Source organism: Flavobacterium pectinovorum (assembly GCF_006438875.1).
Classification (GTDB): Bacteria; Bacteroidota; Bacteroidia; order Flavobacteriales; family Flavobacteriaceae; genus Flavobacterium; species Flavobacterium pectinovorum_A.
Genome location: NZ_RCZH01000010.1, coordinates 1 through 57,671, shown reverse-complemented (window position 1 = coordinate 57,671; position 57,671 = coordinate 1). Strand labels below are relative to the sequence as shown.

Annotated in this window: 50 protein-coding genes and 5 pseudogenes; 15 read left to right on the top strand and 40 right to left on the bottom strand. The window is 33.3% G+C overall.

Annotated elements, in window-relative coordinates; all coding sequences use genetic code 11:
* The first annotated feature begins 93 nt into the window (after positions 1-93).
* Positions 94-1,404 carry a site-specific integrase gene (locus EAH81_RS15670; RefSeq protein ID WP_140508763.1) on the top strand — a complete coding sequence of 437 codons (1,311 nt, stop codon included), beginning with the start codon at positions 94-96 and terminating at the stop codon, positions 1,402-1,404.
* 44 nt (positions 1,405-1,448) lie between these two features.
* Here the strand turns inward: EAH81_RS15670 and EAH81_RS15665 are convergent, their stop codons facing one another.
* From EAH81_RS15665 to EAH81_RS15600, 13 genes and pseudogenes are all read right to left on the bottom strand, one after another.
* The gene (locus EAH81_RS15665; RefSeq protein WP_241676573.1) at positions 1,449-1,769 is read right to left on the bottom strand and encodes a hypothetical protein; all 321 of its coding nucleotides are present in this window, start codon (positions 1,767-1,769) and stop codon (positions 1,449-1,451) included.
* Positions 1,756-2,031, bottom strand: coding sequence for a helix-turn-helix domain-containing protein (locus tag EAH81_RS15660; RefSeq protein WP_140508760.1), 276 nt, complete (start codon positions 2,029-2,031; stop codon positions 1,756-1,758). The genes EAH81_RS15665 and EAH81_RS15660 overlap by 14 nt, the downstream gene beginning before the upstream one ends.
* Positions 2,032-2,353: 322 nt before the next feature.
* The gene (locus tag EAH81_RS15650; RefSeq protein WP_140508756.1) at positions 2,354-3,385 is read right to left on the bottom strand and encodes a hypothetical protein; all 1,032 of its coding nucleotides are present in this window, start codon (positions 3,383-3,385) and stop codon (positions 2,354-2,356) included.
* A gap of 25 nt (positions 3,386-3,410) precedes the next feature.
* Complete coding sequence (locus EAH81_RS15645; RefSeq protein ID WP_241676572.1) at positions 3,411-4,199, bottom strand: hypothetical protein; 789 nt, start codon at positions 4,197-4,199, stop codon at positions 3,411-3,413.
* A gap of 28 nt (positions 4,200-4,227) precedes the next feature.
* Entirely contained in the window at positions 4,228-5,076 is an 849-nt protein-coding gene (gene traN, locus EAH81_RS15640; protein ID WP_140508753.1) for a conjugative transposon protein TraN, read from the bottom strand.
* 11 nt (positions 5,077-5,087) lie between these two features.
* Positions 5,088-6,383 carry a conjugative transposon protein TraM gene (gene traM, locus EAH81_RS15635; protein WP_140508751.1) on the bottom strand — a complete coding sequence of 432 codons (1,296 nt, stop codon included), beginning with the start codon at positions 6,381-6,383 and terminating at the stop codon, positions 5,088-5,090.
* 4 nt (positions 6,384-6,387) lie between these two features.
* Positions 6,388-6,654, bottom strand: a complete 267-nt coding sequence (locus EAH81_RS15630) for a hypothetical protein (RefSeq protein WP_140508749.1) — start codon at positions 6,652-6,654, stop codon at positions 6,388-6,390.
* Positions 6,655-6,660: 6 nt separating this feature from the next.
* Positions 6,661-7,281 (bottom strand): conjugative transposon protein TraK, encoded by a 621-nt coding sequence (gene traK / locus EAH81_RS15625; protein ID WP_140508746.1) that lies wholly within the window; start codon positions 7,279-7,281, stop codon positions 6,661-6,663.
* Positions 7,282-7,298: 17 nt separating this feature from the next.
* Positions 7,299-8,501 (bottom strand): conjugative transposon protein TraJ, encoded by a 1,203-nt coding sequence (traJ, locus tag EAH81_RS15620; RefSeq protein ID WP_140508744.1) that lies wholly within the window; start codon positions 8,499-8,501, stop codon positions 7,299-7,301.
* A 4-nt stretch (positions 8,502-8,505) separates the two neighbouring features.
* Positions 8,506-9,141, bottom strand: coding sequence for a TerB family tellurite resistance protein (locus EAH81_RS15615; RefSeq protein WP_140508742.1), 636 nt, complete (start codon positions 9,139-9,141; stop codon positions 8,506-8,508).
* A gap of 11 nt (positions 9,142-9,152) precedes the next feature.
* Positions 9,153-9,767, bottom strand: coding sequence for a hypothetical protein (locus EAH81_RS15610; RefSeq protein ID WP_140508739.1), 615 nt, complete (start codon positions 9,765-9,767; stop codon positions 9,153-9,155).
* Between the two features lie 15 nt (positions 9,768-9,782).
* Positions 9,783-10,466, bottom strand: a complete 684-nt coding sequence (locus EAH81_RS15605; protein WP_140508736.1) for a conjugal transfer protein TraI — start codon at positions 10,464-10,466, stop codon at positions 9,783-9,785.
* Positions 10,467-10,479: 13 nt separating this feature from the next.
* Positions 10,480-10,932, bottom strand: a pseudogene (locus tag EAH81_RS15600) (conjugal transfer protein TraG); the annotation flags it as partial.
* Here EAH81_RS15600 and EAH81_RS15595 point away from each other — a divergent pair.
* Entirely contained in the window at positions 10,877-11,428 is a 552-nt protein-coding gene (locus tag EAH81_RS15595; RefSeq protein WP_140508734.1) for an alpha/beta hydrolase family protein, read from the top strand. The pseudogene EAH81_RS15600 and the gene EAH81_RS15595 sit on opposite strands and share 56 nt — an antisense overlap.
* 74 nt (positions 11,429-11,502) lie before the next feature.
* On the opposite strand, the gene EAH81_RS27745 is transcribed toward EAH81_RS15595, so the two are convergent.
* The 4 genes from EAH81_RS27745 to EAH81_RS15580 form a co-directional block, all read right to left on the bottom strand.
* On the bottom strand, positions 11,503-11,781 hold the full coding sequence (locus tag EAH81_RS27745; RefSeq protein ID WP_206669086.1) for a DUF6520 family protein: 279 nt from the start codon (positions 11,779-11,781) through the stop codon (positions 11,503-11,505).
* A gap of 108 nt (positions 11,782-11,889) precedes the next feature.
* On the bottom strand, positions 11,890-12,174 hold the full coding sequence (locus EAH81_RS15590) for a DUF6520 family protein (protein ID WP_140508732.1): 285 nt from the start codon (positions 12,172-12,174) through the stop codon (positions 11,890-11,892).
* A gap of 100 nt (positions 12,175-12,274) precedes the next feature.
* Positions 12,275-13,792: a MauE/DoxX family redox-associated membrane protein gene (locus EAH81_RS15585; RefSeq protein WP_140508729.1), complete on the bottom strand. Its 1,518-nt coding sequence runs from the start codon at positions 13,790-13,792 to the stop codon at positions 12,275-12,277.
* A 209-nt stretch (positions 13,793-14,001) separates the two neighbouring features.
* On the bottom strand, positions 14,002-14,292 hold the full coding sequence (locus EAH81_RS15580; RefSeq protein WP_140508726.1) for a hypothetical protein: 291 nt from the start codon (positions 14,290-14,292) through the stop codon (positions 14,002-14,004).
* A gap of 288 nt (positions 14,293-14,580) precedes the next feature.
* On the opposite strand from EAH81_RS15580, the gene EAH81_RS15575 reads away from it, so the two are divergent.
* Genes EAH81_RS15575 through mobC form a run of 3 tightly spaced genes read left to right on the top strand, consistent with a single transcriptional unit; the run spans position 14,581 to position 18,230 of the window.
* Positions 14,581-14,976: a plasmid mobilization protein gene (locus tag EAH81_RS15575; RefSeq protein ID WP_317130504.1), complete on the top strand. Its 396-nt coding sequence runs from the start codon at positions 14,581-14,583 to the stop codon at positions 14,974-14,976.
* Positions 14,961-16,220 (top strand): relaxase/mobilization nuclease domain-containing protein, encoded by a 1,260-nt coding sequence (locus EAH81_RS15570; protein WP_140508724.1) that lies wholly within the window; start codon positions 14,961-14,963, stop codon positions 16,218-16,220. The genes EAH81_RS15575 and EAH81_RS15570 overlap by 16 nt, the downstream gene beginning before the upstream one ends.
* 21 nt (positions 16,221-16,241) lie before the next feature.
* Positions 16,242-18,230 (top strand): conjugal transfer protein MobC, encoded by a 1,989-nt coding sequence (mobC, locus tag EAH81_RS15565; protein WP_140508722.1) that lies wholly within the window; start codon positions 16,242-16,244, stop codon positions 18,228-18,230.
* 43 nt (positions 18,231-18,273) lie between these two features.
* Here mobC and EAH81_RS15560 read toward each other — a convergent pair whose 3' ends face one another.
* Positions 18,274-20,349, bottom strand: a complete 2,076-nt coding sequence (locus EAH81_RS15560; protein ID WP_140508720.1) for a hypothetical protein — start codon at positions 20,347-20,349, stop codon at positions 18,274-18,276.
* A 149-nt stretch (positions 20,350-20,498) separates the two neighbouring features.
* Here EAH81_RS15560 and EAH81_RS15555 point away from each other — a divergent pair.
* A pseudogene (locus EAH81_RS15555) lies at positions 20,499-21,209 on the top strand (DNA polymerase III subunit alpha); the annotation flags it as partial.
* Between the two features lie 208 nt (positions 21,210-21,417).
* On the opposite strand, the gene xseB reads toward EAH81_RS15555, so the two are convergent.
* Both xseB and xseA read right to left on the bottom strand, forming a co-directional pair.
* Positions 21,418-21,627: an exodeoxyribonuclease VII small subunit gene (gene xseB, locus EAH81_RS15550; RefSeq protein ID WP_317130502.1), complete on the bottom strand. Its 210-nt coding sequence runs from the start codon at positions 21,625-21,627 to the stop codon at positions 21,418-21,420.
* Positions 21,602-23,038, bottom strand: coding sequence for an exodeoxyribonuclease VII large subunit (gene xseA, locus EAH81_RS15545; RefSeq protein WP_140508718.1), 1,437 nt, complete (start codon positions 23,036-23,038; stop codon positions 21,602-21,604). Before xseA ends, xseB begins: the two co-directional genes overlap by 26 nt.
* A 301-nt stretch (positions 23,039-23,339) precedes the next feature.
* Between xseA and EAH81_RS15540 the strand changes: the two genes are divergently transcribed.
* Genes EAH81_RS15540 through EAH81_RS15525 form a run of 4 tightly spaced genes read left to right on the top strand, consistent with a single transcriptional unit; the run spans position 23,340 to position 25,827 of the window.
* The gene (locus EAH81_RS15540; RefSeq protein ID WP_140508716.1) at positions 23,340-23,729 is read left to right on the top strand and encodes a single-stranded DNA-binding protein; all 390 of its coding nucleotides are present in this window, start codon (positions 23,340-23,342) and stop codon (positions 23,727-23,729) included.
* A gap of 39 nt (positions 23,730-23,768) precedes the next feature.
* Positions 23,769-24,128 (top strand): hypothetical protein, encoded by a 360-nt coding sequence (locus tag EAH81_RS15535; RefSeq protein ID WP_140508714.1) that lies wholly within the window; start codon positions 23,769-23,771, stop codon positions 24,126-24,128.
* A 26-nt stretch (positions 24,129-24,154) separates the two neighbouring features.
* A complete protein-coding gene (locus EAH81_RS15530; protein ID WP_140508712.1) occupies positions 24,155-24,538 on the top strand; it encodes a Cas9 inhibitor AcrIIA9 family protein in 384 nt (127 codons plus the stop codon).
* Complete coding sequence (locus EAH81_RS15525) at positions 24,535-25,827, top strand: PcfJ domain-containing protein (RefSeq protein ID WP_140508709.1); 1,293 nt, start codon at positions 24,535-24,537, stop codon at positions 25,825-25,827. Before EAH81_RS15530 ends, EAH81_RS15525 begins: the two co-directional genes overlap by 4 nt.
* A 99-nt stretch (positions 25,828-25,926) precedes the next feature.
* Here EAH81_RS15525 and EAH81_RS15520 read toward each other — a convergent pair whose 3' ends face one another.
* A complete protein-coding gene (locus tag EAH81_RS15520) occupies positions 25,927-26,598 on the bottom strand; it encodes a hypothetical protein (protein WP_140508707.1) in 672 nt (223 codons plus the stop codon).
* A 31-nt stretch (positions 26,599-26,629) separates the two neighbouring features.
* A complete protein-coding gene (locus EAH81_RS15515; protein ID WP_140508705.1) occupies positions 26,630-27,169 on the bottom strand; it encodes a hypothetical protein in 540 nt (179 codons plus the stop codon).
* A gap of 332 nt (positions 27,170-27,501) precedes the next feature.
* Here EAH81_RS15515 and EAH81_RS27740 point away from each other — a divergent pair, with 332 nt between their 5' ends.
* The gene (locus EAH81_RS27740) at positions 27,502-27,666 is read left to right on the top strand and encodes a hypothetical protein (RefSeq protein ID WP_206669085.1); all 165 of its coding nucleotides are present in this window, start codon (positions 27,502-27,504) and stop codon (positions 27,664-27,666) included.
* A 30-nt stretch (positions 27,667-27,696) separates the two neighbouring features.
* On the opposite strand, the gene EAH81_RS15510 is transcribed toward EAH81_RS27740, so the two are convergent.
* The 6 genes from EAH81_RS15510 to EAH81_RS15490 form a co-directional block, all read right to left on the bottom strand.
* Positions 27,697-28,311 (bottom strand): hypothetical protein, encoded by a 615-nt coding sequence (locus tag EAH81_RS15510; protein WP_140508702.1) that lies wholly within the window; start codon positions 28,309-28,311, stop codon positions 27,697-27,699.
* Positions 28,312-28,422: 111 nt separating this feature from the next.
* Positions 28,423-28,563, bottom strand: a complete 141-nt coding sequence (locus EAH81_RS27635) for a hypothetical protein (RefSeq protein WP_170214140.1) — start codon at positions 28,561-28,563, stop codon at positions 28,423-28,425.
* Positions 28,564-28,746: 183 nt separating this feature from the next.
* Complete coding sequence (locus EAH81_RS15505; protein ID WP_140508700.1) at positions 28,747-29,613, bottom strand: hypothetical protein; 867 nt, start codon at positions 29,611-29,613, stop codon at positions 28,747-28,749.
* A 328-nt stretch (positions 29,614-29,941) separates the two neighbouring features.
* Positions 29,942-31,918, bottom strand: a complete 1,977-nt coding sequence (locus tag EAH81_RS15500) for an AAA family ATPase (RefSeq protein WP_140508697.1) — start codon at positions 31,916-31,918, stop codon at positions 29,942-29,944.
* Positions 31,915-32,862, bottom strand: a complete 948-nt coding sequence (locus EAH81_RS15495) for a hypothetical protein (protein ID WP_140508695.1) — start codon at positions 32,860-32,862, stop codon at positions 31,915-31,917. Before EAH81_RS15495 ends, EAH81_RS15500 begins: the two co-directional genes overlap by 4 nt.
* Positions 32,840-35,038 (bottom strand): AAA family ATPase, encoded by a 2,199-nt coding sequence (locus EAH81_RS15490; RefSeq protein ID WP_140508693.1) that lies wholly within the window; start codon positions 35,036-35,038, stop codon positions 32,840-32,842. Before EAH81_RS15490 ends, EAH81_RS15495 begins: the two co-directional genes overlap by 23 nt.
* A 246-nt stretch (positions 35,039-35,284) precedes the next feature.
* Here EAH81_RS15490 and EAH81_RS15485 point away from each other — a divergent pair.
* The 3 genes and pseudogenes from EAH81_RS15485 to EAH81_RS15475 all read left to right on the top strand — a co-directional run.
* Positions 35,285-35,413 (top strand): annotated as a pseudogene (locus EAH81_RS15485) (JAB domain-containing protein); the annotation flags it as partial.
* Positions 35,414-35,985: 572 nt separating this feature from the next.
* The gene (locus tag EAH81_RS15480; protein WP_140508691.1) at positions 35,986-36,462 is read left to right on the top strand and encodes a hypothetical protein; all 477 of its coding nucleotides are present in this window, start codon (positions 35,986-35,988) and stop codon (positions 36,460-36,462) included.
* 505 nt (positions 36,463-36,967) lie between these two features.
* Positions 36,968-37,615 (top strand): hypothetical protein, encoded by a 648-nt coding sequence (locus EAH81_RS15475; protein ID WP_140508689.1) that lies wholly within the window; start codon positions 36,968-36,970, stop codon positions 37,613-37,615.
* 765 nt (positions 37,616-38,380) lie between these two features.
* Here EAH81_RS15475 and EAH81_RS15470 read toward each other — a convergent pair.
* Positions 38,381-40,999 carry an NACHT domain-containing protein gene (locus EAH81_RS15470; RefSeq protein WP_140508686.1) on the bottom strand — a complete coding sequence of 873 codons (2,619 nt, stop codon included), beginning with the start codon at positions 40,997-40,999 and terminating at the stop codon, positions 38,381-38,383.
* 553 nt (positions 41,000-41,552) lie between these two features.
* On the bottom strand, positions 41,553-44,669 hold the full coding sequence (locus EAH81_RS15465) for a TonB-dependent receptor domain-containing protein (RefSeq protein ID WP_140508684.1): 3,117 nt from the start codon (positions 44,667-44,669) through the stop codon (positions 41,553-41,555).
* Between the two features lie 466 nt (positions 44,670-45,135).
* Here EAH81_RS15465 and EAH81_RS27465 point away from each other — a divergent pair, with 466 nt between their 5' ends.
* On the top strand, positions 45,136-45,339 hold the full coding sequence (locus EAH81_RS27465) for a hypothetical protein (protein WP_161595818.1): 204 nt from the start codon (positions 45,136-45,138) through the stop codon (positions 45,337-45,339).
* 157 nt (positions 45,340-45,496) lie between these two features.
* Here the strand turns inward: EAH81_RS27465 and EAH81_RS15460 are convergent, their stop codons facing one another.
* From EAH81_RS15460 to EAH81_RS27460, 10 genes and pseudogenes are all read right to left on the bottom strand, one after another.
* A complete protein-coding gene (locus EAH81_RS15460; protein WP_194150826.1) occupies positions 45,497-46,186 on the bottom strand; it encodes an IS1 family transposase in 690 nt (229 codons plus the stop codon).
* Between the two features lie 284 nt (positions 46,187-46,470).
* Entirely contained in the window at positions 46,471-46,713 is a 243-nt protein-coding gene (locus EAH81_RS15455) for a GlsB/YeaQ/YmgE family stress response membrane protein (RefSeq protein WP_140508679.1), read from the bottom strand.
* A gap of 35 nt (positions 46,714-46,748) precedes the next feature.
* A complete protein-coding gene (gene aqpZ / locus EAH81_RS15450; RefSeq protein ID WP_140508677.1) occupies positions 46,749-47,456 on the bottom strand; it encodes an aquaporin Z in 708 nt (235 codons plus the stop codon).
* 532 nt (positions 47,457-47,988) lie between these two features.
* A pseudogene (locus EAH81_RS15440) lies at positions 47,989-48,159 on the bottom strand (phosphoglucosamine mutase); the annotation flags it as partial.
* Between the two features lie 93 nt (positions 48,160-48,252).
* A complete protein-coding gene (locus EAH81_RS15435) occupies positions 48,253-49,482 on the bottom strand; it encodes a DDE-type integrase/transposase/recombinase (protein WP_140508674.1) in 1,230 nt (409 codons plus the stop codon).
* A gap of 952 nt (positions 49,483-50,434) precedes the next feature.
* Positions 50,435-52,369: an OmpA family protein gene (locus EAH81_RS15430; protein ID WP_140508672.1), complete on the bottom strand. Its 1,935-nt coding sequence runs from the start codon at positions 52,367-52,369 to the stop codon at positions 50,435-50,437.
* Between the two features lie 10 nt (positions 52,370-52,379).
* Complete coding sequence (locus tag EAH81_RS15425) at positions 52,380-53,297, bottom strand: type IX secretion system membrane protein PorP/SprF (RefSeq protein WP_140508669.1); 918 nt, start codon at positions 53,295-53,297, stop codon at positions 52,380-52,382.
* A 303-nt stretch (positions 53,298-53,600) separates the two neighbouring features.
* On the bottom strand, positions 53,601-54,845 hold the full coding sequence (locus EAH81_RS15420; protein WP_140508667.1) for a gliding motility-associated C-terminal domain-containing protein: 1,245 nt from the start codon (positions 54,843-54,845) through the stop codon (positions 53,601-53,603).
* 109 nt (positions 54,846-54,954) lie between these two features.
* Complete coding sequence (locus EAH81_RS15415) at positions 54,955-56,382, bottom strand: hypothetical protein (protein WP_140508665.1); 1,428 nt, start codon at positions 56,380-56,382, stop codon at positions 54,955-54,957.
* Positions 56,383-56,470: 88 nt separating this feature from the next.
* Positions 56,471-57,671 (bottom strand): annotated as a pseudogene (locus tag EAH81_RS27460) (hypothetical protein); the annotation flags it as partial.

Below are 57,671 nucleotides of genomic sequence, written 5' to 3'. Positions count from 1 at the left end.
AACTTAACCCTTATTAACAAAGGGGTTAACGAGGTTAACGACTTGTTTTTTTGATGCTATAATTCTATATTTATTAATCTAAAAAACTGAATTATGTTAGAGAACAGTTTTGGGATGGCATTTTTTTTAAAAACCGCCCACAAAGGAAGTAAAATTAGAGCAGTTCACCTTAGAATAACCGTAGACGGAATTACTAAGGAAACATCAACGAAGCGAAAATGGGACATCGAGCGATGGGACCAAAAAACAGAACGTGCAGTAGGCACTAAAGAAGATGCTAAATCTTTAAATTACTTTTTGGATTCATTGACTTTTAAGATCCATGAAATCAAAACACAAATTCTTTACAGTGGAAAACCATTAACTACAGAAAAAGTTATGGATCACGTATTAGGAAGAGTAACACCAAGAGTTAAAGTGCTTGAAGAATTTCAAAAGCACAATGACCAAATGAAGGAGCTTTTGGGTAAAGGATATGCAAGAGGTACCCTTCAACGATTTACCATTACTAAAAATCACTTAGCAGCTTTTATTAAATTTAAGTTTAAAAAAGATGACATGGAATTTACGGATTTAAATCTTGAATTTGTAAAAGATTTTGAGTTCTATCTTAGAACAGTTCGCGACTGCAGCAATAACACTACCCTTAAGTACATAGCTAATTTCAAAAAAATAGTAATTCGTGCGATTGACAAGGAGATAATCCTAAAAGATCCTTTTAAAAACTTTAAAGGAAGAAAAACAAAGCTGGTAAAAAAACCTCTTTCAACTCAGGAATTATATGAATTAGAAAGGCATTATTTTACCACAGACAGACTCAATGTAGTCAGAGACGTATTTGTATTCCAGTGTTACACAGGACTAGCATATATTGACGCTTACCAGCTTAGGCGGGCAGATATCAAAGACGGGATAGACGGCAACTTATGGATCATGTCTGAGAGACAGAAAACAAATTCGACCACGAATGTCCCGCTTCTTCCTCAGGCACTTAAAATAATTGAGAAATATAAAGACCACCCGCTTTGTGTAGAGCGTGGAACAGTGCTGCCAGTTTCTTCCAACCAGAAAATGAACGAGTATCTTAAAGAGATTGCAATTCTTTGCGGTTTTCCATTTACTCTTAATACGCATATGGCGAGAAGAACTTTTGGAAGTACGGTTACCTTAAACAATAATGTACCAATAAACGTTGTAAAGGAACTCCTCGGACATGCATCTGTCAAACAGACTGAAGCCTATGCTATAACGGAACAAGCAACAATAGGACGCGAGATGTCTCTTCTAAACAAAAAACTGAATAAAGCCACACCGAAAATCTCAAAATCAGATTTAGCGGTTCTCAGCAGATTAGAGAAAGAAATTGAAGCAATTAAAAAGAAGTATAATGTAACTTCATCTTAAAGTTTGAATTCAAGTTACAATTAAGTGAAAAAAAATAGGTTATCTCAGAATTCTTGAGATAACCTATTTTCATTTATTTCAACTTCACTTTTATAGCCTGGGTGGTAGGACGGACTATATTTAATATAGCCTAACTCCTGAAGTTGTTTAAAATATTTATGATACGTAGGTAGTGTATTGATGTGCGATAGTTGCATAAGTTTACTTCGGCTGACTTTGATCCTTTTCCTCTCCCCTTGCCTACAACCCAAACTTAGAATCGCTGCTAAAAGAGCCAAATGCCAAACGCTGAGTTTTGGATCATCCATATAAATGGATAAGTGATCTATGATTTGTTCTTCTCCGTTACTATTAGTTTGATTCATCTTTGAAAAGTTTTAGTACATCTTCTTTATTGTAGTAGTACGAGCCAAGAACCTTTTTAAATCGTATTTTCTGTGTCATTCGAAGATTTTGAACCGAACCTGCTGAAATATCTAATAGCTTTCTGACAGCTTTACTTTTTAACCATTGGGGTTCTAACGATTCTTTTTGTTGAGAATTTCCTTCTTTAAATATAGCCTGTATCTGATCCAGTAATAGAAGACCAAAATGCCTTAGATCTTCCTTTGTAACAATTTCTTCCATAACATTTTATTTATGATTCTAAATGAAATAAATACTGCTCCTTCTACTTTTATTTTTCGTTGGAACATAAAAAAGGTATCCGTATTCATGCAATTCACGCATGCACTTATGATATGTCTTAGGTGACATAATTTTGGCAATCTTTTGAATTTCTATGCTGTATGCTTGTATTGGGTTTATAAAACCTCTGTTTGCGCGAAATTGAAGCAGGGCAGCAAAAATTGCAATGTGGGTTGTACTTATTCTGAAGTCGTTGTCAATTGCCTGAAAAAATTCCGATAAAAGTTTAAGATTTTCCATAACTATTTAAGATATATAAACATCACATGTGATGCGACTTTTTTGCGGTCTGAGTCTCAATATTCTGCTTTGGTTTTAGCAGCGGACTAATTTTACAGCCGTTTTTAATTTCTGTAAAACTAATTTTCTGCATCCTGTCGTTATAAAAAGTCAAGGTCTTAAAGCGTGGATTTGCTTCCAAAAAAACTTTCATTTCTCTGCCTTGAATCAGAAGTACTGCTTCTTCCCTCCTGCCCTTTTTCAAAGAATCGGCCAAGGATTCGAATGTCTCATAGTCATCATTTTTAAGAGGAATTGCTCTTAAGGCATTGCTGACGTTATATCCATACGCTTCCGGAAATTCATGCATCCGATAATTTTCATTACGGTCTCTATCGTAGAAGTTAAACTGTTTCCAAGTTCCGCTCTTAAGAACTGCTCTTCCTGCAAGCATTTCGTATGCCTCTGCAGCGTTAAAACTCTCAGATTTTTCATTCTTAAAGTAGTGCGTACTGCGGCTAGATGGCGACGAATCTGTATCTAGACTAGATCTGAATCCATCAAACTGGTAAGCCCCCTGTGCATCTTTTACAAATTGCAGTGAATGTTCAAGTCTTTCATTTTCTGAGATGTGATAAGAAACGGGAACAGAAAAATTTAACTGCTGTTCCTGAATATGCTCCAATACTTTGCTATAAGCCTCATGAAAACCGCTTTTTATAAGCTGTTCCTCTAAAGTCTTCTTGTTTAATTCCAGATCTCTAACATAATCACGTTTATCTATCCTTTCAAAAACAACAGCACTAATCGCTTCATTTAAAAGCCGGTCAATGATATTAGGATAGACCTGACGCCTCAATTTATTATATTCATGCTTAAGAAATCTCAAAGTTATTTTTTCGTCTACTGCTTTCGTATTTTTATATTTATAAAGCAGCATCTTAAAAAATTTCAGTTTCTCTATGCCGAAAGAGCGTTCTATCAGTGGGCTGTTTTGAAATAAAAATTTTAATTTTTCTTCCTTTGACATCCACAATTTTATCTCGTTTTCTACTCTATTGTTTTCAGAAGACATAGCCTATCCTTATTACTGCAGAGCCTTAAACCGATCTGCCCGCTTTTTTTGAACGGGAGTTACTGTTCTTTTCCTTCTGAGAGGGCTCATCATCGTTATTATTCTGGCTGTGATCTTTCTGCTTTGACTCAGTCTTTTTTTCCTCCTTGCTTTCGCGATGATTAATTCGCTGTTTATCGCCGTCGTAGACATTTAAAGTTTTAAATTGCGGGTTTGCCTCTACGTACATCTTGCTTTCCACGCCAGCTACAACAAAAGTTACAGACTGCAGATTTCCTTTTTTTAGCGAGTTTAAAAGATCTTCTTTGTACTTTGGAGTATTGAGTTCTTTAATTGAATGTTTCTCAAGACTTGCTTCCAGATCGTAACCGTAATTTTGGTGGTAGTGATCCAATTTGAAGTTTGAATTGCCGTCGCTTTCTTTGAAATTTATTTTCAACCACGCGTTATAAACTTCACCCTCTTTGGTTTTCAGATCTTTATTTACCGAGCGTCCTTCCATTAAATTATAAGCTTCTTTAAGGGTAATATTACTGCTGTTGTTATTAATATAAAAAGTCTGTTCCAATCCTTGTTTGGAATCTTCTTTTTTAAGGTTTACATGATAGGAATTAAAAAAATACAAATCGCTTTGATCTGATTTTTTAAAATTCAGCACTGCAGTCATGGAATCTGTTCCATAGACACCTTCCTTCATAAGCTTAAATTCTGTTTCTCCTTTAAGCATTTTCTCCTTCAAGTCCTGGTCGAACGTTTCTCCAAAGCCGGTATATTTCAGCTGATCTTTCAAGAATTCCAAATTTTTCTGATTCATGACAATTATTTTTTTAGTTATTACTCATTTATAAGCTGTTTAGAACATCGAGATTTATCAAATCGATATTCTTAACATCTATTTCTATATGCCTGCCGCCATTTTTTTCAATAAGCTGTATAGTGAGGTATTTCTTTTCGGGTATCGTAAATTTGCATACGGCATAAACTATATTCACTTCAGATTTGTCCGGAATTACGGAAGAGGCAGAAGTTGTATACAAAGGCATTACTTCTATTTCCTGAGATGCGGTGCGCTTTGATTTCTTGCGGTCGCGTATAAAAAACCTCAGCTGGTCTATCTCATAATTAATTTTTGAATTATTGCCCAGTAAAAGTCTGAAGTACAAAACGTCCTGATGAATGAATATTCCGGTGACATCCAGTTTCATTTCAAATCTTGAACGTTTTAGTCCTTCTAATTTTTTCTTTTTAGACAAAGCGAGGCATGCATACTGCTCAATTTTCTTTTGATTATCGTTCTCCATTGAAAACAAAATATTCCCACTTACAACAGCTGTATTATCGGCTTTAATATTTAAATCAGGACAGGATTCATCATAGTTCAGAACAAATACATACAGCCTATTGTCAGCTGTCACTACAGTGAGGTTAGTCTGATTGAAATTCTCCTTTGCCGCTTTGACCAGTAAAATATTCTCAACTCCTTTGGCTTTCTGCATTAAAACATCCGGGCTTCCCTTGTCAATACTTTTAATAGCATATGGAAAAACGATACTGGTAGTTTTCGAATATCCTATCTGAAGATTTTTAAACTCTTCTTGATTCAAACCAATCTTTTCATTAATAAACTGCGAATAGCCTGACAGCATTGTCAGCAAACAGCATAACATAAAAGTCCAATTTCTAATTTTCATCTTTTAATTTTTTAATTATTCAAATTCTTTTGTTTCTCGTCATACAGCAGTACCTGATAACCGGCTTTAACAACCACTTTAATCAATTTTACTTTTTTACTCATCAGGCTCTTTGCTGCTTCAATTCCCATTCCTGCTGCCTGCGCTCCCCAGGAATCTGTAACTCCGGTCAGCCCTAAGGTTTGAATAGAACGGTCAGCAGAAGCCTTGGCAACATCCCTGTTGATTGCACCTGGAATATAAATCCCGTCAATACCATCCATATCATACACTGTTAATTCCACCGGAAAAATTGAATTTCGAAACTGAATGTTGTTAATTTTAACTTCCAGCCTCTCCCCTTTTAAAGATGCTATTCCGTATAAAAATGTGTTTTTGGGAATCATAGTGCCTTGCAGAGATATATTACTGCTTAGTCTGAGCTTGACCACAGACCCGTTGACGATGGTCTGAGTTTCATGGATCACTGCCTCTATTGAATTTTGCTGTTTCTCCTCGTGCTCCAGACTCTCATCAGCTGTATAAAAGGAATTACTCTTTAAAGAACTTGAGATAGAATTATCCTTCTGAAGCGATGTTGTATTATCTTCTTCTTTTTTACGGTTAACCGTAAAGATTTTTCCTTTTTTATTATCTGAAGACTGTTTTAACCTTTCCTGCACACGCGATGGGTGTTGAATATCCAGTATGTTCTCAAGCATTCCTCCAAGCTGTTTGAGTTCCGGGTCAGGTTCCTGTGATTCTCCCATCTTACTCATCATTTGCTCTAAGTTCTTTACCTCATCGGAAACGCCTTTTGATGAGCCGTAGTTTTCAAACTCACTCATGTCCTGACCATAATTGTCGGTTATTGCAGGCTGGCTGATTGCTTTTTGAAGTGCCTGCAGTTTTTGGTAAACTTTCTGCTCGTTCCTGTTTTGAAATGATGACGAATTAAAACCTGCTTTGCCTTTTTGAAATCGTTGAACTTCAAAATCCGTATCTGAAAACTCTCCTATAGATTCTTGTACTATTTTTTGATTGGAATAATTAGGATCCTTTTTGATCTGTTCCTGAAGCTTAATAGAATCTACTGCTGCCTGATCATAATAACTCATTTTATCAAGTGCTGAATCTTCTATAAATTTTGGAAGAGGGAGATTAAAATTAAATCCCTTTTTAATTTCATCTTTTCCTCCCATCGCTTCCATTTTTCCTCCTCCCAAAGTGTAAAACAGAATAGTGATGAAAGGAAGTGTTATAAGGGGCAGAACCAAAAGCATTTTTCGCTTTTTGGATTCTTTGGGTGATATTGATTTATGTTCCATAATTTTACTTTTTAAAATTGATAATTCTAATTTTTGAAATGACGGCTGTCTTTTGAGCGGTTGGAAAATCACTTTCTGAAAATGCTGTATAAATGTTATAGATAAAGTAACTTACTGTTAGAATGGTAAATGAAATCAGAAGGCAGATAAGCTTTCTTCTGGAAAGACCATTGATCAGTACATCCATTTTCTGAGCCCATTTTGTCTGTGCAGAATGATAATACCTATGATACACAAAAGGTGTTTTCTGTTTTTTGAATAGTGATTTCATAGCCGTCTATTTTCTATTCTCAACGGTTAGATCTTTGTTTTCGATGGTATTGAAGCGTTCGATTAAAAAGCCGTGGGGATTATTGTCACTTCTTGAGACATTGCGAAGAGACCCTTCTGTTACAAGGTTTCTTTTCAGAATGCTGGTTGTTCTTATAATGTTCTGTTTTGCAAAACATTTAAAGCGGTACGGATATTCACGGGTATCAATTGCGATACTGTCAATCTGAATGGTCTGACTGATATTGCCCGAGATAATTCCGGAGTAAAAGCCATTTTCTTTCAGGTCATCATAAATCCGTTTGGCACTGTCATCAGCCAGATAAAGCGCTTTTGTAACGTTGGTTTTAATAACTTTATCATCAGGATCAAGGGTAAAGAAAAACTTGTGAAACGTCTTTACATGATCTCTTGCTTCCACCGGTACATTATCTTTTCTCTCAGACGCGTAAGCTTCAAGCGCTTTGCCATTTGCCAGTATATAAACCTTATCCTGCATCTGGGTTACCGACTCAAAACTTTTGTAAAGTGTATAACAGCATATCATAATACATCCCACAATAACCAGCATCGTAAAACCTCTGACATATTTAAAAGCAGTATCTATATTTTTCATTTTGGTAAACATGAGCAGATTTTTTTTGATTATTTTGAATTCCCTTTAAGCCTGTCGCTCATATAGTTTCCTTTCTCCTCAAAATAAGGAGCACTTCCGGTCGATGATGACATGCTTTGGGACATCCGCCCTGCCGCATTTCCCATTGAATCCAGCACCATACCAGCTCCCATTGATGTTTTTGAAACCACTGAACTGGTTGAATTACTAAAGAGTCCGGTAACTTTCTGACCTAAGGCGCCACCTCCAGCAGCGTGGACTATATAATTGGCAACCGATGGAACCGTAAAATATCCTATGATTCCAATAATCATAAAAATCAAGTAAGACATATCGGTCCTGCTGAAAAAGGTGTCTCCTGTAGCCTGCACCTGCGAGAGATCAAGTTTTAGCATCAGTTCCTGAATTTTTCCAATGATACTTCCAAAGATATTGGCAACAGGAAGCCACAAGTAAATGTTGATATATCTCGCCATCCATACCGTGAGTGTATGCTGAAAGCCATCAAATACAGCTATTCCAAATACAAGAGGTCCCAAAATAGATAACACCACCAATTGAAACGTCCTGAGTGTATCAATACATAGTGCAGCAGCTTCAAATAAAACTCTTAGAACTTCACTCATAAATTCCTTGACGGAATTTCGAAAGTTATAGGAAGCTTTTTCCATTGCAAATTTGACATCGTTGCCGATTCCGGCCAGCATGCTCTCATTGGACGGATCTTCATCATGGGTGTACTTATACCATTTATCCCTATCCCCTGTTCCTGTCGCACCGACATACATTTTCCATGGATCAGTTTCCTTTATTGCCTTTTCCTTCTCTTTCAGAAGAACTGCAACAGCATTATTGGATCCTGTAACCATAGCAGCAGTTGCTGTAACCGTTGGTTTCAGCACGCCGTTGATAAGCGCTAATACCGAAGGGAAAATCATTATACAGAATCCAATCACAAAAGGCCTGAAGAGCGGATAAAAATCAATGGGTTCGGCGTTGGCAATATGTCTCCATACTCTCGAAGCTATATACCAAATCGTTCCGAATCCGGCTATACCCTGCCCAACCGCTAAAAGATTACTGCATAACGGCATCATTTCATCATACAACTGTTCCAAAACAGAGTGAAGGCTCTGCATATTATCTCCAAGTCCTTGTGCATGGATAAAAAAAGGCATTAAAAATGCGACGGTTATGAAAAGAAACGTTTTGCAAGATTTAAAAATGTTCATCGCTTTAGTTTTTTAGTTCCTGAAGTTCTTTGGAAGCATAAACATCCTTCGCTTCTTTTGCTCTTTGCAGTCCGAGCACATTTGATGTTGCATTAAAGTTTCTGAGAAATAAAAGCTTATCCTGCATCTGCAGATAAATATCATCTACAGCCTGGAGCCTTTCGTCATCCGACATCCTTAGTTTATCTGCTGTTACAACCATTGTAAGTTCATCGAGATTCCTTAAACTCTGGCTCAAAAGATTTCCATAAACCTTTTCAAAATAGCTGATTTCTTTTTCGCTAAAGTTGCCACTCTTTACAAACCGATTCAGTCCATTTTTGCTTTCCTTCATCAGAAGCATCTGAAAATTTATGATATCCCCTACTCTTTTATATTTTTTTACAACAGGACTCACCTGCATAAGGGCGTCCAGGAAAGTTTTATGCAGATTGAAATTTCCTTCTGACATATCCTTGACTGTTTTATAACCTCCCGAGAGCAGTTCATATCCCTTTTTCATATCGCTTAAGATCTTTTTAAACTGGGATAGTTTTTCAATGTTTAAAATCAACTGTTGGATCTCTGCTGACTGAGCATTTGTTCTGTTAGGAACAATTAACAGACAGACTGTCAATATCAAAATCAATATTTTTTTCATAGCTTTTTATTTTATAATCCGTAGATAGTTCCTGTATTGTGGGCATCTTCTTTTTCACGACTCTTTGACAAAGACAGAAGTTTCGCTTCATTACTGAAAGACAAACAGAAATTATAATCCTCCAGCATCATTTTGTGCAGCGCATCAATACGCTCGATTCTCTGGTCATCTTTAAGTTCCAGCTGAGTATCTGTAGTAATAACCAAGAGCTGGTCAAGAGTATTACTGCAGTTCTCAAGCAGTCTTTCAAAAGAACGCTCTATATAATCCAGTTCATTTCCGTGAAATAAATCACTTGCCTTCAGATCACTATAAGTCCTTTTACAGATTTTCATTATTTTAAACTGCATGGAGAGAATCTCAGCTGTCTTATAATAATTCTTAACCTTTGGATTAATCTTTAGTAGAGAATTAAAATAATCACCATGAAGATTCACTTCTCCCCTCTTTGCATCGCCAATAAAATTAAGTCCCTTGGATACAACTGAATATCCTTTCTTGGCGTAATCAATATAAACCTGAAGAGCAGCGATCTGCAAAAGCAGTTCCTTTCTCTGCTTGGCCTGCGCCTGAATTCCCTGATGAAAAAGCAACACTATCAAGGATATTGAGATTATTTTTTTCATGATATTTTTATTGAATTACGGAATTCCGTAAAATTGTTTGACCTGATTTACATCTGCTTCTGTCTTGGCCCTCTGAAGACTAAGAATTACATTCTGTTGATTAAAAAGAGTTAGATCATCGTAATTGGCATCAATCTGATCTGCAGCTTCATTAATTATTTCGAGTCTTTTCAGATCGCTCATCTGCGTGCTAAAAGAATCAAGTATTAAAAAAATCTGATCCATATTCTTCAAGCTTTCTTCCAAAATGCCCGAATAAACACGTTCCATATATTGGATTTCATTCTCTTTAAAATGAGTATCCTGTTTGAACAAATTCCAAGCTCTTTCATATTCCTCTACCAGTTTGGTCTGCTTCTTAGTAATATCTTTTATCCTTTGGTAATAGGTTATAATCGATTTCACCTTTGCCAGTTCTTCATAATAGCCCTTATACAACTCTTTCTGTTTCTTAGTCCAATCCGAAATTTCATCCAGCTTTAATTTAGAAAGTACATTCTCTATCTTCTTCTGTGCATTCTGAAGCCAGATCGTTTTGTTCTGCAATTTTTGAATCCTAAGGTCAATTGCTTTTATCACTTTTTTGGTGACCGCTTTTACAATTTCCAGTATGGGCAGTGCAGCTGTCTTTTCCGCTGGTCTAACCGGCGTGATGATTAGCAATAGACAGATTATGCACGTAATTATTTTTGTTTTCATTTTTCCTTTTCATTTAATTTCCGTTTCTCATATCGCGGGCCATAGCGGCGATTCCTTTTTTGATGTCGCCTCCAAACTTTTGGGCATAGGCATTCATTTTCACTTTCTCGCTTTCCTCTGTGGTGTAGGCCAAATATTCCTCAAGTGAAACTTCTGTTCGGTAGACTTTTGAAAGCATACTTCCCAGAGAAATAAATACTTCCTTATATTTCTTATCAGGATCATTAGCTTTATTAACCGATAGCACCAATGCCTTTTCTTTTTCGGTCAGCCCCAGCAATTCCTGTATCTGATCAAATTTATTTTGGTATTTGCTTTGATCCAACAGGATCTTGCAGTCACTGTTATTGATAATGGCCTGTTTGACAACTGGCGAGGAAATAATATCTTCAACCTCCTGAGTAACTACAATGGCCTCTCCAAAGAATTTCCGCACAGTCTTGAACAAATACTTAATATATTCGGACGGACTGATCGGGCATTCCTTTGGTGGTTACGAGACAGCTTTTATTATCACCCAGACCCCTATCTTTTCGGCAGCTGTGGCCAGCGGCGCCATTACTGACCTTAACAGCATGTATCACTCCGTAAGTCTGCAATTGGGAAAACCTGAAATGTGGCGGTTTCAGGGTGAACAGTGGACCATGAATAAACCTCCCTACGAAGCGGCAGAAAAATACAATGCAAATTCACCGATTATGCATATAGCAAATATTACTACGCCGGTACTGCTCTGGACTGGAAAAGACGACAAAATGGTGGACACACATCAAAGTATGGAGTATTATCTGGCACTTCGCAGATTGGGAAAAAAAAGTATAATGTTATTTTATCCTGAAGAAGGTCATACCCTCGTCAAACCTGCAAATCAAAATGACGTCACACAAAAGATGCTGCAATGGTTTGATTATTTTCTAAAAGAAGATCGGTCTGAAAAATGGATTATTGACGGTACTAAATAACCTATAGTGACTAATAACAAAAAGCAGTTCCAAATGGAACTGCTTTGCCGTTTTATGTTTTAAATAAAAGCACTTTAGGGACGATATAAAACTTTGAGACAATCATGTGTAGTAGGATCTATCCCATAGGCCTGTGGTCCTGATGTTCCATAAAGGCGGCAAAGGAAAGCGCTGGGTGTATTATTGCATAAAACATCAATATCAGTACAATGTCCCGACGGATCCCTGGTATAGCCTGTCTCTGGTGCCACATACCGAGGCAAACTACTCATCGATTTATTTGCAAAAGCTCCTGAAATTCCCAAGATGACAATAACAATTGGGAGCATGTTTTTAAAAAATAAAGTTTTCATAAATTGTATTTATTTTTAAAGTTTAATAAAATATTTGTTGGTGTCAAGAGGGCTTAAAACTAGCAATGCAGCTCTACACAGAACTGCATTGCCAATTAATATATTGTCCTAATTAGTTGGACGATATAAAGGCTGTACGCAATTATTGGTTGGAATATCCTTGTCATACGCCACCGGACCCGAAGTGACGTTCAGACGGCACAAAAATGGGCTTTGTGTTGTATTACAATTTACTTCGGTTTGCGTACATTTATTATTTGAGTCTCTAAGATAACCAATCTTAGGTGCGACATTCGTTTTGGAGACACTTTGCATCGAAGTTGTTACAAAAGCTCCTGAAATTCCAAGTGCTACAACAGCAATTGGCAACATGTTTTTAAATAACGTTTTCATAATATTAATTTTAGTTTATAGGGTGATCTACTTTTTTTTACAGGTGTTCGATCTTAATCCTGACACCGGCCGGTATAATTTTCTATTTTAAGATTGATGCTTAAATATTTTTCATTTCTTTTTTTAGTATGTCGTGGATCTCATATACAACTAGATCATTACCTATAAGGGCATACAGATGCGTTGGTGTAACCAATAGAGAATTCAGTATCTTACTTGCCGTATGATAGACCGGAAAGCTCATGATATAGGCGTTAGTACGCAGGTCGTAGACATCAATAATAAAGGAGCTTTCCCAGAGCCTATCGTTTTCATATTGGCCTTTTACTTTAGAGTGTACAAAAAGTAAATTTTTACAGACGGCAGCGCGGGAGTTTACCACAAAAGGCGGTGAAGACATGACGTGCTGATTTCCGTTATCGAGTGTTGTCACTTTTATTCTCGCATGCGTAACTGTATCTATAGTGGTTCCTCTATGATCAAGTGTTCCATTTTTATCTGCGACAATATATCCATTGCGATAATAATACAGATATACAATCTTTTTGAATTCCTCACTGTACATCAGGGTTCCATCAGTATCAAAAATCCCATCAAGTTGCCCCTCTAAAAGTTCTCCGTTGTATTTAATAGCTGGCCTGTTTCCTTCAGTAAAGATTCCTAAAACATTTGCAGCATTTTTTGAATTATTTGATCTCAATGTTACTGTCGCACTGTCAACTGGTAAGGCAAGTGTGAAATAAGGAACGCCTTTTAATTCTTTACTAATTTTCCAATCCTTTAAGTTTCCTCTAAAGATCTTAGGCACACTGCCATCAGATAGATAAAAATAAGAATCCCTTACCGTAATGATAACTGATTTAAATGGTATTTGTCCGGGATCAAAAGAAATCCTATTAATCTGTTTATTGCGTAATTTTTTATCTGCTGATTCTATATGTAAAGGATTGCTGTGATTCCCCAAGTATATTCTTCCTCCCGTGAACCCTGCCAAATAATAGGAATTAATCTTTAATTCCATAGCATTAGAGAATTCTACAGGATGTTGAGGATAGCGTCTGATAAATGGATTATCGTGATGAATTATCTCTTCCGAGAAAAGGAATAAAACTATTACACTTGAAATACTAAACATCATAACAGGAATGATCCATTTCGTCGCTACAAAGTATGTTTCTTTAGAGACATACCTATTTTTAAATTGTTTATTCAATATTAACGCCACTAGTGCTAGAAAAACAAATACCGTATTAAAAAGCAGATGAATATCCCAGCTCATCCTCTCCAGAATACCACCACAGGAACACGGAACAAAAGAGCTGTAGTACAGGATAATAAAAATATAAGCTGTAAACATGGTCATAAGGCTCAACGATAACAAAAGACCAATAAATCGCAATTTTGGAACGATCAAAATTGATGCTATTACCAGTTCTGTTAAAGGGACCAGCCACGAAACCCACGATGCAAATACACTTAAAAGCGGTGACTGCGCAAGCTGTACCCTGAAGTTCTCAAAGTCTAATAATTTACTTACGGCCGCATATACAAATAATAAGATAAACAATAGACTTACTACTTGAGTAAAAACATCTCTAAAATTAATTTTCGATTTCATGATCTAAATTTTACAGGTTACGGATTGCCAAGTTGTATTATTAGAAAAGTGATAAACAAATTTAGAGCAGTTTTTTCTTATAATTATTACCAAAAGGCAGACAAAAGTTCCCGAAACATGACAATTTCAATTCACAGCTTTACACATCAAAAAAGCGCTTAATGACTAAATGTTAATCTATTAAGCGCTCAATACATCTTAATTTTTTTTTACGATTTACATGCTTCGTTTAGCGTTGTTAATTTTTGATTCAGTTCCACAAGACCTGCTTTCTGCAGGCATTCCTCTGAAAGATTTTTCAGGTCCAGTAATGCTTCCTCTGATACGTTTGCCAACAGCCCGCCATCGTCCTCTTTCATCTCTATTCCTTTACTGATAACATGATTTAATAACAGTACAATTTTTCGTGAAACCTTCAAATCAATCTTCACTACCTCACTCATTCCAGGGATACTCAATACCGTATCATAAACTTTGGAAACATCATTTTTTGTAATCATAATTTCATCATTTTTAAATTAAAAAATCAAGGGTTAAAGTTAAGCATGCATCCTCAAAGCATCATAAGCATAATTTACCTGTGATAGGCTGTATTGACTGTTCTTACGTAAATTCGTATTGGTATTTGATAATAGTCTGAAAACTTAGTAAGACTCTTAAAGATTGCCACGTTCCTGCAATCTGCAAGATGTCCGGTTGTATCACAACCGATATCTTGCCGCCTTTTTACTCGGAACTCGTTGGCGGTGAAACCAGAAGGAGAATAGTTTGTGAAATGAAAAAGATAAATGATGGAAGAAGAAAACAAAAACAGAACAAGATGGATGCATCTGAGACTGAGTAGTGCCGAATATGAAATATTGCAGAAGCAGTTTGACAAATCAACCTGCAGAAAACTCAGTGATTATGCCAGAAAAAATCTGCTGCAGAAACCTGTGGTTTTGAAATACCGAAACGAATCACTCGATGAATTAATGAGTGAACTCATACTGCTGAGAAAAGATTTAAATGGTATTGGAAACAACTTCAATCAGGCAGTTAAAAAGCTTCACACCCTTGTACAGATTTCAGAATTTAAACATTGGATTATGGTTTATGAAATAGAAAAAAAAGTACTCTTTAATTCCATAAACCAAATAAAAAAACATATTGAAAATCTCTCTGAAAAATGGTTGCAGTCATAAATACAGGGCGTTCGATCAGGGCTATTTTCAATTACAATGAGAACAAAGTTTCCGTTGGCGCAGCCCAATGCATTGGAGAAGGAAATTATCCAATGGACGTTTCGGACATGAATTTGATTTTTAAACTAAACATGCTTTTAAAACAGCTTGAACTCAATGAAAATGTGACTCGAAACAGTGTGCATATATCGCTCAATTTTGACCCGTCAGAAAAAGAATTATCAAAGGAAAAACTCATGGAAGTTGCAAGTAGTTATATGGATAAAATTGGTTTTGGCTCTCAGCCATATTTGGTTTATCAGCACCATGATGCCGGACATCCGCACATCCATATTGTCTCTATAAAAGTAAGAGCCGACGGCAGCAGAATAGACATGCAGAATATTGGAAAATATCAGTCTGAAACAGCACGAAAAGAAATTGAAACACAATTCAATTTGGTACGCGCAGAAAGTAAAAAAAAGACAACCGTAATGGATTTAAAACCATTAAAAGTTCATAAAATCGAGTATGGTGTTTCAGATTCAAAAAAAGCGATCGCAAGTATTTTACATGCTGTAATACCGCATTATAAATTTACAACTATTGGAGAATTAAATGCAGTATTGAACCTGTATAATATTTCAGTACTGCAGGGAAAAGAGGATTCTAAAATGTTTATTCATAAAGGGCTGTTATACCAGATTATTGATGCAGACAAAAACCCAATCGGAGTTCCTATAAAAGCGAGCAGCTTTCATTTTATGCCTACTATGAAAACTCTTGAACAAAAATTTGAAGCCAATAAAAAATCCCGGCTCCCTGACATGAAAAGAATCAGAAACAGTATTGACATGGCATTTTTAAAAAACAGCAATATAGACCTTGACGAGCTGGAAAAAAAATTACTCAAGGAAGGGATCGCTGTAATTTACAGGCAAAGTTCTCAAGGTCTGGTCTATGGAATTACATATGTAGACCATACTACAAAATGCGTTTTTAATGGTAGTGCGTTGGGCGTTCAATATGCAGCGAAGGCAATTCTTGAAAGGTGCGGTAATGTAAGGATAAAACCCGACGGAAATAATTATGAAAACAAATTACAGAAGGAAGAAGCAACTAAAAATCCTGCTTTTATTTCTGAGCGTGAATTACAAAAGATAATTGACAGCATTTTACAGCCTGAATATGCATCTGAATTTATTCCTGCCAGCTTAAAAGGCAGACGAAAAAAAAGAAAAAGAAAAGGACAGTCCGACAATTAATTAAACACTAAATCCATGGCAATGCAGACAGGAGAAAATGATCAGGCACTTAGAAAAATTTTAGATATGACAAGGCTCATAAGCATAATTCTTTTGAGTATTCACTTCTACTATTACGGCTACTCGGTTTTTAAACATTGGCAGCTGGTAAGCCCTTTTAGCGATACGATTTTACACAACATTTACAACACAGGCCTTTGCAGTAATTTTCATAAAACAAAGTTTTTTGCTTTGGGTTTACTGATCATTTCTTTACTTGGTGCAAAAGGCCGAAAAGATGAAAAACTGCAATTTAAAACGGCATTTTTTTACATAACGGCAGGACTGATTTTATATTTTATCAGCTATCTGTTTTTGCTGACAGTTCTTAGTCTTTTTTTTAAAATTACAGCTTACATTATATCCACTTCGATAGGATATCTGATGATGCTTTCCGGAGGTACGCTTTTATCAAGAATTATCACTCGAACATTAAATCATAAAGATATTTTCAACAAAGAAAATGAAACTTTCCCTCAGGAAGAAAGGCTTATAGAAAATGAATACTCCGTTAATCTTCCTGCCCGATATCATTTAAAAGATAAAGCACGAAACAGCTGGATAAATATTATCAATCCTTTTCGATCGCTTTTGGTTCCGGGAACACCTGGTTCGGGAAAATCTTATTTTGTAATACGCCATGTTATTACCCAGCATATTCAAAAAGGATTCAGCATGTTCGTTTACGATTTTAAGTTCGCTGATCTGACCATCATTGCTTATAATACCTGGCTGAAATACCGACAACTTTATACTGTTGAACCCAAATTTTACATGATTAATTTCGATGATCTAAGCCGCACTCACAGGTGCAATCCTCTGTATCCTGAATCGATGACAGACATAACCGATGCAGCGGAATCAGCAAGAACTATTCTGCTGGGACTTAACCGGGAATGGATTAAAAAACAGGGTGACTTTTTTGTGGAATCCCCAATCAATTTTCTCACAGCTGTTATTTGGTATTTACAAAAGTATAATGATGGGGAATTCTGCACCCTTCCGCATGTTATTGAACTTATGCAGCTCGATTACGACAGTCTCTTTACACTGCTCAGAACAGAGAAAGAGATTGAAGTCCTTATCAATCCATTTCTCAGCGCTTACCTTAAGGACGTTATGGAGCAGCTTGAGGGACAAATTGCTTCTGCCAAAATTTCCATGGCAAGGCTCTCTTCCCCACAGCTCTACTATGTACTTTCAGGCAATGACTTTACTTTGGATATCAATAACCCGCTTGAACCTAAAATTGTATGCATGGGAAACAACCCTCAGAAAATACAAACTTACGGCGCTGTTTTATCTCTTTATGTTAGTCGGTTAATCAAGCAGGTCAATCAAAAAGGAAAATTGAAAAGCAGTCTGATATTTGATGAATTTCCAACGATATACCTCAACAATATGGATAGCTTAATTGCTACGGCAAGAAGTAACAAAGTAGCAACTTGTTTAGGAATACAGGACTTCAGTCAGCTTAGAAAAGACTATGGACGGGAACAGGCAGATGTAATTTTAAATATTACGGGAAACATTATCAGCGGTCAGGTCACAGGGGATACAGCCAAACAGCTTTCCGAACGATTTGGAAAAATTATGCAAGACCGCGAAAGCTTGTCTATTAATAGCGCAGACACTTCAATCAGCCGTTCCAAACAGTTGGAATCTGCGGTACCCGCTTCCAAAATTTCCTCTTTAAGTTCAGGGGAATTTGTGGGTATTGTGGCCGATAATCCGGACTGTAAAATCGAGCTCAAAACCTTTCACTCCGAGATTATAAACGATCATGATTTACTTAAAAAAGAACAGGATAATTATCAGGACATTCCCATAATCAGAAAAATTGACAATACAATAGTGCAGCGAAATTATATGCAGATCAAACAAGATATACAAGATATAATTCATTCAGAAATGGAGCGTTTAATTAATGACCCTGCACTGTCTCATTTAATTATAAAAAAGATACAGTGATTACAGAACCTCTAATAAAATATGAGAGGTTCTGTTTTTAAATTTATTTCAGCTTTCCTTTTTTCAAATTAAATATTGGAATATCAACCATTAAACCCAAACTTAATCTGAAAACATTTTCTTCTTTCAAAACATTTTTATCATCTTCAATATCTCGCAAGAGTGGAGTAAACTGTCCTCCCAATGAAAGACTAATTGGCGTGTTTTTAAATCCATAGATATAAAAGAAACCTGGAGAAAAAATTTGCTCCCATTTAATTTCCTGTGGCAATCCCTGTGCATCATCGTTTGTGAATCGATAACTAAATGGAGCACCAATATCTATTACAGAAAGAAAAAATGTTGAACAGGAAGAATCCTTTACTTTTCGATTGTGCTTTCTTGAAAAAGAAATTCCAACTGGCGCTGTAATTCCGTAGCTCATGCTTTGGCTAGAGTCAAATTCATATCCTAAATAAAGCCCTGGAAAAGCACTGATATCCCAAGAATGAGAATAACTTCTTTTGATGCGATAAGAACCTACAGGCATAGCATAATTTTCAACAATTTTTTTTACATTTTCACTGTTTCCCGATTCAGATGCTGCAATTATGTCCGCCAAAAAATTGCTATAGTAAAAGAATTCTTTTATTACTTTTTTGTCAGAAGTATCACTGTCAACCTCGCTGTAAAACAGCTGTTGCAAAAGATTAGTACTTAGAAGAATACACTCCGCATAATTTTTTTGAGCCAGAGCGCTGTTGAAACCTATTAAATCTTCAGAGACAGGTCTAATTGATTTAAAATAAAATGAATCATAATAAGTATTACTTCCTAAAATTTGATATATCGCTTTCATGTTTTCATCAAAGAGATTATAAAAAGCAGTCAGATAAACAGCATACTGTTCCAATGTTTTGGTGGTCGTTTCTTTACCCATCTCACTTTTTACTCTGTCAAGTAATGCCGTAATAGTTTTAAAATTACCGCTCATCTGTTGTATATGAGAATAAAAACTAGGGTAATTATCTTTTGTAATAGACCCCGTAAGCGTTTTGGAACCTATTACTATCTTATCAAATAATTTGCTTTGCACACCTTTCTGATAAACTAGACCTGCCAGAAATTTTTTACTGGTATCATCTAATTTTTGCAAATCATCAGATATCGCCCATGTTTTAACCTGAACATCTCCATCGCCCTTAAGATAAGTTAAATTGGAAGAAATTAAATTTATAAACCCCACTAATTGCTGAGATAGAGTTTTAAAATTCATGCCCGAAGTGTATTTGGTATTGATATTATCAAGAATTTCCATTGGATGATCGCCTCTTTTTACTTGTTCAATAACATCAAATGAAATTAATGTAAAACTTCCTACATCTGTTGTCGCAAGATCTGTATTGGATCTTACAATAATTTCTAATTGAGATGGAAGATTTATAAGGTCTTTTTTAAAGGCTGTAACCCAGGTTTTCCCAAGTGATGGCGTGTCAAAATACTCCTTACTGTCCAATAACAAAAATGTATTTGGAAAAAGGACTCTTAACTCAATCTTTATCACAATGGCTTTTCCTTCTATTGTAACTTTAATTTCAATAGTGTCCTTTAATTTTTTTCTGAAATTTTCATAAAAAGTTATTGTCAATTCCTGTTTTACCCTGTCAACTAAAAATTGAGCTAATGCATCAACAAGAACTGTTGTCATATCTTGTCCTGTTGGAGGCACCAATGTTTTAGCATCTTTACCATCGGGACATCCGTAGTTTGCAAAAGTTCCATATTCATTGGGACAAGCATCATTCTTATCCGCGACACCGTCACCATCAGTATCAAATTGACCTGCCACGCCACCGACTTTTCGTGCCATTATTGTTTCCATTTCCAAGATATTCCCTAAGGACAATGAAACATCAATAGCGGCCAATTTTGGATTAAATGGATCAAGCAGAAATTTTTGAAAATTTTCAAGATCTTCTTTATTTTTATAAGTTGCAAATTCAGCACTGGAAGTAATTATTCCTAACTTCTTCTCCAGCTCCGCAACTCTGATTCGATTAAGCTTTTTAGCGTCCTGAAAAGCATTCTGTCCATAGCTGGTTACAGACAATAACATAATAATGATAATAATTTTCTTCATTGAACTAGGATTTGGGTTTCTATTAATAAAATTATTTTTATCTAAAAAAAAATAATACTAAATTACATCATAAAGAAAATATCAATCCAAGTATAAATACCTGATTAATTGGAATAAATAATTTTGTTATAATTTAGAACATTATGCTCTTTATTAATTGTATTCCAATTGGTATTGAAGGCATTCAGATCCTGATTTTTATAGGCGCTTTCCGTTTTACCGGAAAGACAAAGAATCAGCTGCTGGTAATCGCAAGGCTGATTCTGATTAACTTCAAGCCTGAAAACAGAAATCTTATGCTCATTCAGGAACCTGTCAAAGAATATGAACTTCCGAAATTGGAACGTTCCGAATTTGAAGATGCATTTGATGAAATTGAATTATTAAGTTTCCCTGTCTCATGCTCTCCCTTTGACCTATTGAAAACTAAATTCAGAGGTGATGTCCTGGCTAAAGATTTATTAAAATATCACAAAAACACGGTACGTATGCTCGCTTACCTGATATCCAGAAAACATTTCCCGACTAAAATGGGAGCCATGTATTTTGGCACTTGGATAGATGCTGAAGGGGAGTTCTTTGATACGGCGCATTTTACCGACAGCCTGGCAAAATATCCATTTCAGGGAGGAGGATGTTATCTGCTGTTGGGAAACGTGGAAGTAGATTATCACTTTCCAACGATAACCATCCTAAAGATGGAAAAAATGCCATTCATCCCCGATCCGCGTTACTCCAATGCAAGTGATAATCAGTATAAAGTACATCAGCAGATTCGTGAAGATGTGAGTATGACCCATTGGGCACCATATCCACAGGAACATGAAATTAATCTGCCTAGAAACAAAATGATTTTATAAATGATTAAGTCTTTTGAAAATCATAAAGAGAAAACTTTATCTACAGTATAATGACAGAAAAAAGTCCCATTACAGATGTAGTGGGACTTATAAAGTAAGAGGCATATATAATTGAATATTAAACTTTTTTTATTTTAAATATTCTGTTTATTCGGGTTATATAGCTACATAACGAAGAAATGATTACAATAGTATATCTCTTTTTTATTTAGTTTTCCGGGTTTTCCATCCTGCCGATAATTTTGGTAACTTCCGCTTCTGTGTTTTTAAGCTTGGTCTGGCAGAACTCAATAAGCTCTGATGCCCTTTTCACTTTTGAAGCCAGAGCATCAACCGAAATCGTTTCGTTTTCTATTTCTTTCGAAATAGCTGTCAGCTCAGAAAGGGCAGCCTCATAAGTCAGTTTCTCTTCCATCATATTGTATTTTTTCTTTAACGGTGCTTTTTAGTTTAACGTCTTTCAGGATCACCTCTATCTCTTGCCCAGCCTGAATATTTTCTGCACTACTAATTATTTTTTCATTGAACTTTACAATTGCATAGCCTTTACGAAGGATATTCTGCGGGGACATCATCTGAATACTTTTCAGGTGATGCTCCAAAGTGACCTTCTCTCGGCGAAGATAATCATTAGCAGTGTTCTTTATGGAATTTTTGATATGTGTCAAATCATTTTTTTTCTGCTGCAGCAGCATTTTTGGACTCTGCACTACCTGATGGGCAGTTAAGATAAGTTTCTTTTGATGCCCATACAAAACCGATCTGGAACTGCTGATAATCCGCTGGTTGGTTTTTGCCAGTTCTTCTGAGTAAATGTGAACCAGTTTCATCGCGTTATGAGAAATACCATTTTTAAGTTCGCTGAGTTCTTTGTAATGAACATGAAAAAGCTGCTGGGATTTTATGACAATATTTTGCTGAAGTGATAAGATCTCCTGCTCAAAACTTCGGTTATGGGCAATGATAAACTCAGCCGCCTTGGTTGGTGTTTTGGTATGGGTATGGCCCATCAGGTCCGTTATACTGACATTTTTCTGGTGTCCTATACCGGTTATGACCGCAATGGGAAACTTGGCTACCGCCCTTCCAATATTATAGTTGTCAAAAATTAGAAAATCAGACTGCGATCCCCCGCCCCTGTTAATCACAACCGCATCGTATGGTATTCGGGTATTATAGATTTCAATGAGTTTATTTAAGAATAGTTTGGCGTTGTTATCTCCCTGCACAACGGTATAATAATCATCGATCTGGAAAACATACCCAAAATCATTATGCTGCATCGTGTGGCGGAAATCCTCATTCCCTGCAGAACTGCTCGAAGAAATTACGGCCACTCTCTGAATGACTGCCGGAAGTTTCAGCCGGCTGTTAAACGTCGAGTAACCATCCCCCACTTTCTGGATGTAATCATTTTCTTTTACCAGACGCTCAAGGGTGGCATTTCGCTGCTGTTCGAGTATTCCCAGCATAAAATTGCTGTCGATGTCCAGAACGCTCACAGACAAACCGTATAAGGGATGATAATCCACGCTAACCTGTACAAGAACATGCAGGTTGTTGGTAAAGGTCTGTCCAGTGTTTTTTTCAAACTCCTCAATACGAACGGCTCCCCCTCCCCATGATTTACCCATCATCTTGGCTGTTATCGCATTGCCGTTCTGTACTTTCTCCACCAGCTCAAAATAATGGATTTTTTTATCTGCCTTATAGGAATGATTGGTGATATCGGCCAGTACCCAGAAACGCTGTCCGGCAAAACGAGCACTGATCGTATCATGAATCATGTCATTAAGCGCTGAGAGTCTGATATAGGGATGCGGTTCCATTGATTGGGATTTCTTGTGTTTAGCTAAGGTACTACTATTAGCCGAAAATCTCAAAAAGGCTTAAAAAGTATAATCTGATTTTCATTCAAAACGGGTTAAAAGGGCAGCTAAAGTAGTGCCCGCCGTCACCTGCATGCGCATAACGGCTGTCGCCGCCCTTCGGGACATATAGCACTCCGGCTTCCTTATCCGGACACTTTACTTGTGCTTTCTTTTTTCCCGTTTTTTCTTTTGAAAAAATTCATTTGGCGCAAACGGTGGAAGAGAACTTAAAACAAGTATTCACTAAAAATCAAATGTCATGGAAATTACAGGACGAATTGTAAAAGATGCCTCAGTTTTTAAACTAAAAGAAAACCGTGAGGTTGTAAACTTTACCATAGCTATCAACGACAGCTATAAACCCAAAGACAGCACAGAGCTGAAAAAAATTACTACCTACATCAACTGCTCTTATTGGGTTTCTTCCAAATCAGCAAAATGGCTTAAAAAAGGCGCACTAGTCGAGTTATTCGGACGCATCGGTCTAAATGTCTATATCGGGAGTGATTCCGAGGCGCACGGTGCTCTGACCTTTCATACCAGCCATATTAAAATCCTTGCATTTGCCAAAGACAGGGAACAGACCCCTGAGGTACGTAAAGGCGCTAAAGCAAGTTCCGAAAAAGAACCTGACGACCTCCCATTTTAATATCCCGAAAAACAATGTATAAGCCTAAAGAAATGAGTTATGAAAGCCTTGGAAAAATCAATGTACAAACAGTATGAGGTATGCTCTGCATTCAATAAAATAATTCTGTCCGATTTAGGATCCTATGACGGGACTAAAAAGGAACAGCTTAAATCCTTTCTCGAAGACCTGCAGAATGGCGGGTGCATGAGCGGTATGATCTCTGAATTTATTTACCACGTGGACTGTAAAAAGTTCTATATCGAAAATCTTGATGATTTGGAAAACATCCGCAAAGAAATCGAGGATTCACTTGGCGAGCCTGTAAAAAATACGCATCGTCTTCCCCACTACACTTTTATGTGTTGGCTCTGTTTTGAAGAATACTGTTTTGACATCTACAGAAACAGTTTTGAATGACTTTTTCAATCTTAAAATCTTCCCTTATGAAAGCTTCTGAACAATTTAAATCCGTCATGGAAAAATACCTCAGTGAAACTGCGCAAAGCGATACCGTCTTTGCGCAGAACTTCACAAAGGCATCCAAAAACCTTGAAAGCTGTATCAATTACATTTTTGGCGAGGTAAAGAAAACTGGATTCTGCGCCTTTGACAATAAGGAAATATTCGACATGGCGCTCAAATATTATGCTGATGACAGTATAGCAACTCCCGCTCCTGTCAGCTGTAAAGTTGTGGTAAATCAGCCTGCAGGGGCTGATTTATTCACCTCAGCTCCTGCTGTTTCTGAAAACACCATTCAGAAAACTCAAACCGTACAGACTCCTAAACTTGCCGAGCAACAAACCTTAACACTTTTTGACCTATGATACCTAAAACCATCATCGAGAAAGAAATTTCACATTTAAGCACTACCCTGAAACCCATATCAGATGAGATGCACACTTGGGCAGAAAAAAGTATTTTCCTTAAATGGGGAGTGTTATCACGTGGAAAATTTCACTGCCTTGAATGCACGCATTCTTGGAAACCTGAATCACTAAGTAAGTCCTGCGAAAAATATATAAAATGTCGCCTCTGTCAGGGAAGGCTTAAAATGCAGGGATGCAATCAGGTGCATTTCAGGGAAATTGAATACTCTGCTGTATTGGATGTGTGTCAAGGCTATCAGGTGGTACGTATGATCTGCTCACACAAACACATGAAAAAGAATACTTTACCTTCTTATTTTCACAAGGAAGTAATGCAGCATTGGATAAACCCAAAAGGAGAAGTTCGTACCATGTCGCTTAGTACAAATGTTTTTTCAAATGTCTATGATGCATGGCAGTATTATTCTCCCCTTGAAATCCGCCCAAAGGATTTTCAGAACTCCCCGAAATACAGAATTAATCCTTACAAAGTTTATCCATGCATGAAACTACTTACTGTTTTAAAAAGAAACGGATTTAAAACTTCAGTTTACAATATTGCACCACAGATACTTTTTACTTCCCTTTTAAAAGATTCTATTACGGAAACACTTTTGAAATCTTCTCAAACTTCCCTGCTTTCTTATTATCTACAATCACATGAACAGCATATCAAAGAAAATTGGTATGCAGTAAAAGTTTGTATTAAAAACAATTATGTGATTAAAGATTATAAAATATGGGAAGATTACATAGCCCTGCTTCGTTGGTTTAAAAAAGACCTCAACTGTGCCTCTTTTGTCTGTCCTGAAAATCTTCATAAAGTCCACGATAAACTTGTGGCTAAAAAGAGGGAATTGCAAAGAAAAAAACATCTATTAAAAATGCGTGCAGAAATCCTAAAAGCGCAGGAAGTTTATGCCGAAGAAAAAAAACGCTTTTTCGGACTTTGTTTTACAGATGAAAATCTAACTATTAAAGTTTTGGAAAACGTGCAGGACTTTATGGAAGATGGCGATAACCTGCACCATTGTGTCTTTACAAATGAGTACTACAAGAAAAAAGATTCACTTATTCTCTCAGCGAAGGTCTATGACACTACCGTTGAAACTATAGAAGTTTCTCTTTCAAATATGGAAATAGTCCAATGCCATGGCATGAAAAATAATAATTCACAGTATCACGAAGTCATAATAAGCATCATGAAAAAAAATCTTTATCAGATTAGTTCACGAATTAAGAAGTGAAAAGCTGAAGATTTTATAAACAATAGTTACACCTAATACGTAATTATATTAAAAAGCTAATTGAACTTAAGATATAGATGAATCATTCTTAAGCCACTATTAAATCTCATCTAATTCTTTTCGGACAGCCTCTCTCAATTGCAATTTTAGAGTATTTAATTTCATTGCGGTTTCCTGAATTTCTGACTGATGGTTGTTCAATTCACTGATTTCTCTTGAAATCAAAAGAGACGCAAGATCTTTCATCATTGCTGCTGATCTATTTAATGCTTCATCATTTGCGAATTCAGTTTCTTCTAATAGTTTTAATACCTCAGCACCAGCTATTATTTTTAATGAGCTTGTTTCAGTTTTAAATCGCAATTGCGATTGATTTGCCTTAGCCATAATTCTCAATATAGATTCTGAAAACTCAGTTGTTGCCTCCATTTCTTTTTCTGGATCATTTTGCGAACTCAAAAATGAAGCATTAAATTTTGAAATCGCAGGTAAAAATTCTGCGTGAGCCTCTTCGTTTGACTTTGCATTAAGTTCATCAAGCAAATTAAAATACTTTATATACAAATTACTTTTATACTCATATTTGTATTTACGTTTTGAGTTTTCTAAATCAAATTTAGAAGTAACTTTTTCTTTTTCTTCAGTCAATAATTTAGTATCTTCAATGGTAGCTCTATTTTTTCCTTTCTCCTTTACATATGAAGTGAGATACCCAAATAAGAACCCAGTTAATAGACTAATACTGATAAGCAAGATTTCGTACATATTCATAATAGCTTTAGTTTATTATTAAATTAAATCTTTAGTTAGATTGATTTATCTGAACAAACCCCTCCAATTCATCATAGAATTTTATTTCTATCTGATCAGTATTATGGAAAATACGCTCTGCTAAGTTGTCTCCAATAATTTTATATGTAATAGCTTTATTCATCTTATCTATAGTTTCTAGATAGCCTTTTGCAGAAAACTTATTAATAATTGAAAATTTATTATCATCAAAAAGCAAAAATTTTGGTTCTATTTCCCGTCTTGTATCAAGAATCTTGATATGGGAAATAGGAAAATACTCTTCGAAGTCACCTTTATGCTTTTCATACTGATGAAATCGTTTAGACGATTCTTCAAAAAAATCAGTTGCACCAAAATTTAATATATATTCATAGCCTTCAACTTCGCCTTCTAAACTATAATAATTACCTTTTTTTACCCAAAAATATATCCCTCCATCGTCATGTGACCGTCCTAAAATTAATCCGCCCATAGTTGCATCGATTGCACGACCATTATTCACATACTCTTCCATTTGTTCTAAAGACAATTTCATTTTGTAGTAGTACATATTATTTTGAATTTTTAGAGATACTGTAATAGTCGACCAATTTGTGTCAATCGTTTTTTAACCTTCTTTGGCAAACATTTTATTATAATTCGTTTTCTTTTTTGTTGAATCAATTAACATTTGTTCGACGATAAATGAAATTTTTATTGTCTTTTATATTTCCAATAATTATTTCTTCTATAACTTCTTTTTTCCATACTACACTTAACTATGCATTAAACTCTGTTTTGCCTATAATTCTCCTAGAGTAAATCCCTATAAATCCCTGAATCTCTCCAATGATATTATTAATATTTAACTTTCCGCTCTCCTCTGTTTGTAATCATGTTCTTATGAAAATCAAAGAAGAACCTGACATCACAGATTTACTGACTGTATCAATAAAAAATTCTATACCCGGTTTTGTAGCAACGCTTCCCTTTTTCCAAATTGAAAAATACCAGTTCCATTTATTGAATATGGATAACCTAAAACTAACACATCATCTGCAACCTTAAGATTAAAAACTTATGTGCGTTAAAAAATTATTAGTTTTCAATCATACTATATACTTCATTCAATTTTTCAAATTTCAAAACACTAAATTGTTTACTTGGAACCCATAATCGATTTTGATTTTCATACAAAATTGAGAAGTTATTAGTATCTAAATATTTCTTTAAAATTAATAAAGCATTTTCTCTATTAACTTTTACAGTTTTTTTATAAATATCAAAATACTTATTAGGTTTATCATTTGAGTTTGGAACTGATGTTATCGTCAGTGCATTAATTTCAGTTTGTGCAAATGTCTGAAAAGCAACATATACAATATCTCGTTTAACCTGTTCTGCGATTATATTTTTCAAATCACCTTCGAAAATTGGTTTAGAGACCTGAACATGCAATTTACTTTCCTCCAATGAAATGAATTTTAATGTCCCTACTTCTTCACTAAAATCATACGAAGCTTCAAACATTTCTTTAATAGTTTTATATTTCGGTAATGAATTGTCATGCTCAATATCATCGTTTGATGGGTCAAGATTTTCAACAGAAATACTATCAGTTGCAATATTGTTCACTTGATTTTCTTCATTAGATTTACAGCTTACAATTGCAAGTATTGACAAAGTAAATATTGCTAATTTAATTTTATTCATGTGCTTTTTTTTTAAAATATTTGTAAAACCTCAAATCTGAACTTAACAGTTTTGAGGTTTTTAATTGATTTAAATTCGGTGTTAGAATTTATAAACCTTACCAATAATTACTTAATCTTTAGGTTTATGCTTGTGTGGTTTTAAAGCAGGATGCTTTTCCTTGTTTGGAGGGTTGACCCGAGGTCTTTTATCTGGTGTTCCATCTTCTTTTTTGGGTTGTGGACCAGGCTTAATTGCTTGAAGTTCATTCATAATAATTTCCTATTAATTAAATACTAACATTTGTTTCTCACTAACAAATAACATTAAAAAAATTATTATTGTATTACGGAAATCCGTAACAAGGAAATGATTTTAAAGTCACAATACCTACTTGTACTGAATTTTATTTGAAGCTTTAATTAGTTTTGATTTAAGATTTACAGCTTTATTTATTTAAATCATTGTCATATGATCTCCGTTTTTAACTATTCCTGTTAAATCTAATTTATAATCATCCTTAACTTTTTTTGCAAATTCAAAAGGATCAACATCTTTAAATATTAAAATTTGCCTTGTAAACCTAGGATAATATAATGTTCCAAAATTACCTATTGGGAAATGGATTCCAATTGCTGGCTGAAAAGAGTCGCTTGATATTAAGTAGCTATATGCAAAAGCTCCAGTTTTCGCATCTCCAATCATTACTGGTACAGATTGATTTCCTTCAATTAACATTGAGATTGGTTGCCCTCCAATAAAGGACATCTTCATTAAATATTCAAGACCTTTTGCAGTTGTATGAACTGTTATATGAAATCCTCCGACACTATCAATTGTTCCACTTGAAATAACTTCCTCAAATGCCTGTGATTGAATCTCCATTATGTGTTTCCAATCTGTACTTTTTAAATTAGGAATAAAGTTCTTTTGAAACATATTAAATCCTGATGTATCGCCAATCCAATGATGCTGGTTTGATGGCTCAATTTCGCCCTTAGCGATTTTATAAAGTAAAGCTTGATTTTCCAATGCTCCTATTAAAAAGTCAGTTTCATAATTTGACTCTCTATTTATTTCTAGCAGCAATTTTCTAACTTTGTCTATACTTAGTTCATTTAGTTTATAAACTTGTTCAATTGCCTGTTGAGCAGTATCAACTGAGCCAGCATATGAGATACATAGTTTAGGATGCAAAATAATAGTTTTTAGTAAACCAGAAAAGATACTATTCCGATTAGATACTATATTTGGATCAGTGATTTTTGAATCACTTTCTATTCGTAATGAACCCTGAGCTATCCTTCCAATTACCAATGTCATTTCTTAAAATGTATTCAAATTAATCAATTTCTATAATTTTCCAGAGCCATCTTTTTTTGCATCAGAATAACTCCAACATAAATGTATTTGTTTGGCTTATGGATTATTCCTGCACTTTAGTTTGCTGGATTTCTTTTTGTCAAATGATTTTATTCTTTTAGCATAATTGTCTCCAAAATTTATAGGAAGATTTTGTTTTGAAAAAGAGTTCGTTCGAATAGAAAAATTTATCTAAACAAAAGTAATTTTAAGGAAAAACAAGATCAAACGTACAAAATGCAACGAACATATTTTCTAATTAATTATAAAATATATTTATTAATCAGTTTTATTTTCTCTTAGCAACAAGAAAATCAATTTGTTGTTGTATAAGACTATTATGAAATTCAACATCTTTATCTAATTCTGAAAGCATTTCTGAAAGTTTAATTTTTAATATAGGCTCATCGATTAATTTAATTATACTTTGATGATAGATCTTGTTCTTCAGGAAAACACTTTTTGATTCCTTTTTTTTTGCGTTTTTATTTATCCAGTTAATTGTATCATTTATCTTATCTTGAGCAAAAGAACCTATATAACCATTTTCCATAAAAAAACTATCACCTAACAGTTCATGTATATTTGCCCCAAACGTATGTTTTTTATCGAATATTTGAAAAGCTTCACCGTTAATAACTTTAAGAAACATAATGTTACTGCTTGGAATATCAGAGAGTATAAAAGGGGAATGAGTTACAAAACAAATATTAATACTCTTTATATTCTTTAGACCGATTCGCGAAATGCTATCTAAAAAGTATTTTATAAAACATCTTTGCAATTCTGGATGAAAATATAATTCGATTTCTTCAAGTACAATATTTATATTTTCATATTTAATTTTTTCACCCATAACAGAATCAATATTATACAAATGATAAAGTAAAGAGCTTACCATATATATTAATTGTTTTTCTCCTGAACTCAAACTGTCAAATTTTACATCATCACTATTAGATGATTTTAGAATTATTTTAATATCAAAAATTGGTGGAGGAATAAAATTTAAAATTGATTGGTCTGGTTGACGTCTTAAAGCGATAGCATCAGATATATCAGATATAGGCAATGTTAATTTTTTATTTTGATATTGAACATAATCATTTTTCAAATAATTCAGAACCTGTTTTAACTTAAAAGTTATATGACTATCATCTTCCTTTAATTTATTAATCAATTCTCCAAAGAGTGCTGTATCAAACTTCTTATGTCGAGGAAGTAGAAATTTGAAGTAGTCTTCGTACTTCAAGCAAATACTAACTACTTTATAAATAATATAAGATCTAGCTACTAAATATCTTTTTTCAACGAAAAGATCAATGTTAAAATTCTGAACTTGAACCAATTCGGACATTAACAATTTAGCCAAATCATTTCTTTCTGGAATTTCAAAAGCACTTAATCTAAATGTTCTCAGTATTTTTTCTCCACTTGTATCCTTGCGATGATAATAAACAACATCCTTTGATTTTTTTAATTCAAAGCTAATTTTATGTGCAATTAAATTATCGCCAAATTTTCTAAAATCTAAATTGCCCTCAATTGGACGCAAAACATTAGCAAGAATACGTTGCTTAACTAAATCATTTTCACGATTAATATCAAAATTTCCTTCTGTACGCATCGGATTAAGAACAAGGGGAGTTTGATACGAATCATTTTTATGAAACAACTCTTGTAGCCAATCGACAAATTTAGACCCTTCAAAGTACCCGTATTCTTTACTGTTGTAAGCATAATGAGAATAATTTACAGCTTCTGTGTAAAATAATTTCTCTAATGAAAAGTCTTCTTCTGGTTTTAAATTAATTCTTCCATCTTTATTAAATCTAAATACTTGAAAAATATCATCATTAACAGAAATCTTATAATAATTATCGGTATGAAAATAAAATTCAATATGAATACCTTTAATTACTTCCAAATCAGCAGTAATTGTTTTGTTTTTATTACCCGCAACAAACTTAAAATTATACGCAATATTGTTTATTGCTCTAAAAAGAAGATCAATAATAGTACTTTTACCAGAACCGTTTTTACCTACAATAGCTGAAATATTTATATTAACATCTGAACTTAATCCTTTTATATTATATAACAAAGGGCTTTGCAAAGAAATATCTTCGACAATAGATTCTATCCCATCAATTATTTCGATTTTATAATTTGTGTAAAAAAAATATAATTTATTTTTTTTTAGAACTTTAACAAAAGTAGAATCTGTCCCATCAAGTACTTTTAATGCAATTATTTTAAAATTCATGGGGACTTAGGTTTTATTATCTCCAATTCTGATAATATATCTTTTTTGAATTTACTAAATGGTCTTTTATGAAAATCATCTTCATTAATTTCGATTCCAAATACCAATCTATAAATTTCCTCTCTAGACATTATATTTTTAAATGTTTTATTTATTAAGATATCAATGTAGTTCTCAGAATACTTGTATCTTAGGTCTAATAGATCTCTTAATTCAGTATCTGAATGCGCATTGTATATCTCTTTTATCTTAAATGTTTCAATCATTTTTTTTGTTTTAGCTGGTAAAGAAGATTCATCTGCTATTGTAACGTTATTATCAACAAAGGTTTTTTTGCGGTATGAAAATTTAAATTTTTCATTTAAATCATTGATATACGGCTGTAGGTGGGTATCAAGTTCAAAATTTTTATTACTTTTTAATTTATTACAAGAAGAGCAACTAGGAATTAAATTAAAAAAAGATAAGGCTAGAAGGGGGTATCTATCTTTATTGAACCAGTGATCATATTCAGCCCTACATACCTTATCTTTTGTAGACCCAATAGTTTTAATGTAATTTCTATTACAATATGTACAAGTATGCCGTTTCAATATTTCTGCAAGATAATACCTGTTTCCTGTAATTTCTTTGTAATTAAAAATTGACTGAATAGATTGAATTGCTGGATGATAAGCATGTCTCTCTTTAACTGTTTTACTACCTCTAACATACAAATCATATGTTGCACTGTCATATAGTGGAATAAATTTATAAATAAATTCCAAATTAATATCAGGTAATTCATTTGGAGCACTTGTTATTATATCAAATAGTCTTTCTTTTAGTTCGTTTTTTAATGAAGTAGACAAAAAGCCATCCTTTGAAATTCTATCTTCTATTTTTGATTTAATATCCACGAAATATTCACGAACATTTTTACTATTTTCTTTTAGATTTAACATATTGAATATTGTTTAAATTTTCCATTTTTTTTTGTAAAAACTCAATTTCTCTAGAAATTATTTCTGCTTGCAAGGACTGCGCTGTAGCATTATCATACATTTCAGCTAGCTTTATTTTCATAATAGGTTCATCTATTATTGCAATTAATTTTCTATGTTGATTAAAATATGGATTTTCTTTATTTTTTAATGTTTCGCTACATTCAAGAGATAGAGCTTTGTTAAGTTTGCGTCTTAAAGTTTCTACTTTTGCGGTTTTTTTGTTTAAAACAAAATCCGTGATTTTTTCTTTTATATTAAGAATTTCGTTGAGCCAATCCAAATTTTTTTCAATTTTTTCTTTTGCAAAATCTCCAATCAATCCATCGTCTGTAAAAAACGAATAAGCCAAAAGATCAGTAATATTTGCTCCAAATGAAATTTKTGGTCTATCATCATTTTCAAGAACGACAGTTTTATTATCTAAACTTTTTAAATACACAACATTATATCTTGGTAAATCTGATAATGTTAGAGGGTCATGCGTTGTAAATACTATTTGAAATGATGGTTTATTCTCAATAAGTTCAAAAATGTGGCTTAAAGTATAAACTAAAGATTTTACAAACTTTTTTTTCCATATGGGATGAAACCCTAAATCTGCCTCATCTAGCAAAAGTATATAATGCTTTTTGAGAGGTAAAAATCTATTTCCTAGCTCACTATTTAAAAGATTACTAACCACAAAATCATAAATTCTAGAGTAAAAATTCAATAGCGCATTTTCTCCAGAACTTAGTTTTTTTTCAGTTTCATAGTTAATAAAACCATCTATTTTATAACTAGTATCTAAGATTAAATCACTCTCCTCAGATTTTTTAGCATTAAACAAAAAGTATCTTTCAAGTTCTATAATTAATTTTCTTTGTAAAGTTAATATTTCAATAGCATCTTTATAATCTGGATAAATWGTATTCTCATCATAATCAACTTTAGTCTGAACATAATCATCTTCAGCATATCCATCAGAATAATATGATTGGTTGTCAAGAATACTAAAAATATTATCTAAAAATAATTTTATTAGCTCGTAGCTAAAAGGTTTCCATACATTTCCGTGATACTCAATTTTGACCTCTTCAATCATTTTTAAAAAAGTATCTATATAGTTTAAATCTTTTGTTCTTTTTTCAAAGTCCGATCCTAATTTTAATTCAGATAAAAATGTATTTTTTTTGTCAGCTTGTCTAAACAAAACAGATACAATGCACTGGACGATAAAAGTTTTTAATCTTTCATTCTCTAATTCATCTTTATTTATAAAATTATTTTTATCATCATAAACTCTTCTTTTTATCCGAGCATTTTTTTCTTTGCTAGCTTTTTCTTCTAATGGCTTTAAAGCTCCAAATTTCACATCGAGTGATACATTATCAAATATGTCATCTAATTTATGAGCTCTGAATATCAACTTTGGATTACCATGTTTTGGAAAAGTAAAAATGTCATTAAAAACAGTGTTGTTTTCAAATACTTTAGATGACAAAAATGAAATTTGCCGTAGTGAATTTTTAAATCTTAATTCCCTGTTTGGTCTAAAATTCCAGCCAGCTGGATTTGAATCCTTGTTTGCCAAATCATTTAAATCATTATCTAAAACAGTATCAAATGAAATGTCATAATCATCAATCTTATCAAAGTGGGGATTAACCTTATAATCGTAATGGGGAGAATAATATATTGATTGAAAAGACTGTTCCGTTTTAGCAAGGTCTATATCTAAAAATAATGCATTATTTTTATCAAGTTCATTAATATTTAAAAGATATTTATTAGTTTCAAAACTTGATTTAATTAAAATTGGATAATCACTAGTATCATCTTCTCCAATCATAACTACGTATGAGTGCGGAAATGGAGAAGAATGTTCAACAAATTTAGACCTCAGAATATCTAATATAGAAGTTTTACCCGTTCCGTTTTCTCCAACAATTGCGCTTACTAATGACAATTTTGATGAAGTCTTTGTTAAATCATAAAAATTATTGATATAGTTATGATTCTCCTCTCTCCTTATTAGTACTGACGAATTATTATATCCTTTAAAATTATAAATATATTTTCCACCAAGGTTAATGGTTTGTGGTTCATCAAACAAGAATTGATGTTCATATATAAAAACAGCTACTAATCTCATCTTTAACTTAATAAAATTTTAGTAAATATAGTACTAAAAATTCTACCGTTAATTTATAAGTATTTTCTATTTAATTTAGAGCAATCAGTAAATTGTAAACAAGTGAACTATTGATAATAACAAAGTGATTAAATAATTATATAGTTACTCAAACTAACAATAACATAGTGGCGGGGAGAATTTTAAAAAAAGAAATGAGAATTTAGACACATTAGATTTAAACCTCTATTTCCAGCATTTTCAACCTCTGAGGCTGATAAACAGATAACTCGAAAAGTAAAAGAAGCCGGAAGACTTCTTGACATCACATTACTGGATTCATTAATTATAACTGCCGAATCTTATTATTCCTTTGCTGATGAAGGCGCTTTATAAGCGCCTTTATAATTATGACTATTAAATATAGCTTAAAGCTGTATTGCTACACACAAAACACAAAACAATTTCGAATACTTTATAAACTTGATTTAGAATATTGTGATATATATTTCTACAGGAACAAAAATAACCTTTCACAATAATACAACTGATGTCAAGAACTGCAACAATCAAATCGATTTTTTGACTATTATACGCTAAAATCGCAATTTCCGAACTACAAATCTTAAAAAGACAGGTAAAGGGTTTTAATAAAACAGTCTTTTATCAACCTTTCCCTGTATATTATATACATTTTGCAACTATTTTGGAAATACTTATTAACAACAAATGACTATATACCATGTACTGTCAGAGTATACAGACCGTGGAAAGTTTCAATAATGATTTTAAATTATGTCCCGTAACTGTTCATAAAATACCCCGTGAACTCGCGTAAATTTAATTTTACATTTGTTTTTATTCCAAATAAATTTATACATTTGTAATCAAGCAATTATAGATGAAAATCAGTACAAAGTAAATCCTGATTTATCTCAAACAACAACAGTAATAAACACACATTAGATATGGAAATAATTGACAACCTAATAGATAAAAGAAAAGATGTTATAAAACAACTTGAAGCCATTGACACTGTTTTAAAATTATACGGCTATGTTGCTAGTGATTATAAATTCAATGGCACAGAAGCAGAACCACAGTCACAAAATTCTGCTGTTTTTCCTAGCAAGGCGACAAGAGAAAAACAGATTCTTTGGATTTTTGAGAACAAAATTACTAAAGCCTGTAAATTAAAGGATATACAAAATGTCTACAATGAGTTGCGTGGTAAAGATGATGTTAACATAGATAACACCGCACGAAAACTTAAGAAAGAATCTAAATTGCTTTTTGTTCAATATAACGATAAAAATCTATTGAGTTTTTGGGGACTTCCAACATGGATTGTGAATGATGACTTTAAAGACGAACATAAACCTGACATGGAAGGACTTCCAGATGTTGTGAAATCTGTAGTAATGATTGGCGAAGAAAAGAAATAATGCTAAGGATTTGGCAAAAAATAATCTCGAATACGAGAGGGGCAAACGCAAAAAACCCGAACACTTCCGATGTTCGAGTTTTGGTCTACTAATTAAATGTATAACTTTTTAAAATTACACACGATGAGAAAAGTAGTTATTGTAAGAACTGCCCCAGTTAGGGTTCAAGTTCAAAGAACTGTTCAAGTCCGTACAACGGTAACAATTAAGCGAGTTAAGTAATAACTCAAAATCCGTCTTCCCCACATTAGAGGGAAACCAAAATAACGGGACTTTTCATTCGAGTTGGCGATTTGCCTAACCGTTATCCTAAGAAGGGGGTGTTGACAGCACTCCCTTTTTCATTGCAAATATATGAAAGTTGATTAAAAAAACAACTTTTTATACATTTAACAGCTCCTGAACCGTTTGATAAAGTCATTTAATAAATTAAAATTTCAGAAATTGCTCCTAAATAATTTCACTTTTTATTGTTAAATTTGATTAACTGAATTACTCAAAATAGATGGAAGAAACAACAGAACTAGCTAAAAATGTAGTTGTAAATTACAAAGATGTTACTTCATGGATTTTGCTTGGAGTGATTATATTAACTGGAATAATTCGGTATTTTCAAAGTGTTAAACTTTCTAACACAATTGAAACGTTTAAAGCAGAATTAACTAAAAAAGAAATCAAGTTTACAAGACACACTGAATTACAGATTGAATGTCTAAAAAAGATGTATGACTTAGTTGTAGCATATCATTATAGCTTTACGAACTTCACTAAGCCCTCATATTTAAGTCATAATTTACTTAAATCAAATCTAACTCGATTTCAGGAAACCTATGCCTTGACAATTCAATATTGCCATCGAAATAGAATCCTATTAACTGATGAAATTACTGCTCAGGCTAAAGTACTACAAGAAAAGAGTGAAAAAATAGAGAGAGTTTGTATTACAGAATATAATATTCTAATAGAACGAGAAGATGAAGGCGGAAGTCAAACGGATATGCAACAATTATATGGTACAAGCGAAAATGAAATAGAAACAACTAGTCATGCAGTCAAACGGATTAATGAAAACGCTGATGTTAAAACATTTGAAGGAGAGATCGTAAAATTGAGAGCACTAATTGAAAATTACTTCAAGCAATTAGTGGGTTGAGATTCAAAATTTGTTAACTTTCCCGTTTTATTATCTTAATTTCTCATTATTTGATAGTCTAAATTTATCTTTATTGAAGTGAACATCTATGCTGTAATTCTAGCGTTTTTTTTACTTTCAACATACGATTATAAATAAATTGAATTCTTCGGGTGGTAGAAAGTATTACTTTGAAGCAAGATCACAGGACACTTGGAATTTACGTAATTTCTTCTGAACCAATTGCGGGAACTGTTGCTGAATTACAGTAAAATTTTCCTCAGCTCTTAAGGCAAATTACATCTTTGATGATAATTCACAATTATCCTTCAGAAAACCTAATAATCTCTGAAGCAGATAAACTGACAACTTCAAAAAGAAAGAAAAGCCGGAATATTTTTTGAGATCACATTGCTGAAACCATTAATTATATTATCATATCTTATTACTGCTATGCTGATGAAGCGCTGTAAAGCTTCTTATAACTATTGTATCTCTAAAAGATTTCCAAAAAAGTGAAAGATTTTTCAACGTATATTTTAAGATGCAAGTGAAATAATCATGTAATAATCTTCAATAAAGTGGTTAGATAATTGAATGCTTCCCGCTACTAAAACAAAAAGCTTCAGAGAAATCTGGAGCTTTTTTGTTTCAATAATTCTGATTCTCTTTGCGTGCACAGATTGCAAATCTGTACTATCCGTTGCTTACATATTTGAACGATCGGGAAATTAAGGCACAAAATCATATTCAAACCATTTCCACCATTTATGCAAACTTAAATTTTTAAAAACCTGCATGGTAATCAACGCTGACATTTGCAATTTCATCATAATAATTTTCTAAAAATTTTTTACATCTTTCAATGTCTAAATGTTGAGATCTGCTATTTGAAAAATGAGATCTAAGAAGGTTATTAAAATAAATTAAATTTTCTAAGGACTCATTAGAATAATTATTTTGCAAATTCACTATAACGTAATCTGGTAAGTTAGATTTTATTTCTTTTTTTTCATCAGAATTTTTCTTTTTTTCGTTTCTAAAAGATTTCAATAAATTACTTTTTTTATCAATCAATAGCTCCAATATATCTGATTTTTTTCTTGATCCAATTACTGTAATTGTGGAAAATGAAATAAACATAATCTTATGGTTGTCGTCCATAAAATCAGGCAAGTTTTCCAATTTTCCTTCATTAAAAATATCTTCTTTAATATTTTCAAAAAGTGAACTCATAAGAGCTCTGTCCGTTTTAGTAATAACTAAATATGACCTATTAAATGTTATTAATTTTCTTAAAATAATGTCAGTTGATTCATTATCATGCAAAAAATTTAAATTTTGAAAAGAATTTTCAAAATGATCAACAAACTCATTTAAATATGGAACAATTACAGCTTCTCTAAATGACTTAAAATCTATATCATAACATAATTTAAAAATGAAAAGATACTTTTCCGATTTAGGGCTTTTATACATTTCTCCTAAAATATCTAACTGTTTTTCTTTCGAATCTCTACAAATATACTCGGATGTAAAATATTCTTGAAACGATTTGTGAGACCACCTATATTGTAAACCTTCTTTATTAAATAGCGGAACAGATTTTACAAGATCTTCTGCTAAGTCAGTAATTTTAAATTTGATATTTGGTAATCTGTTGGACACTTCCTCAAGATATTTATAAAGAATTGCATCGTTATATTCAATTTCCCCTTTTTTAAACGTAAAAAACGCAAACTCTCTTAATATTTGAAAAAAATCGTTAAAACTAAGTTTTGTCTTTTTGTTTCGAACAAAACTATCTCCTTTAGTTAAATCATGATCTTGATAAAGCGCTTCAAATACATCATAATAAAATTCTTGAAGCTGAATTGGAATATTTTCTCTATGCTCAAATTTTTTATATAGTAATGATACAAGTAGCGGACTTTGTAAAAAATCGTCAATATTCTCAAACTCATTTTCTTTCAACTTGTCAATCAATCTCAATGATTTTTCGCTATTATTACCAATTTTTTTTATTAGCTCAAAAGCTTCAGTTTTTTCCATTTTTTTTACCTTAAATTCTTTGAAATCACTGAAGGTATTTAATGCTGTTTCGGGTCTAGAAGTGAGTAAAAATAAATTATTTGATGATTTTGAAATAAAGCTTTGCAAATCTGTTGTAACAAATTCTCTATCAGCATCTGAGATTTCATCATAACCATCGAAAAAGAAAATAAAATTTCCTTGAGCAATTAATTTAGTGACTAACTCTCTCTCTAGATTTTGATCAATTGGATTAAGTTCTGAAATTATTTCTTCAATAATTGTCTTTCCATTTTTAAGTTTCCTTAATTCAATAAATATCGGAATACCTTTTTTAAATTTAATAACGTTTAAAAATAACCATTTCATTATTGTCGACTTCCCCATTCCTCCATTATCAACTATAATAACTTTCTTAAATTGAGGGAGGAAATCTTCTTCATAGTTTAAGGTGCATATTTTTAAAGGTTTTAAATTTGATTCTTCATTTTTGCACTCTAAATTCAATGGGTAATAGAAATCTTCAAGTTTTTTTTGTTGATTTCCAAAAACTAATGTTCTTGAAGAAGAGTAATGAGTATAAACTCTTTGTATATATTCTTTAAATCTAAAAGCAAAATCTTTATTCTCTCTCTCTCCTTTAGGTATAATTTTGTTTAAAATAGGCGATAAATAAGTGTCAATTATACTTTCTAGCAAAGCATTATCTGTCATTGTTAATACTCTAAAAAATTGCTTTAGTAAGGATTCATGTTCATGAAGATATCGACTCAAATCTGACGGACATATATAAATTACCTTAATTTTGTCTAAAACTTTAAATATTTCGGTTTTATGATTATCATATTTTAGGGCTTTTAGCGATACATTTTTAGAAATAAGTTCTTCACAATATTGTTTTATATCCTCAGACCTGTAATTTTTATTGAAGTTATTTATTAAAACTATTGATGTTTCTGCTAAGCCTTTTGATACCGCCAAATGATATGTAAAATTATCCAAATCCGTTATTAGACTTTTATCAATAATATAATGTAAAGTAAACTTAAGAATTTCTTTTAAAACCTCTGGTTTAGTTATATTTTTATTAATTTGTTTGCATTGAATTAAACCTACATTAGCACCTTTTTTAGCTAATATACAATCTCTTCCTCTTTCTCCAACCCCTTGCATTAAGACAACTCCGTCAAATTTATCATTTAAACTTGAATCTTTGGTATCTATTCTTACTTGAAAAATTTGATATAATAAAATTTCAAAAACTCGATCAGGCAATGCTGTAAAGGGAAAAGATTGACCTGTGTATGCAGTAGGTTTTGAACTACTTATTATGATTTCCGTTATTTCACTATTAGTAATTTGTTTTTTTATCATTGTAGTTTTTTTTTTGAGAAATACCGTAATTAATAATTACGATAAATTTATTATATAAATATTAGACTTCCTTACTGAAAACCATATTGAAATGATTTAATTTTAAGCAAGTATATCGATTAAATTAAAATTTCATACAAGTATTTATACGGTTTCTGTTCCCAAAAAACTAGAGAGTATTATATTAAAATATCTTAACAAAAATTGAAAAGAAAGTTAGCAATAAATAATTTAGCTCTTTATGGGATTTAAACCGAAAAATTTAATAATGCTTAATATTTATTTTATTTAAATCATCCACAAAATGGTTCAAGAATTGTCCCGTTAGGCTACAAGATAGACTTATAAAAATGTTTAAATCTTGTGATTTAATTTTTGTGGCAGAATCGTGGCACATTGTACTTTTGAAAACCAGAAAGTCAACAAAAACAAGGGTTAAGAAGTTTAGGTTCGAAACTTTTAGATATAAGTTTGATTTTTTTGACGAAAATGTATAAAAAAAACGTCAGCAATTGAATGCTGACGGTCTCTCTTAGTAAATGAATTACAAAATTTAGAAACTAAAACTTAATCTTGCAAAAACAAAGCGTCCGTTTTGACCAAATTGAGATACATTTCTGGAATATACAAATTGATTTTGATTGGATAAGTCGATAGCAGTTGCGGCCGGGGCATACGTGACATTTCCACCTGCATCAACACCAGTAGCTCTTCTTGCCGTTTGTGGCCCTAAATTTTTGTCCGGATAAATGTCAAGAATATTATTGGCACCAATTACGACTTTGGTAATAGCAGAAATTTTAAAACCAACAGAAAAATCAGTAATAATTTTACCTCCCCAAACAGGATGCTCATTTTCTACGGCTTTGCCATTTACAATAGTCGCGCCTACAAAACCATCACCATTTACATCCGCGACGTTTGGATCTGTAACTTCTCCAAAATAAACATTTCTCAAAAAGAAATCTAATTTTTTATAAGTTAGATTGTTGGTCAGGTTTACTTTTACTCTTGGTATCGCTTCTTCCAAATAAATTCTGGATGATTCAGAAAAATAAGTATTTACCTGACCTGCAGCTTCAAGGACTGGTGAGGCATGAATTTGGCCTACCTGACGGGTCTTCGAAAAAGTTCCTGATAAATCATTTTTCAGCGTCATATTTTCATTTAAGTTAAGCTTGTTGGTAATCACAACATCAATTCCTTTTGATTCGGTATCGATGGCATTGGCAAAGAAAGTTGCCGCATTCGCACCCGCCTGATCATATAAAGGCTGCGTAACTGGTGTTGGAGTAAATTGATCTGTAAGTACAACTCTGTCGTCTATTTTTATGTAATAAGCATCGGCAGTTATGGTAATATTCGCAGAAGGAATTTTAGCCGTAAATCCGGCGCTGTAACTTGTAGATTCTTCCTGTTTCAGTTTAGGAATTCCTAGAAGTTCGGCAATTTTAGAATCATTACTGAAAGTTCCTACTTCAAAAGGAACGCCTCCTGTAAATTGCGTAGCTGTTGATTCGTAATAAATTTGGTGTAAAGACGGCGCTCTAAATCCAGTTGAAAAAGCACCACGTAAATTGATATTATCTGTTAATTTATAACGAGTTGCTATTTTATAATTGGTTGTATTTCCAAAATCAGAATAATTTTCAAAACGAACAGCGCCATTCAATAACCACTTATCCGTAATATCCCATTCTAAATCTGTGTAAAAAGCATAACTGTTTCTGTTTTCTTCTTTTGCATTTTCTGCTCTGTATCCCGGAAAAACCTGAGCTCCTCCAGGCCTTGCAGCGCCAAAGAAGTCAGTAACCCGAATATTGGCTGGAGTTGTTCCTGTAACGACATTTCCATTTATATCATATTGACTGTAAGAATCAGAAACTCCGGCATTAATTCCGTATGTTTCATAACGGTATTCAGCACCAAAAGCAACGTTTAGTGTGCCAAATTTTTTGCTCATATCAAAATTCGTAGTGTTTTGGGTAAAACGCAAACCTCCTGCATCAAATTCATCCGGAGAGCCCTCTCTTAATGTTGCATTTACGGTGTTTTCTATATTATAATCAAAGGCATTTCGACCATACGTATTACTCAAATCAAAATTCCAATCTTTGAAAATGGTTCCTCTTAGCCCTGTCGCAGCAGAAAGATCATTTATTGTCGAATGAATTTCAGGTAAAAAACCATCTAAATACAAGCCTGTGTACGATCTGGATTGATTAGGTCTTCTATAAAAGCCGGCAGATTCACCTTCTCTGTAACTGGTTCCTCCAAATACATAAACTTCCAATTTGTCATTTATAGGATAAGCAGCATTCAAAAAGAACTGAACACTTTCAAACGAAGACTGACCGATTCTCATATTAAAATTCTTTCTTTCAAGATTTCTATACGCTAGTTCTCCATCGGTCGCATCAAAGTTTAAAGCGGTTTGCAATTGCGGAATAGTGGTCGCATTGCTGATCGCAGTTTGTTGTGCTCCTGTAAAGTAGCTTACTTGCGGCGCATATCCTTTTATTGTATTGATGATTTGAGTAGAATTGGGTGTGTTAGAAATATTCCCAAAAAGAGAATTGATATTAATTCCATCTTCGGAAGCTCTTTGTTCAATAGCGTTGTAAGCATTGTAAATTGTACCTGTTGCATCATTAGCCCTGCTCGTGGCATCACGTAATTGTAAGCTTCCTGTTAAGTTAATAAAGCTTTTTTCTTTACCTAAATTTGTACCATAGTTTAGATCCAATTGATAATGGTTACCGTCATTGCCGCCTCTGTGATCGTTCGCATTTCTCGAAAAATTACTTCCTGAAAAGAGATTGATATCGAGTTTTTTAGTGTCTTTTTTTATATTAAGATTGATCACGCCCGCAATCGCATCTGATCCATATTGAGCAGAAGCTCCATCTCTTAAAACTTCAATTTTTTCAATGGCAAAAGACGGAATAGCATTGAGATCTGTCCCTACAGATCCTCTTCCCGGCGTCCCGTTAATGTTTACCAATGATGAGGTATGTCTTCTTTTTCCATTTAATAAAACCAATACCTGATCAGGACCTAAACCTCTTAATTGCGCAGGGTCAAGATGGTCAGTTCCATCAGCTACAGTTTGGGTATTGGAAGTAAACGAGGGCGCCACCATATTCAAAATCTGATTTAAATTGGTTTGTGCGCCTTGCGTAGCAATATCTTTCATTGCAATTACATCTATAGGAACGGCTGATTCTGTTACTGTTCTGGTAGGATTACGCGAGCCAATAACAACTACGTCTTGCAGCGTTTCACCACTTCCTCCCGATAATGCAATATTTACAACAGCTTCGGTGACAGTTACGGTTTTTGTTTCTAAACCTACATACGAAAATTGCAGAACATCACCAATTTTGGCTTCAATAACATAATTTCCGTCAATATCGGTTACGGCTCCTTTTTTGGTACCAACTACCAAAACGCTAACACCAGGTAAGGAAGCACCAGTTTCGTTGGTAACTTTTCCTTTTACAAGATCAATTTCTTTGTTTTTAAAAGTTGAATTTCTGTTTTTTTTGCTGTCTGAATTCTCAGCAGCGTTTACACTAACATCAATCAAAATAATAACTACAATAAATAAAGGAAAGGTTGCTTTTTTGAGTCGAAAGAACATTCTGTTTGTCAATAAATCGTTTTTCATAATTTTTATATTTGTTACTTATTTTAATCTTGAATAGAAAAGCAAAAAAGGTGTATAAAGTATTTCTGAAAACTTTATAATTATAAAAAATGAGGATTATAATTATTTTTGAAATCTATTTTAAAAAAACAAAAATTAAGAGCGACTTAAAATAGTTTTCTTTTTCCAATATTTTAGGATTGGTTTTCTTAGCAATTGTTTGTACGTTATTCATGCTATTGTATTAAAACTACACTAAAAATACTACAGTTCGAATTATAAAAGTATGACAAAATTCTTAATTTTTGTTAAAAAACTACATTATTTTCAATAAAAAAGCAATCGCTTGATTATGTTTTTTTTTTAGAACTGCTTTGGATTAATTTCGGCGATCTGATCAAAATCTTCTTTTATCAAATTTTTAAGCATAGCTGCTAACATGTCTTTTGAAGAACGGTGATTCCGCACCACATAAAAGTCAGTTCCAATGAGTCAAAAGAATTTTATAAAAGAAGATTTTAAAATTTTAAGTACTTTAAGTTTTGTGGCAAAATCGTGGCACATGCTGTTTTTGAAAAGTAGAAACTTAGCAAAATCAAGTGCTAACAGATTTAGGTTCGAAACTGTATTATACGTTGCTTTTTTAGTTTTTTTATCAGGAGGATACGAGTCCCGTTCCCGCTACTGGTAAAAATTAAAAGCCTGAGAAAACCAGATTTCTTAGGCTTTTTTTTGTGATTCGGAAAATCTTGCTTCATTTTTTAAAAATAAAAACCATCAGTATTTTCAAGGAAAATTGGTTCGAGTCCCGTTAAGTTAAACTCATAAAAAAAATTAAATTACGAAACTCAAAACCAAAAGTAAATCTTTAAAATAGCAATTAAAACCACCAAGCTTTTACTATAACATAGCGTTCTTCTATTTAGTCTTTTTAGATGAGTTCTGAGTGTCAAATTTTGCCTTTCGATATGATTGGTACCGAAGCGTTTTACAGAATGTAATTTCTCGTCAATCAAATATCTATAGTTTTTTAATCTGTCTGTAAATATCTTTTTTACTTCTGATAATTTTAAAGTATCCAGAACATGACTTAATGTTTTGTTGGTTCGCTTTCCAACATTAAAACTCACTACATTCTTAGATTCTTTTTCCAAAGCATAAACCAGCCAGATAAAATTTCTTTTGCGTCTAATATAAGTGCACATTTCATCAACTTCATAAGTTTTTCCTTTACTGATAATTGGCTTGGCAATGTTTCTGGCAATAGACACAATCCTTTTCAATAATGTTGTTGGTGAAATTTTTAATATTCTTGCCGTGCTTCTTATTCCTAAACCTTCCTTGGTTAACTGAATAATCTTTTTGTTTGTGTTTGATTTATAAGCATTACTCGTGTAGTACTCTACTTTTGTTTTGTTGCAATTTGAACATTTAAATCTGGTTTTCCCTGAAGAAGTAAAACCATGTTTAATGAGTTTCCCTCCACATAAATCACATACCTTTCTGCCAAACCACACTTTTGATACACTAGCTTCCATTTTATTCATTTTTAAAGCATTTTAAACCTTAAAAATAAAAGGGATGAGTATAATACTCATCCCTTTTAAACGAACTTTATTCAACAAACACTGATTATCAATGTCTTTTCATTTCGAAAAACAAAAACCACACGATTGATACATCACCCCCTAATTAAAGGGCTTAAAAGTAGGGTTCGAAATGATACTAAGCTATAAAAAGAGTAATTTAGGGCTGCTTAGTGTATAGAAAAAGAGAAAATCGAATATAAATATATCTAATTTTCTCTTTAAAAGTAAATACTTTATGCTTTTTTAATCAAGCTGATTAAAAATAATAAAAACCAGGCTCCTCCAACGGCAATTAAAATTTGCCAAAGAAGTCCACCGCCACCAATACCGAGCTTACCGGCGATCCAGCCACCAATAATTCCGCCAATAATTCCAACGATGATATTACCAATAATTCCAAAACCGGCACCTTTCCATACCTGACCGGCTAACCAGCCAGATATTGCACCTATAAGTAAGAAATATAAAAATTCCATATGTAGTTTTTTTTAAATTTTGATTAGATTTTATATTATGCTGCGTCGTGATTTTGCAATAATGTCTTGTAAATAAATCCGGCCACAATAGCTCCTAAAATTGGTGCAACCCAAAATAACCATACTTGTGATAATGGTTCTCCATCAACAAAAATAGCTTGTGATAATGATCTTGCAGGATTTACAGAAGTATTAGTAATTGGAATACTAATTAAGTGAATTAGAGTTAATGCTAAACCAATTGCGATACCGGCAAATCTTCCGTTGGCAAATTTATCAGTTGCTCCAAGAATTACTAATAAGAAGAATAATGTAAGAACAAATTCAACTATAAAAGCAGATTGTAAAGAGTATCCATCAGGTGAGAACGCTCCAAAACCATTTGATGCAAAAGCACCAGCTTTAGTACTATCGATCACAAACCCAGCTTTTCCTGATGCAATGGTATACAAAGTTCCTGCTGCAGCAATTGCACCAACGCATTGCGCGATAATATAAGGTAAAAGATCTTTTGCCGGAAATCTTCCGCCAGCCCATAAACCAAATGAAACTGCAGGATTAAAATGCCCTCCGGAAATATGCCCTACAGCATATGCCATTGTTAATACTGTTAAACCGAAAGCTAATGCAACTCCTGCAAATCCAATTCCTAAATTAGGAATTCCAGCAGCAAAAAGTGCGCTTCCACAACCTCCAAAAACTAGCCAATAAGTTCCAAAAAACTCTGCAAATAATTTTTTCATAATAAAATAATTTTAATTAATAGTTGATTGTTAATAGGGTATATTGGTATGCTAAAAAACCAACAATATATGTAAGGACAAACGGACAAATAAAATCCAATCTAGTAAACCAAAACTTGTTTTTTTATTTTTATACATGAAAACATTTGCCGGAAGACATCAATTAATAATGCTATGATTCCCCAGGCAGCAAAATGAGTTGTATAACTAACCATTAAAATAATGCCTAAAACAATTTCGGCAACTCCGTTCAAAATATTTATTAATTTGGGGTTTGAAAAAAAAGGAGGAATGATTCTGATGTACATTCCTGGGTTTCTAAAATGATTTAATCCGAACCACACTATTGATACACTACCAATTCATACTTCAAGAAGCTAAATCATTTCTATAAATCTCTCCCATAAGAAATCTAGAAACTATATTTTATTAAAATATTGTATACTAAAATACAAAAAATAAACAATTTACTGTTAAAATATTTAACTAATTATCATTTTTTTTATGATAATTCAAAACAAACATTCATTTTTTAAATTAAATTTTTAATTTCGGTGATAAACCTAATTGCCAATCGGTCGGCACTATCGTTTGAACTACTTTCTGTGTAAATTCGAATAATTGGTTCTGTATTTGATTTTCTTAAATGTACCCATTCCTCATCAAAATCTATTTTGACACCATCAATACGACTTGGATTTTGAAATGCAATACTGATAAAAATCTCCTATTGGACTTTTACTTTTCCAATATCAATTACAGTTTTTACACCTATTCTGTTGGTTTGAAGATATTCTCAATGTTCTTGAAAATGTATTTTGTAAGCATTTAAAGCTATAGGTTTTCCTGAAAAGGTTTCTGCAGGTGTATTTCCTGGCAATGAGAATTGCGGACGTATCGTATTATAAGTTAGTACATTTTCTATTAAAGAGGACTCTAGCTGTTCTCTGTTGATTAAATTTTGTGGCAACAAAAACTGGTGTTTGATGATTTTATTAAATGCTTCAATTTTAGAATTGGAAAAAGGAATGTCTTTTTGAGCAATTAAGTGTTTGATTTCTTGATTGGTTGTCTCTAAAAAATCATGAACTTTGGTGTTTACATTCTCCATACCTCCATCGGTGACAAAAGTAATGGGCTTCTTGCTTTTGTATTTTAAATAGGCTTGTTCTAACAAATCTCTAATAGCTTTTGGACTGGAACTATTTTCAATTCTATATCCTAGAATCATTTTAGAATAATGGTCCATCAAAAAATGAATATAATGTTTTTTATCATCAGCGGTTTTCAATATCGTTACATCGGCACACCAAATTTCATTAGGTCTAAAACTCTTCAATGAGCCATATAATTTCTTTGGATGCAGATGCCTTGTAGCAGTATATCCCAGTAATTTGGAATATTTATACAAAGTAGACAAACCAAAAGAAATTTCTTTATTCCTTAATGCCAGCAAGTAAACAGAAGATTTAGACCAATGTTGATAATCTTTTATTTCCATGTATTTTTTGATTTGCAAAATCTCCTTTTTTAATAATTGGTGCGGATATTGTCTAGCACACCACAAAAAATAAGAAGACTCACATTTACTGATAACTAATACTTTATAATTATGATAGGTGGCTCTAGAAATATTGAAGACTTTTAATGCTCTTTCGACAGGAATGATGTCTTTTACCTTTTCGACAGTATTTACCAATTTTTCTTTTTGTAAAGCAATTTGTTGTTTGATTCCTTTTACAGTACTTAAAATCTCATGGTAAGTATCAGAAAGTTTGAAATAAGCTTCCATAACTTTTTTAGCATTCTTAGATTCTCCAGTTCGTTTTATGAGTTCTAATTCTTCTTTTATGAAATTCGCTGCTTCACAACCTAAATACTTTTCGGCTGTTTCATGTTCCCATCGGTATTTGTTTGATTTGGGAATTCTAGCTTTTATGGTATTGGGTAAGGTATCATATAATCCATTTCGGATGTAATGTTTGACATTGGTATCCCATGAAATACGAGAAGATGAATAGATCATAAAAAGAGGTAATATATAGTTCTAGAATTCTTTATTTTTCGAGGAATTACAAAATAAAATAATTAATTCCAGTTGCTACTTTAAATGCATAAAGAAGTGATTCTCTCGGGAAATTTAACAAAAAAAAAGATTTTTCCTTTTATAAAGTTTGTTTAGGCTATTGGTTTAAATCCTTAATATTTATTAGAAATTCCTTATATGGAACCGTTTATTATAAAAGTATCACGGATGAAGCACCTCTACTCCTGCCCACCACACTTACCCTTCTAAAAAAACAACAAAAGCTGATGTTGAAAAAGCAAATTTAGGATCAATAGAAACTACCAACCATCGTATCATTAATAAATTAATTGTGAATAGCCTCGTATAAACCTGTCAAGTTCAAATAGGAATGACCGAACTAAAAGCCGGAAGTGTTGGAATACCATCCCCACTCATATTCACGACAGACAAATGGAAACCTATTTTATTTTGAAGTTCCAGAAAACCAAAGTATTTGTTATTTTATGAGAAAACTTTAGGGTACAACTTAAGAGAAGGCATTAAAATCAAAATATACACAAATAAAAAAACCGTCTCAATTTGTACTGAAACGGCTTCCTAAAAAAAACCATTTTATATAATCTTCCACATTATATTCTAATTTTTGTGCCATTTAAATCATCATGATCGCTTTGTTCTCATATTTAAGCAGATTGGCAATCCACTAGAGCGAATTTTGATGTTAATAAATAGCACTTTTAGGACTCATCCAAGAAATATAAGTATTATCGTTATCTCGGAGATAAAAATAAATATATTGTTTATGGCCTCTGCCTACATAAAAATCAAGTTTGCACAACATTTTAGTTTACAAAACCATTTAACTTGCATAAGAATTAAATGTACAAACTCAGCATATCTCTAAAAGTGTTTAAACCTTTTTAATAAATTACTATTATATCCTCAAAGATTATAAAACAGTAATTATAAACTCGCTTCGTCTATTCATTTGATGTTGCTCTTCACTACATTTTACATTATCAGAACATTCATTAACAAGCTGCGTTTCTCCATATCCTCTTCCTGTTAATCTGTTAGTATTAATACCATTTTTAATTAACCATTGTATCGTAGATTTCGCTCTTCTATCAGACAAGACTTCATTGTACTTTTGCGTTTGACGGCTATCCGTGTGGGAACGGATATCAAGTTTCATCGTTGGGTTATTATTCAAAACATCCAGTATTTTTTCTAGATCTAGTGTGGCATCTTTTCGAATACTAGACTTATCTAAATCAAAATAGATCATTTTGATACCAAAACATTTACCAAGATCATCTCCAATAGTGACTTTACAAATAGATTTATCCAATGCAATTGGCAGGTTTGTTTTTCCTGTTAATTTTCCGATGGTGACACTTATTTCTTTAGTCGTATAATCTGGTTTTTCGGCTCTTACATTATATGTTTTTCCGCATTCCGCAACAAAACTATACGACCCACTTGCATCTGAAATGCTGTTGTTTTTTATCTTTGAGCCATCATATAAAGTTACTTTTGTTCCAGGTAAAACAGTATTGGTTGTGGCATCAGTTATGATTCCGTTTAACTCCTGAATGCATTGCAACTTTCTGGTTTCTAAAAATTTATAAATATCATCAGAACCTTGCCCGCCATCTTTGTTGGAACTAAAATAACCACGTCTTGAAATAGGATCTATGATATAAGCAAAATCGTCTTTTGGTGAATTAATATCACCTCCAAGGTTCTGAATACTACTGATGGTTCCATTATCCTCAATTTTACCTACAAAAACATCCAAACCGCCCAATCCGGGATGTCCGTCCGAGGCAAAATAAATTTCGTTTTCGCTTGTTACGTATGGAAAGGTTTCTTTTCCTTCGGTATTAATAGTTTTTCCTAAATTTTCAGGCGGTCCGTAGCTATTCCCGTCTATATTAACTTTATAAATGTCCGACTGTCCTAACGTTCCGGACATATCAGATGCAAAGTATAAGGTTTTTTCATCCGCACTAAGTGCCGGGTGTGCAGTACTGTAATTGTCACTGGTAAATGGAAGTTGGGTTATATTGGTCCATTTTCCGTTTTCAAAACTGGCTTTGTATAGTTTTATTAAAGTAATTTTGTTATCATCTTTTCCTTTTTTTCCGTTTACGTAATTGTTTCTGGTAAAATAAACCGTTTTTCCGTCTTTAGTAAAAACCGGTGACGATTCGTGAAATTTAGTATTGATAGAGGTTTTAAACTTATTTACTTGAGAACTTGCCTGGGTTGCCGGATCAACATCCGCAAAATACAGATTGGTAAAATATTCTCCTGTCCATTTGTGTTTGCGCTGAGAAAAGTTACCAGTGTCCCGGGCCGAGGTAAAGTAAATTTTATTATCGTATACAAAAGATCCGTAATCAGAATATTTAGAATTGATTCCGGCATCTTCAATTTTATAACGTCCTGAATTGGCTTTGATCTCTTCCAGATAATTGATGTCTTCTTTATAGAGTTGTCCCCTATTATCGTTTTTGAATTTGGCATTAAACTCAGCCAAAAGTTTGTTCGATTTATCAGTCTGGCCTGTTGATTTTAAAGACTGTGCATATCTGTAATAATACTCCGATTCAGGATTTGCATTCATGGCGAATAATTCTCCATACCATTTTGAAGCACCATCAAAATCAGAATTGAAGTAATAGGAATTCCCTAGTTTTTTTAACATGTCTTCGGATTTGTATCCTTTCTCAGCTACGCGTTCATAGGTTTTAATGGCATCAATATAAGCATAGTTGTCGTATTTTTTATCGCCGGCAGCAACCTTCGATTGTTGCGAATAACTGTCAAATGAAAAAGCCAATATAAGGGTAAGGCAAAGGAATGTATAATTTTTCATAATCATTTATTTAGAAGAAACGAGGAGTTGTCATTTTACCATTGTTTTTGAAGAATTCATAACGCAGGAATATCTCATGGGATCCTGAATTATAATTATTTAAGTTTGTGGTTTCACGATCGTAACCATATCCTATATAAAGTCCATCTGTGATTTGAAATCCAACCATGGCACTTACCGAAGCACTCCATCTGTAGGCTACTCCTATCACAAATTTATCGATGAACATAAAATTGGCTGAAATATCTACCTGCAAAGGCGCACCTTCAACCATTTTACCCAGTACGGCTGGTTTAAACTTTATGTATTGGTATTTATCCAAATCAAATACATATCCGGCGATTAAATAATAATTGATTTTGTCTTTGTAAATAGCCACATCATTGTCATCGTAACGATTGGTTTCGATAAAATTAGGTATTGATAAACCAATATAAGCCTTGTCAGAATGCCAATAAACCCCAGCTCCTACATTAGGAGAAAATTTATTATTGAAGTCCTGAAACTGCGGATCGCCCTGATCTTCGGGATTTAATTTATTGACATCCAGATTGAACAAATTGGCGGTTCCTTTTATACCAAAAGAAAGTTTGAAATCGGCAGAGGTCTGTACGGTGTAAGAGAGATCTACAGAAATATTGTTTTCATTGGTTGGTCCAATTTTATCATTCACCAAAGATACACCTACTCCCAAATTGCTATTATTTATGGGTGAATTGACTGAAAAACTACTAGTTTCCGGAGCTCCGTCGAGCCCAACCCACTGTGTACGGTATAAACCAAAAATACTCATTGCTCCTCTTGAGCCCGCATATGCAGGGTTAATATTTATGGTGTTATACATATATTGTGTAAACTGAGCATCTTGTTGTGCATAACTTACTATAGCTGTAAAGATCAAAGCGAAAGAAAATAATTTTGTTCTCATAGTAGATATTTATTATTTTATTATTGCTGTTGGTTTCTATTGTATATCTTAAAATTGGTCACACAAACAATATATTTATTTGTATTTTTCTGGTTTAAGAATACGTTAAAAGGGATTACAACGCAAGCATCTTCTTCCTTTTCCTATTCAATAAGACCTAGATATACCAACAAAAAAACATGTTACTAACTTGAAGTCAAGTAAAGAATAATCTTAATCTAAAATGAAGCTTTGTTTTTTTATTATACTTCAAAGCTGTCATTACGTTTAATAAATTATTATTCCCTAAGCTAGTTTTTTGATTTATTGTTGACTTAAATAGAGATATCCTGATTTTTCAATTGTTTTACTCCCAGTATTATATTTCAAAATATAAAAGTAAGTTCCAGCAGGAAGTCCTTTCCCCTTATTAATTGTTTCGCGTCCCTCAGAATATCCTTTGAACATAACATCGCTCTCGTTATATGAATTTACATCAAATACCTTAATTCCCCAGCGATTGTATATTTCAACCCGATTATCCGGATATTTATCAATCCCTTTTATGTGAAAACTGTCATTTTTGCCATCCCCATTGGGCGAAAGCGAATTATAAATAATCAAATCACTGTCTACAATAATGGTTTTCTTAACAATCCCAATTGTAAAAAGACCATATCCACTGACCTGAGCAGTGATTAATTTAGTATAGTTGCCCCCTGGAAGGGGATCACTTACCACTCCTTTTTCATTGATCCATTTTGATGTTGTATTATCCCAACGTACTATAGCCAGCTCTTTTTCAACATCTTCTTCAAAAAAAGAAGCTGGTGTAGTATTGGTATCCAAAGTTAAGCTTAACACAATTTTTTCACTTGCCTGATCTTGAGTTACATTCCAATATTCCATTTCATCAATAGACAAAATCGTATCATCTTTGCTTGTGTACGGATAAGAACTTCCTGCATTCTCAAAAAGATATTGAGTTGTGTAAATGTTATTATTATCTGAGCCCATCCCATGATAGGAAGGTCTGAAGAATAACTTATCGCCAACAGGAAACTCAAACATCTCTCTTCCTTTTTTCTGTACTTTTCCATCTACAAAACTCAAGTTACTTACATTGGAATGAAAAGCTTTTTCATCAAAAATCATTTTACCGTTATAACCCGCAGCATCAATTATTCCGTTCTTAAACTCTGCCTTATTACCAATATCAATTGCAGTGGCTAAATGAAAAGGAACTAATGAAGTTGTATTGTCAAATAAAATATTTTGAAAATGTGCAATTTCAGTTCCTGCAATTAATTGCTGCTGTGCGCCAATGAAAAAAGTTTTTCCAGCACTTGGAGCACTATAAGTAACTAATCCGTCATTATTAAAATTGGCGTAAACAATAAGGTTTCCATCATTTAAAAGATCCCCTGTTGGTTTATTGTTGAAATCTAATAATGTTGCAAACTGCGTATTGGGCGCAATTGACAGGTCTCCAATATTTACGATCTGTGCACAGAGTTTACCACTAAAAAATATTGCGATAATACTTGCCTTTATATAAAATTTGATCATATTTTTTTATTTAAAATGAATTTTAAAACATTATGAAACCATTAAACTAATTAAAAAACATCTCAATTAGTACAATCATAAAAGAGGCGTCTTTCCGTTTTAATTCTCACTAAGGAATAACATAATTAGTATTTATTTGTGCATACTTAATAGCCCAAGTCATTGTATTATTGGTATTCATAGCTACATCAGGAGCAAAACTACCAGCTGTTGTTATGCCAGCACAAGTCATTGTATAAGCAACAGGCTGTGGCGCAATAGCTACATTTGCAACACAAGTTGCAGCCCCACCTGGTGTACCTGTTACTGTTAAAGCTGTACTTCCTGCTGTACCTGGCGTACCAGTTCCGGTAAGGGTAACCGTTTGAGCACCCAAAGAAGTGATACTTATAGGACTAGAAGTAAATGAAATGCCATTTACAGTATTAGTTGATATAGTTGTTGTGCCTGTACTGGTAACATTAATAGGTAGACTTATCGTATTGGTACTATTTAAAGCAACTGCCTGCATGTACGCCCCATTAGCTGTTGCCGTTCCACAATTTACAGTATACACTACTGGCGAAACCGTTACCGGAATATTTGGACAAGTTGCGCCTGTTGTTGAGTTAGAAAACGCTGTAAAATTATTTGTACCCGCAGCAATCGGTGAGCCTGTACCTAAAATTTCGATAGATTGTGGCCCGGTAGCTGTAAATGTTCCTGTTCCGCTAAACTTCATTCCATTTATAGAAGCTGAACCTGTATTAATGCTCCAGAAACCTAGTGCTGTAACATTTACATCTAAAACAATTTTATTTGTAGTATCAAGTGGAATTGCTACATGATAAGCACCATTAACAGCTGTTGTTCCACAAGTGATGGTATAACTAACTGTCGCTGCCGTTACAATAATCTTAGGTACACATGCATTTGGAATACCGTTTAGTGAAATGGAAACATCATCACCAGGTCCAGGTGTTGCATTACTTGGTGTACCTGTTCCCGGCAAAAGAATAGTATAATTTCCTGGTGCTGGAAAATTTCCGTTTTTTTCGAAATAATACCCATTGTTTGTTGTAACACTTACATTATAATTTCCACCTTGAGTTACAGTAACAGGTATATTTAAATAATTTGCTGTAGTTAATACACTCCCTTGCTGATAAGTACTGTTAGCCACAATTGCGCTACATTGTGCTGGTGAAATGGAAAATACAGCCGGTGGAGGTGTTCCACAAATGCTTAACCATATATTTTGAGCGAGACTCCAGTGATTAAAACAACCAGTAGTGGTATTAAAAATTAGAAGTCCGTCAACCAAATTTCCTGCTGGTATAGCATCACGCTGGCCTGTTGTTAAACGCGGTGTTAAAAAACCTTTATTGTTACTTTCCAATTCCAATACAGCTCCTGCCGTTGGTATTGTAGGACTACCTGCAACTGTAGCATCTTTTATCTTGGTCATATTTACTTGCCCATAAGTGGCAACTAAATTCATAATAAAGAATGCTAAAATGAAGGCAATCTGCTTTATCTTATCTATTTTTTTTCTCATGAAACTAAACATTTTATGTAGTTAATGATGAAATCTTAGTAAATTATTTAATTTTTTGAGTGATCTTGTGTCAGATTTAAATTAGTTATCAATTTTTCAACATTAGTTTTTCAAGCTGCTCCAAACGCTTAGTCAATGCATTACTTAGTGATTTCATATTTTCGGAGTCACTTTTCAACAATTTTATTTCCATTTCATAAGCTTCCAATTGCTTTTGTTGCTCTATAACGTGAAGATACAATTCTTCTGTTTTTTCTAACAACTGAACCGATAATTCAGAGATGTTAAAAGAGTAACCTTCTTTCGTTCTTATCAATTCATTAATTGGTGTAATTCCTGGTAAATGTTTATTAGTCTTGATAAACTTATCTACTTCACTTAAGGTTTTAAATTTATAATCTTCTTTAATTAAGGACGAACCTTTAAAATAATCTTCAAATACATAATCGGCGTAATAAGAGTTAATCGTTGTAATTGCCCCGTTTACCCTAAGTTTTTCGTTTGGTGCTGCCGACGGTGCCGTAAAACCAATACCAACCCAACCTTGAGTATAAATATTATCGGTATTGGATATAGCGCCTGTATTAGTGGCGGTACTATACCAAGGTTCAAGTACTAATGTAGACTTATCTAACCAACTTACAACACCTCCAGCATCAGTGGTTAATACTTTATCATTTCCACCAGACTGAATCTTTGCTGTTGTCACATTGGCATCTGCGATTTTCGCTGTAGTTACATTGGCATCTAAAATTTTAACTGTTGTCACAGCACCGTCGGCAAGTTTAGAAGTCACGATTCCCAAATCTTTTACTAAAAAAGGACTGGCTGTTGTACCTAATCCGGAGATGGTCACCTGATCGGCAATGGCTCCAAAACTGTCTTTGTCAATCCAGGTTACTGCGCCTGTGGCATCGGTAACCAAAACTGTATTGTTTGTTCCCGGTGCTATTTTTCCAGTGGTTACATTGGCATCAGCAATCTTTGCTGTTGTCACATTGGCATCTRMRATTTTCGCTGTAGTTACATTGGCATCTAAAATTTTAACTGTTGTCACAGCACCGTCGGCAAGTTTAGAAGTCACGATTCCCAAATCTTTTACTAAAAAAGGACTGGCTGTTGTACCTAATCCGGAGATGGTCACCTGATCGGCAATGGCTCCAAAACTGTCTTTGTCAATCCAGGTTACTGCGCCTGTGGCATCGGTAACCAAAACTGTATTGTTTGTTCCCGGTGCTATTTTTCCAGTGGTTACATTGGCATCAGCAATCTTTGCTGTTGTCACATTG

Bases quoted from the DNA above. Each gene is read 5' to 3' on its own strand.
- EAH81_RS15605 (WP_140508736.1), bottom strand. From the start codon at position 10,466: ATGAAAACAAAAATAATTACGTGCATAATCTGTCTATTGCTAATCATC.
- EAH81_RS15595 (WP_140508734.1), top strand. From the start codon at position 10,877: ATGGCCTCTCCAAAGAATTTCCGCACAGTCTTGAACAAATACTTAATA.
- EAH81_RS15585 (WP_140508729.1), bottom strand. From the start codon at position 13,792: ATGAAATCGAAAATTAATTTTAGAGATGTTTTTACTCAAGTAGTAAGT.
- traJ (WP_140508744.1), bottom strand. From the start codon at position 8,501: ATGAACATTTTTAAATCTTGCAAAACGTTTCTTTTCATAACCGTCGCA.
- EAH81_RS15590 (WP_140508732.1), bottom strand. From the start codon at position 12,174: ATGAAAACGTTATTTAAAAACATGTTGCCAATTGCTGTTGTAGCACTT.
- EAH81_RS27745 (WP_206669086.1), bottom strand. From the start codon at position 11,781: ATGAAAACTTTATTTTTTAAAAACATGCTCCCAATTGTTATTGTCATC.
- EAH81_RS15515 (WP_140508705.1), bottom strand. From the start codon at position 27,169: ATGTACTACTACAAAATGAAATTGTCTTTAGAACAAATGGAAGAGTAT.
- EAH81_RS15530 (WP_140508712.1), top strand. From the start codon at position 24,155: ATGAAAGCTTCTGAACAATTTAAATCCGTCATGGAAAAATACCTCAGT.
- EAH81_RS15505 (WP_140508700.1), bottom strand. From the start codon at position 29,613: ATGACATTGGTAATTGGAAGGATAGCTCAGGGTTCATTACGAATAGAA.
- traM (WP_140508751.1), bottom strand. From the start codon at position 6,383: ATGGAACATAAATCAATATCACCCAAAGAATCCAAAAAGCGAAAAATG.
- EAH81_RS15525 (WP_140508709.1), top strand. From the start codon at position 24,535: ATGATACCTAAAACCATCATCGAGAAAGAAATTTCACATTTAAGCACT.
- traK (WP_140508746.1), bottom strand. From the start codon at position 7,281: ATGTTTACCAAAATGAAAAATATAGATACTGCTTTTAAATATGTCAGA.
- EAH81_RS15645 (WP_241676572.1), bottom strand. From the start codon at position 4,199: ATGAATCAGAAAAATTTGGAATTCTTGAAAGATCAGCTGAAATATACC.
- xseA (WP_140508718.1), bottom strand. From the start codon at position 23,038: ATGGAACCGCATCCCTATATCAGACTCTCAGCGCTTAATGACATGATT.
- EAH81_RS15510 (WP_140508702.1), bottom strand. From the start codon at position 28,311: ATGAATAAAATTAAATTAGCAATATTTACTTTGTCAATACTTGCAATT.
- traN (WP_140508753.1), bottom strand. From the start codon at position 5,076: ATGAAAATTAGAAATTGGACTTTTATGTTATGCTGTTTGCTGACAATG.
- EAH81_RS15615 (WP_140508742.1), bottom strand. From the start codon at position 9,141: ATGAAAAAAATATTGATTTTGATATTGACAGTCTGTCTGTTAATTGTT.
- EAH81_RS15425 (WP_140508669.1), bottom strand. From the start codon at position 53,297: ATGAGAACAAAATTATTTTCTTTCGCTTTGATCTTTACAGCTATAGTA.
- EAH81_RS27635 (WP_170214140.1), bottom strand. From the start codon at position 28,563: ATGAATGAACTTCAAGCAATTAAGCCTGGTCCACAACCCAAAAAAGAA.
- EAH81_RS15660 (WP_140508760.1), bottom strand. From the start codon at position 2,031: ATGGAAGAAATTGTTACAAAGGAAGATCTAAGGCATTTTGGTCTTCTA.
- EAH81_RS15560 (WP_140508720.1), bottom strand. From the start codon at position 20,349: ATGAAGAAAATTATTATCATTATTATGTTATTGTCTGTAACCAGCTAT.
- EAH81_RS27465 (WP_161595818.1), top strand. From the start codon at position 45,136: ATGAGTCAAAAGAATTTTATAAAAGAAGATTTTAAAATTTTAAGTACT.
- xseB (WP_317130502.1), bottom strand. From the start codon at position 21,627: ATGATGGAAGAGAAACTGACTTATGAGGCTGCCCTTTCTGAGCTGACA.
- mobC (WP_140508722.1), top strand. From the start codon at position 16,242: ATGCAGACAGGAGAAAATGATCAGGCACTTAGAAAAATTTTAGATATG.
- EAH81_RS15415 (WP_140508665.1), bottom strand. From the start codon at position 56,382: ATGAGAAAAAAAATAGATAAGATAAAGCAGATTGCCTTCATTTTAGCA.
- EAH81_RS27740 (WP_206669085.1), top strand. From the start codon at position 27,502: ATGAAAATCAAAGAAGAACCTGACATCACAGATTTACTGACTGTATCA.
- EAH81_RS15570 (WP_140508724.1), top strand. From the start codon at position 14,961: ATGGTTGCAGTCATAAATACAGGGCGTTCGATCAGGGCTATTTTCAAT.
- EAH81_RS15575 (WP_317130504.1), top strand. From the start codon at position 14,581: ATGATGGAAGAAGAAAACAAAAACAGAACAAGATGGATGCATCTGAGA.
- EAH81_RS15475 (WP_140508689.1), top strand. From the start codon at position 36,968: ATGGAAGAAACAACAGAACTAGCTAAAAATGTAGTTGTAAATTACAAA.
- EAH81_RS15535 (WP_140508714.1), top strand. From the start codon at position 23,769: ATGAAAGCCTTGGAAAAATCAATGTACAAACAGTATGAGGTATGCTCT.
- EAH81_RS15420 (WP_140508667.1), bottom strand. From the start codon at position 54,845: ATGATCAAATTTTATATAAAGGCAAGTATTATCGCAATATTTTTTAGT.
- EAH81_RS15580 (WP_140508726.1), bottom strand. From the start codon at position 14,292: ATGATTACAAAAAATGATGTTTCCAAAGTTTATGATACGGTATTGAGT.
- EAH81_RS15540 (WP_140508716.1), top strand. From the start codon at position 23,340: ATGGAAATTACAGGACGAATTGTAAAAGATGCCTCAGTTTTTAAACTA.
- EAH81_RS15630 (WP_140508749.1), bottom strand. From the start codon at position 6,654: ATGAAATCACTATTCAAAAAACAGAAAACACCTTTTGTGTATCATAGG.
- EAH81_RS15470 (WP_140508686.1), bottom strand. From the start codon at position 40,999: ATGATAAAAAAACAAATTACTAATAGTGAAATAACGGAAATCATAATA.
- EAH81_RS15500 (WP_140508697.1), bottom strand. From the start codon at position 31,918: ATGAATTTTAAAATAATTGCATTAAAAGTACTTGATGGGACAGATTCT.
- EAH81_RS15495 (WP_140508695.1), bottom strand. From the start codon at position 32,862: ATGTTAAATCTAAAAGAAAATAGTAAAAATGTTCGTGAATATTTCGTG.
- EAH81_RS15670 (WP_140508763.1), top strand. From the start codon at position 94: ATGTTAGAGAACAGTTTTGGGATGGCATTTTTTTTAAAAACCGCCCAC.
- EAH81_RS15465 (WP_140508684.1), bottom strand. From the start codon at position 44,669: ATGAAAAACGATTTATTGACAAACAGAATGTTCTTTCGACTCAAAAAA.
- aqpZ (WP_140508677.1), bottom strand. From the start codon at position 47,456: ATGAAAAAATTATTTGCAGAGTTTTTTGGAACTTATTGGCTAGTTTTT.
- EAH81_RS15455 (WP_140508679.1), bottom strand. From the start codon at position 46,713: ATGGAATTTTTATATTTCTTACTTATAGGTGCAATATCTGGCTGGTTA.
- EAH81_RS15480 (WP_140508691.1), top strand. From the start codon at position 35,986: ATGGAAATAATTGACAACCTAATAGATAAAAGAAAAGATGTTATAAAA.
- EAH81_RS15435 (WP_140508674.1), bottom strand. From the start codon at position 49,482: ATGATCTATTCATCTTCTCGTATTTCATGGGATACCAATGTCAAACAT.
- EAH81_RS15520 (WP_140508707.1), bottom strand. From the start codon at position 26,598: ATGAATATGTACGAAATCTTGCTTATCAGTATTAGTCTATTAACTGGG.
- EAH81_RS15430 (WP_140508672.1), bottom strand. From the start codon at position 52,369: ATGAAAAATTATACATTCCTTTGCCTTACCCTTATATTGGCTTTTTCA.
- EAH81_RS15460 (WP_194150826.1), bottom strand. From the start codon at position 46,186: ATGGAAGCTAGTGTATCAAAAGTGTGGTTTGGCAGAAAGGTATGTGAT.
- EAH81_RS15665 (WP_241676573.1), bottom strand. From the start codon at position 1,769: ATGAATCAAACTAATAGTAACGGAGAAGAACAAATCATAGATCACTTA.
- EAH81_RS15610 (WP_140508739.1), bottom strand. From the start codon at position 9,767: ATGAAAAAAATAATCTCAATATCCTTGATAGTGTTGCTTTTTCATCAG.
- EAH81_RS15650 (WP_140508756.1), bottom strand. From the start codon at position 3,385: ATGTCTTCTGAAAACAATAGAGTAGAAAACGAGATAAAATTGTGGATG.